This is a genomic window from Paenibacillus guangzhouensis (genome assembly GCF_009363075.1).
Classification (GTDB): domain Bacteria; phylum Bacillota; class Bacilli; order Paenibacillales; family Paenibacillaceae; genus Paenibacillus_K; species Paenibacillus_K guangzhouensis.
On sequence record NZ_CP045293.1, the window covers coordinates 2,133,843 to 2,191,513 of the forward strand.

General features: G+C 43.8%; 36 protein-coding genes (1 of these 36 only partly in view). 4 read left to right on the plus strand and 32 right to left on the minus strand.

Annotation, left to right across the window (positions count from 1 at the left end; genetic code table 11):
- From GCU39_RS09665 to GCU39_RS09710, 9 genes are all read right to left on the minus strand, one after another.
- A protein-coding gene (locus GCU39_RS09665) for an alpha/beta hydrolase family protein (protein WP_152393318.1) crosses the window boundary here: on the minus strand, positions 1-664 show its 5' end (the start). It extends 716 nt beyond the left edge of the window; only the first 664 of its 1,380 coding nucleotides appear in the window; the start codon lies at positions 662-664; its stop codon lies off the left edge, out of view.
- Between the two features lie 431 nt (positions 665-1,095).
- Entirely contained in the window at positions 1,096-2,331 is a 1,236-nt protein-coding gene (locus GCU39_RS09670; protein ID WP_193726969.1) for a sensor histidine kinase, read from the minus strand.
- A gap of 4 nt (positions 2,332-2,335) precedes the next feature.
- Positions 2,336-3,031, minus strand: a complete 696-nt coding sequence (locus GCU39_RS09675; protein WP_152393320.1) for a response regulator transcription factor — start codon at positions 3,029-3,031, stop codon at positions 2,336-2,338.
- An 87-nt stretch (positions 3,032-3,118) separates the two neighbouring features.
- Positions 3,119-5,101 (minus strand): ABC transporter permease, encoded by a 1,983-nt coding sequence (locus GCU39_RS09680; protein WP_152397166.1) that lies wholly within the window; start codon positions 5,099-5,101, stop codon positions 3,119-3,121.
- Between the two features lie 2 nt (positions 5,102-5,103).
- Positions 5,104-5,811: an ABC transporter ATP-binding protein gene (locus GCU39_RS09685; protein ID WP_152393321.1), complete on the minus strand. Its 708-nt coding sequence runs from the start codon at positions 5,809-5,811 to the stop codon at positions 5,104-5,106.
- Positions 5,812-5,860: 49 nt separating this feature from the next.
- Positions 5,861-6,577, minus strand: coding sequence for a lipoprotein BA_5634 family protein (locus GCU39_RS09690; protein ID WP_152393322.1), 717 nt, complete (start codon positions 6,575-6,577; stop codon positions 5,861-5,863).
- Positions 6,578-7,610: 1,033 nt separating this feature from the next.
- Positions 7,611-8,000 carry a hypothetical protein gene (locus tag GCU39_RS09695; protein WP_152393323.1) on the minus strand — a complete coding sequence of 130 codons (390 nt, stop codon included), beginning with the start codon at positions 7,998-8,000 and terminating at the stop codon, positions 7,611-7,613.
- A gap of 195 nt (positions 8,001-8,195) precedes the next feature.
- Positions 8,196-8,396 carry a tautomerase family protein gene (locus GCU39_RS09700; RefSeq protein ID WP_152393324.1) on the minus strand — a complete coding sequence of 67 codons (201 nt, stop codon included), beginning with the start codon at positions 8,394-8,396 and terminating at the stop codon, positions 8,196-8,198.
- A gap of 1,124 nt (positions 8,397-9,520) precedes the next feature.
- Positions 9,521-10,636 (minus strand): IS110 family RNA-guided transposase, encoded by a 1,116-nt coding sequence (locus GCU39_RS09710; protein WP_152393301.1) that lies wholly within the window; start codon positions 10,634-10,636, stop codon positions 9,521-9,523.
- Positions 10,637-10,969: 333 nt separating this feature from the next.
- Here GCU39_RS09710 and GCU39_RS31920 point away from each other — a divergent pair, with 333 nt between their 5' ends.
- The gene (locus tag GCU39_RS31920; protein ID WP_227793512.1) at positions 10,970-11,416 is read left to right on the plus strand and encodes a glycosyltransferase family 2 protein; all 447 of its coding nucleotides are present in this window, start codon (positions 10,970-10,972) and stop codon (positions 11,414-11,416) included.
- A gap of 1,324 nt (positions 11,417-12,740) precedes the next feature.
- On the opposite strand, the gene GCU39_RS09720 is transcribed toward GCU39_RS31920, so the two are convergent.
- The 5 genes from GCU39_RS09720 to GCU39_RS09740 all read right to left on the minus strand — a co-directional run bounded on the left by GCU39_RS09720 (position 12,741) and on the right by GCU39_RS09740 (position 20,862).
- The gene (locus tag GCU39_RS09720; RefSeq protein WP_152393326.1) at positions 12,741-13,592 is read right to left on the minus strand and encodes a hypothetical protein; all 852 of its coding nucleotides are present in this window, start codon (positions 13,590-13,592) and stop codon (positions 12,741-12,743) included.
- An 18-nt stretch (positions 13,593-13,610) separates the two neighbouring features.
- Positions 13,611-15,191 (minus strand): glycosyltransferase family 2 protein, encoded by a 1,581-nt coding sequence (locus GCU39_RS09725; protein WP_152393327.1) that lies wholly within the window; start codon positions 15,189-15,191, stop codon positions 13,611-13,613.
- Positions 15,184-16,272, minus strand: a complete 1,089-nt coding sequence (locus GCU39_RS09730) for a tetratricopeptide repeat-containing glycosyltransferase family 2 protein (RefSeq protein ID WP_265333508.1) — start codon at positions 16,270-16,272, stop codon at positions 15,184-15,186. The genes GCU39_RS09725 and GCU39_RS09730 overlap by 8 nt, the downstream gene beginning before the upstream one ends.
- A gap of 151 nt (positions 16,273-16,423) precedes the next feature.
- Complete coding sequence (locus GCU39_RS09735) at positions 16,424-18,868, minus strand: collagen-like protein (RefSeq protein ID WP_227793513.1); 2,445 nt, start codon at positions 18,866-18,868, stop codon at positions 16,424-16,426.
- Between the two features lie 1,442 nt (positions 18,869-20,310).
- Positions 20,311-20,862, minus strand: a complete 552-nt coding sequence (locus GCU39_RS09740) for a putative immunity protein (RefSeq protein WP_152393329.1) — start codon at positions 20,860-20,862, stop codon at positions 20,311-20,313.
- 502 nt (positions 20,863-21,364) lie between these two features.
- On the opposite strand from GCU39_RS09740, the gene GCU39_RS32260 reads away from it, so the two are divergent.
- Both GCU39_RS32260 and GCU39_RS09745 read left to right on the plus strand, forming a co-directional pair.
- Positions 21,365-21,499: a hypothetical protein gene (locus GCU39_RS32260; protein ID WP_265333509.1), complete on the plus strand. Its 135-nt coding sequence runs from the start codon at positions 21,365-21,367 to the stop codon at positions 21,497-21,499.
- Positions 21,500-21,541: 42 nt separating this feature from the next.
- A complete protein-coding gene (locus GCU39_RS09745; RefSeq protein WP_152393330.1) occupies positions 21,542-22,348 on the plus strand; it encodes a Gfo/Idh/MocA family protein in 807 nt (268 codons plus the stop codon).
- A gap of 151 nt (positions 22,349-22,499) precedes the next feature.
- Here the strand turns inward: GCU39_RS09745 and GCU39_RS09750 are convergent, their stop codons facing one another.
- The 9 genes from GCU39_RS09750 to GCU39_RS09790 all read right to left on the minus strand — a co-directional run bounded on the left by GCU39_RS09750 (position 22,500) and on the right by GCU39_RS09790 (position 32,644).
- A complete protein-coding gene (locus tag GCU39_RS09750) occupies positions 22,500-22,952 on the minus strand; it encodes a DUF4279 domain-containing protein (RefSeq protein ID WP_152393331.1) in 453 nt (150 codons plus the stop codon).
- Positions 22,953-23,263: 311 nt separating this feature from the next.
- Positions 23,264-23,524, minus strand: coding sequence for a hypothetical protein (locus tag GCU39_RS09755; protein ID WP_152393332.1), 261 nt, complete (start codon positions 23,522-23,524; stop codon positions 23,264-23,266).
- Positions 23,525-23,700: 176 nt separating this feature from the next.
- A complete protein-coding gene (locus GCU39_RS09760; protein WP_152393333.1) occupies positions 23,701-24,543 on the minus strand; it encodes a tyrosine-type recombinase/integrase in 843 nt (280 codons plus the stop codon).
- A gap of 110 nt (positions 24,544-24,653) precedes the next feature.
- Positions 24,654-25,142, minus strand: coding sequence for a GyrI-like domain-containing protein (locus GCU39_RS09765; protein ID WP_193726848.1), 489 nt, complete (start codon positions 25,140-25,142; stop codon positions 24,654-24,656).
- A gap of 204 nt (positions 25,143-25,346) precedes the next feature.
- Positions 25,347-25,700, minus strand: a complete 354-nt coding sequence (locus GCU39_RS09770) for a hypothetical protein (protein ID WP_152393335.1) — start codon at positions 25,698-25,700, stop codon at positions 25,347-25,349.
- A 177-nt stretch (positions 25,701-25,877) separates the two neighbouring features.
- Positions 25,878-26,135 (minus strand): hypothetical protein, encoded by a 258-nt coding sequence (locus tag GCU39_RS09775; RefSeq protein WP_152393336.1) that lies wholly within the window; start codon positions 26,133-26,135, stop codon positions 25,878-25,880.
- 414 nt (positions 26,136-26,549) lie between these two features.
- Positions 26,550-28,910, minus strand: coding sequence for a glycoside hydrolase family 6 protein (locus GCU39_RS09780; protein WP_227793620.1), 2,361 nt, complete (start codon positions 28,908-28,910; stop codon positions 26,550-26,552).
- 95 nt (positions 28,911-29,005) lie between these two features.
- The gene (locus GCU39_RS09785) at positions 29,006-30,889 is read right to left on the minus strand and encodes a cellulase family glycosylhydrolase (RefSeq protein WP_152393338.1); all 1,884 of its coding nucleotides are present in this window, start codon (positions 30,887-30,889) and stop codon (positions 29,006-29,008) included.
- A 489-nt stretch (positions 30,890-31,378) separates the two neighbouring features.
- Positions 31,379-32,644, minus strand: coding sequence for an RICIN domain-containing protein (locus GCU39_RS09790; RefSeq protein ID WP_152393339.1), 1,266 nt, complete (start codon positions 32,642-32,644; stop codon positions 31,379-31,381).
- 1,123 nt (positions 32,645-33,767) lie between these two features.
- On the opposite strand from GCU39_RS09790, the gene GCU39_RS09800 reads away from it, so the two are divergent.
- A complete protein-coding gene (locus tag GCU39_RS09800; protein ID WP_193726849.1) occupies positions 33,768-35,231 on the plus strand; it encodes a cellulase family glycosylhydrolase in 1,464 nt (487 codons plus the stop codon).
- A gap of 424 nt (positions 35,232-35,655) precedes the next feature.
- Here GCU39_RS09800 and GCU39_RS09805 read toward each other — a convergent pair whose 3' ends face one another.
- From GCU39_RS09805 to GCU39_RS09845, 9 genes are all read right to left on the minus strand, one after another.
- Positions 35,656-42,558: a glycoside hydrolase family 3 N-terminal domain-containing protein gene (locus GCU39_RS09805; protein WP_152393341.1), complete on the minus strand. Its 6,903-nt coding sequence runs from the start codon at positions 42,556-42,558 to the stop codon at positions 35,656-35,658.
- Between the two features lie 345 nt (positions 42,559-42,903).
- Positions 42,904-45,570 carry a beta-1,3-glucanase family protein gene (locus tag GCU39_RS32390; protein WP_321575633.1) on the minus strand — a complete coding sequence of 889 codons (2,667 nt, stop codon included), beginning with the start codon at positions 45,568-45,570 and terminating at the stop codon, positions 42,904-42,906.
- A 269-nt stretch (positions 45,571-45,839) separates the two neighbouring features.
- Positions 45,840-47,432, minus strand: a complete 1,593-nt coding sequence (locus GCU39_RS09815; protein WP_152393342.1) for a response regulator — start codon at positions 47,430-47,432, stop codon at positions 45,840-45,842.
- Positions 47,433-47,642: 210 nt separating this feature from the next.
- The gene (locus GCU39_RS09820) at positions 47,643-49,922 is read right to left on the minus strand and encodes a carbohydrate-binding protein (protein ID WP_152393343.1); all 2,280 of its coding nucleotides are present in this window, start codon (positions 49,920-49,922) and stop codon (positions 47,643-47,645) included.
- 17 nt (positions 49,923-49,939) lie between these two features.
- On the minus strand, positions 49,940-51,490 hold the full coding sequence (locus tag GCU39_RS09825) for an ABC transporter substrate-binding protein (protein WP_227793514.1): 1,551 nt from the start codon (positions 51,488-51,490) through the stop codon (positions 49,940-49,942).
- 88 nt (positions 51,491-51,578) lie between these two features.
- On the minus strand, positions 51,579-52,370 hold the full coding sequence (locus GCU39_RS09830; RefSeq protein ID WP_227793515.1) for a carbohydrate ABC transporter permease: 792 nt from the start codon (positions 52,368-52,370) through the stop codon (positions 51,579-51,581).
- Between the two features lie 104 nt (positions 52,371-52,474).
- Positions 52,475-53,365 (minus strand): ABC transporter permease, encoded by an 891-nt coding sequence (locus GCU39_RS09835; RefSeq protein WP_152393345.1) that lies wholly within the window; start codon positions 53,363-53,365, stop codon positions 52,475-52,477.
- A 201-nt stretch (positions 53,366-53,566) separates the two neighbouring features.
- Positions 53,567-55,900 (minus strand): helix-turn-helix transcriptional regulator, encoded by a 2,334-nt coding sequence (locus GCU39_RS09840; protein WP_152393346.1) that lies wholly within the window; start codon positions 55,898-55,900, stop codon positions 53,567-53,569.
- 80 nt (positions 55,901-55,980) lie between these two features.
- Entirely contained in the window at positions 55,981-57,369 is a 1,389-nt protein-coding gene (locus tag GCU39_RS09845) for a glycoside hydrolase family 30 protein (protein ID WP_152393347.1), read from the minus strand.
- Positions 57,370-57,671: the final 302 nt, after the last annotated feature.

A 57,671-nucleotide genomic window follows, 5' to 3' on the forward strand; every position in this document is an offset into this window, starting at 1 on the left:
TGCGAAAACCATTTAAACCGTGAGAGAAGATCAATACGGGATAACGACTCTCGGAGTCTGATAGCCGGGCTTCTGTGATTGCATTCGATTTCACCAAATTTAGATGGCCTAGTACGAAGGCCGGGACGGACAAATCTTCTTCTACGCCCTTTGCGATCTCATGAGCGTTGCGGATAAATGGCTCGCGATTTCCCTCGCCACTATCACCTGCAGGATAATAAACCTGTACCATTAGCTCACGCCGGTCGTTCGGATCTTTAGTAAAAAGTTCCTCCCTTCGATCATCAACCCAATGATACAGCATCGTGCCGACCATAAATGGTCCGTTCGGTTTATTGAATAATGATACAGGCATGAGTGCAGGCATCGTGACCGATACAGACAAATAAATAACAAGCAGTAAAGTACGAACTGTGATTGTAAATCTGCTTCTAGGACTCTCTTTCCTACTGGCCAATAAATAGCATATTGTCAATATAACTGAGGACAAATAAGCCGGAATCATCTGCCAACGAAAGCCTTCAGTAATAAGCTGTATGATAAGCACACCATAGGCTACCGCCAAGGTGACGACCAACCATCGTTTAGTCTTACAACCTGAAAATAGTGTCCATCCCAAAAGAACGAAATTAATAAATATTAATCCTACTTCCCAAAATCTCATCGGATGCTCCCACCTTTCTGCATTTTCATTATCAAAGGTATGTCGTTATTTAAGAAACAAATTAAAGTTAATGCCATTCGTCTTCTCCTCTACATAATTTCCATGAACTTTAAGTACCGTAAAAGTTTTTTTGGTACCAAGAATTGATTATATCATAAAATAGCTTTATGTGAAGTTTACCAATACAGAAAACTAAGAAGAAGAAAAACAGATAGTTCTCGTACTTCTTAGTTTTTATGAATGGATTTGCTATATTTCGAACTTAATCATTTTTCGAAAATTCGCCTCATTGAGCGACATGCCTCATGCCTTGCATGTACGTTATCTTTGGATAAATGAATGACTCCTCACTTATGATTTAAAAGATAAAGATAATAAAAAAGCAACGCAGGAATATCAGCTTCGAACCGCTGCTCATATTCTTTTACAATTTAAAATTTTATGAAGGTAATTGTAAATTTGGTGTAGGCTTTTAATTTACTTTCCACCTTAATCAGTGCTTGATGTGCTTCAATAATAGAATAAGCTAATGCCAAACCAATTCCTACCGAATCATACTTTTTTGAACCTCTTGCTTTGTAGAATCGATTAAATATATGCGGCAATTCCTCTGCAGCAATTCCTTCTCCAAAATCTTGAATTATGAGTTCCGAATAAATCGGTGTATCTTCGATTGTAATTTTAATCTCATCTCCGGATTCGGAATGTTCAATCGCATTCTTCAGCAAGTTCAATACGGCTTCTTGCATCCATAGTTTATCATGAGTAACGATTACATCCTTCGGAGCATTCCAGTCTATCGAAATATTACGATTCGTAATCATGTTGTCCAAGCGAACTAACGCATCCTCAATGGTCTCCACCAAATTGGCCGGTTCTTTCTCAAATAAAATGGCTCTTGCATCGATTTTAGCTATCTTCAACAAATTTTGAATCAAAAGATGCATTCTAGAGATTTGCACATCGTTATGTTGCAATAATTGAACTTGCTGTTGGCGCGGCATACTTTCATTCAACATCATTTCATTATAGATGGAGATCGTTGAAAGCGGCGTTTTTAATTGATGGGATATATCCTGTAGCATTTGTACTAAAAATTCTCTCTCTTCACGTAAATCTTGCATACTTTTTCGAATAATATCTTTCATCGAACGAAATGATACCACCAGTTTAGCGAGATCCCCTTCTTTGTTTTCATTGATCACAACCGAATAATCCCCATCCATTATTTTCTTGGCGGCTGAGTTCAGCTGTCTAATATTATTGAAAATCCTCTTGTGCTGCATGTAGCTTACCAATAGCAGAATTGTTCCGAAACCAAACAATCCCCAATATAAAAATAGATTATGGCGAACAATATGGTTATTGTGTAAAGGAAACAATTGCGACTTTAGTTCTTCATACAATCCAAACTGTCTTAGAATCTGTCTCCCTTTTTCTTGATACTGAATTGAATCAGTAGAATGGGCCGTTAAGACTTTCATAATTTCCGTTTCATTCTCGGGGTTTTGCTCTACCAATCTTGCAGTAATTTCCCCCCAAGTTGTTATTGAATCACTTTTCAATTGATTGTAGAACAGTTGTTGTGTAATGAATTGATAAACGGTAAATAACGCTAACAGAACGGCTAGTATCGCGATGTAGCCTTTCAACTCGGTATTTTTCATCATCTTACTTTCTGCTCACATCCTTACTCCAGCAGTAGCCCAATCCTCTTTGTGTTACAATGAACTGCGGATTTTTGGGATCATCTTCAATTTTATTTCGTAAACGCCTAATATATACAGATAACGTATTCTCATCAAAGAAAACCTCATCTCCTCCTGTTATATCTTGAAGGAGTTCATCTCTTTTCAGTGCTTTGTGAGCGTTCATCATGAATGTGAGAAGAAGTTTATATTCTAAATTCGTTATTGGAATGTTTTCATGATTTTTATATACCTTGACTAGATTCATATCAATTTTTATATTTTCAGATGTAAAGATCATAGTAGAATTTTCGAGACGCGCTTGCTTGCGCAATTGCACTTTCACTCTGGACATGAGTTCCTTCACGCGAAAGGGTTTCGTAATATAATCATCCCCTCCAATATCCAGTCCCATGACCACATTCGCTTCTTCATCCAGGGCGGTTAAGAATATAACCGATGTGTCGCTTTGTTTTTTGAAATGTAAGCATAAATCATAGCCATTTCCATCTGGAAGGCCGATATCTAGAACAATTAAATCAAAAGGTTGATGTTCGAACTGATGCTTTGCTTCTTTAACACTAGAGGCTTTGACCACCTCATATCCCTCGTTTTTTAGCGAAAATTCGATGGCTAGTCCAAGAGCTTCATCATCTTCAACAAGCAATATGTTGCTCAACGTGTGACCCTCCTTCTCCTCTTTCTATTTCAGCCATAGGCAATAAATCAGAATAGCCTGACTATTCACATAGCCAGGCTCTCGGTATTAATCTTCCCTGATCACATCAATGATATTATCCTGTTGGATTTTACGCAGTGGAATCAGAACGGATACATAACTGATGAACAATGCGGCAGAAAACGTAATGACACATGCCACATAAGGGATCGTCCATTCAAGCTTCAAGATACCGGAAGCAGCCACATATATTATATAGGAAAGTATACATCCGAAAAAGATCCCTTGTAAGCTTCCAGACACACCGTATATGAGCGCTTCATAAATAATCATTTTTTTCAGATCTTTTTGCGACATGCCTATGGATTTTAATGCAGCCAGTTCTTTGCGTCTGATGATGATGCTAATCGTAATCGTATTGATGATATTTAGACTGCCTATTAGAGCAATAACCGCAATAAAACCATAGACCAGTACTTTTATAATGAGCGCGGATTCTTTCCTTGTTTTATTCTCGTCTAGGTGATTAACGGTTGTAATCGAGTGCTTTGTTCCCACAGTCTGCTGGATATCGGTAACTGTTTCACTAGATTGATTAATATCCTTCAATTTGACTTGATAACTGAATTCCTGTTCGTTAACTTCAGAGACATTCCCTAGCGACTTCAATTGCTCCAAGATGGTTTCGTTATCTATGGAATTAACAGGATGATCTTGTTGCAGATAGATGGTTAGATCCGATCTCGTCGATTCATTGTTCACATACTTGGTTCCAAAGGCGATATTCATGATCGATGAGAACGTAATAAACAATACACTGCTTATAATGATCGATAAGATGGTAATGGTATATCGATTTTTATTTCTTTTTACATTTTTCAAGGCCAGGGTCAATGGAAAAGAAACCGGCTTTTTCAGCACTGTTTTTTTTTGTTTTTTGATCGATTCTTTTCTTATTGATAACCTGCTGCTGATTGCCAGCAAGGGAGATATTCTACCCGCAAAAAAAGCAGGATAATAACTGGACGCCATCACCGCTGAGAGGGTAATGAGTGAACTGATTAATATAATCTGCCAGTCAATGTAAAAGAACGAGACACTTGTACCTGATTCTAGTAACATAATGAAAATAAACTGTAGAGCAGCAAGAGCCAAGATGCTGCACACTATCCCAATCGGGATGGCGATAACAGCTAGCACAGAAGCTTCCCTCATGACGATCTGTCGGATCTGCTTGCGCGTAGCGCCGATGCTTCGGAGCAATCCAAACTGCTTCATCCGCTCAACAACGCTGATTTGAAAGGCGTTGTAAATAACCACAGCTGTCGCGACCACAACTATACTAACGACGATGACGAGCATGGCCAAAATCGAGCTATTCGACTCCGGTTTCAACACTCTGATCAATTCTTCATTGATTACCAATTTCTCAGATCTAGTAAATGATTTTATCTCGTCTAATACTTCATTAAAGTTCGCCTTTTGGTTGATCTCAATTAAGATCCGGCCTTCCCCAATGGCAAAATCACGTTTATAGGTTAATAATCGGCCCACTTTACTCTTCTGTGTAAACTCGCGATTGTCCAATAAACCAACCAGTTTATATGTTTCTCCATTCAATTGAAATGAATCACCGAGCTTAAGATTTTTATTGATATAAGGAAGCGTCCATGAATCGACTGCTGCTTCATGCTCATTGTTAGGTAAATGACCATTCAGAAGACTATAGGTTAAAAACTCCATTGCATGTTGATCAGCGAAATTCATTTGTACAGCAACGTTTTCGAGCGAAATGGTTTTGCCTTGTGACATCAATCCATACGTTATGATTTGTGGATTGTATTTAATTTTATTCAATATCGCTTCATCGTAATTCGATATGTCGACATGAAACGAAAAGCCATTACGCTTTTTGATGTTTTCGATTTGGGAAAGCTGCGATCCTTTCATAAACAGGCCGATCGTAGATATTAACGCTACAGAGAGTACGATTCCAACTAAGGTCAAGATGGTTCGTTTGATATTTCCTTTTAAATACCGGCTGCTTAGTTGTTTATAACTATCGATCAACATCATTCTCCTCCAGTCAATGACTTATTCGCAGCTAGCCGTTGATCTGAAATAATGCTACCATCTTCAATCGTAATGACCCGATCGGAAGCTGATGCAATCGCTAAATCATGCGTAATTAACACAATGGTTTGATTGTATTTCTTAGCTGTCAATCGTAATAAATCCATGACTTCCTTTGTATTTTTCGTATCTAGGTTACCTGTGGGTTCATCGGCCAGTATCAAATGTGGATGATTGATAAGCGCCCTACCAATGGAGACCCGTTGCTGTTGTCCGCCAGATAGTTCTGAAGGCAGATGAGTCTTTCGTTCATGAAGCCCCAAGGTTTCAATGATTTCATCGAGATACGTCATATCTACACGTTCATCATCTAATAACATAGGCAATGCAATATTCTCCTGGACATTCAATACGGGAATCAAATTAAAAAACTGAAAAATAAATCCTACTTTTCTTCTTCTGAATATCGAAAGCTCATTATCCGAATAATCGTAAATATTATTTTCCCCAATGAATACTTGTCCTGAAGTTGGCCGATCCAGCCCTCCTAATATATGCAACAGTGTACTTTTGCCGGAACCGGACACACCTACAATGGAGACAAATTCTCCTTGCTGAATCGAAAGATTAATCCCTTTTAATGCATCTACCCTGCTATTGCCTTCACCATAACTTTTCACTACATTTTCCAATCGTACAACTTCCATCCTATTACCCACCTCATTACATAAAGTTCAACCACTTACTCTTAAGCTCTTATTCTTGTACATCTACAAAGTTTACTTTGTCTTTGCTATCCTGATAGACACTTCTGATTTTCTCTAAAAGCTTATTCACCTTTTCTTTATCTTTATAATCGAAACTGTCTTTTTGAAAATGAATCAATGAGATCGTTGACTCTGCTTCCTTTATTATGTTGTAAGTTTGGTCGTCAACAATAACAAGATCCATAGTTGGACTATATCCGATCCACGCCTGATGTTTCACATACTGTACTGGCACCATCTGACCATTCAAATCGATTTGGTTATTCTCGGTTTCGTCAAATAAAGCAAATAACAGATTTTGGCCATTCGTTAGTTCTTTGATAGCGGTAACGGGGTCTGAAATAATAGACATGCTTCCAGGATTTTGTCTGGCTCTAATAATCCCCTTTTTGATGAATTGCTCAGCAGTAGAACGAGTAATAACGGAGTACTTTATATATCGTGCTTCATTTTCTTGATCCGTTTCTTTCTGATCTCGGTCTGATAATTTGCTTACTTTTTTTGTTGTAACCAGTTTCAGTTTGTAGTCGATTATTTCTTTGCTTCTATCTTTGTACAACGCTTTGACTTTATTCAAATCTTGATCAGATGCGATGACCAAAATTCCATTCGCCGATTGCGATGGTCCTTCTATAAAGCGTTTTACTCCAAATCCAATACCTGCAAAAATAACGATAACCAACGTGAAAACTATCAATTTCTTCATTCTGACTGCTCCTTTTAAAAACGCTTGATGTCTGGATTATATACAACTACTCTTGATAAGTTAATGACTCTTATCTAACACTTGGACTTTTTATCTTACTTTTTAGTAAGAATAATAGCTACAGAGGACAAGATAATTTTTTACAGATCTAAAAATTATCAAATATATACATACCGTGACAAGGAGTTCTCTCGTAAAAGATATGTGCAAGCTTCGCTCAGCTTTTCTTATCAAAAATGACAATAGGTGTTCCTTCGTTTTTTATTTTAGAAGAATTATATGTCTGAAGGTAGGATCTGTAGAAGCTGTACAGACAGTTCTACGAAGCCTACCTCGGAAGGCTGCATTGCTTTGTCATCAGTTACTTGGATGGCATTTTTTATAGACACTGAAAGAATATTCATGTATTAATGAGTGGAAAACAATGGAGACCGTTTCAAGAATATAAACGGTTTCATTCACTGTATATTTTTCTCTCTATTATCCACGACTTAATCTTCAACTATATCCTGCCCGTTACTTCAAAGAAAACAGGGAGCAGCTACCGCAGTAATCCGCCCCCCTGGATATTTAATCATCACTCCTTCAATAGGAACGACTCTTCCGACAACCTCGTCAGATAGCATCTTGCCAAACTCCTGAAAATCAAGGAGCAGCTGCCGTAACAAACTGCTCCTCGCTCTGTTCAACTATCGTGTCCCGTTAGCTTAATCAACAATAAATCTTATCGACTATTTATTACTCTGCATTAGTCATCAATCCTATCTCTCTATTGTGGATTATATATTTTTAGAATATCCATCAACACAGAAAGTGTTAAAAAGTCCAATAAGTATTAAACTACCCTACCTATACTTCAATGAAAACGGCGACTGATCATCATGTCGGCTGCTGACAAGATGATCATATCGGGAATGTAATAAAGTTCTTATCATTAGTCGGAATGATATCAAGTTCTTCATCCGACAAAAGAAGACTCCATTAGCCTAACCACCCTGATTAATGGTCCAGTTCTATGGAGTCTATATTTAGCTTAAAATGGCTTCCTTACAACTTTGATGATGCGAGCACCACCGCGAATAAGCCTATTTGCTTGTTCACGGTTGATTCTTACAAGTACAGAAACATCAGTCGTGTTTTCAACGTCAAATACCGAAAAAATTCGACCATTAGCGAACAGTACGCCTTTTAACTCTACTTTTTTAGTACTACTCGGTATTGGAGGAAATTTTTTAAATATCGTACGCATAACACCTGCTTTTATGAGACTTGCTGCTTGTTTTGCAGTCGTTCGAACACCGAATACTGGATCAATTTCAACTCCAGGTGCTTTTGCCTCCACCTCAACAATTAGAAAAAAACGATTCCCAATCTTTGCAATACTATTCGCTCCAATGGTTATCGGCGGTGTTTTTTTCGCCAAATTATATCACTCCCTCGAACTATCATATGGAGGGCGTAATGTATTGGACCTAGACAATCACCCAAGTAACATAAATTCTCGATCAGACCGTATTGCTGCATTAACCTGCCCGTTAGTTGAGAAAGGCAGCTGATCTAAGTGATCGCTGCCTTTGCCGTTGCGTATTGCACTATCGTGTCCCGTTAACGTAATAACTTAAGACTTACTCCTTCGAAAATCGTCTGTCAAAACACCGCTGAACCCCCAATTTTCTTCATCAATTTCTTGAATAACAATATGGGTATGTTCAGGTTCCTTGCCAAGTACATTGACAAGGGTCTGAGTAAATTCTTTAACGATTTGAGCCTTTTGCTCCCTACTAGCACCCTTCGTTATTTGGAGATTTATATACGGCATTGTGGCCCCTCCTTACACAATATATTTGGACTACTTAATTATATACGGAAATAAGTGGAAATAGTTTTAAATTCACCACGCTAATCTGCCCGTTAACGTAATAACGGCTGCTCCACAGCAGCGTACAAGTATCGTGTCCCGTTAGTTCAATCCTTTATTTGTCCCTAACCTTATCCGGGATAGTGTTATTGTTATAGTCTAATTGTTCTTTAGACAATCCCATCATCAATTCATTCCAAAATAAGAAAGCCACATTGTATCTTTACTTTAGGTAATATGATTTTATCCATATATTCCTCAAAATAAAATAGCCATCCTAACACTACCGCATATTTGGATTGTCCATGAGTCACATGTTAGGGTATTCAGGTTCTAACAAACAGTATGTGGGCATTCCATTTCAAATTGAGTTGGAATGCCCACTTTTCGAAAGCACTTTCTATACAGTTTGCGTTTGTCGATTCAACTCTCTACGTAGCTTTCCTCGAAATCCTAAACTCTCTGTCGAAACAGCTTTATCAGCGGTTTTCGCGTTTACTGAGCTGCATTTCTTGCAGACTGTCAATAGCTTTCCGTCCGAGTTAGTCGCAGAATAAAGTAACTTTATTCTAGTCGAGAGGCAAATCGGACAGGTACCTCTACCTCTAGAAGGTGTTTTCCACAAGCCTTTACCGCGTTTCGTCTTAGCCATAAGAACTCCTTTCAATATCAAGAGATATATAAATAATTCCCATTTATGTAAAACCCTTTGTTGTTTTAATGATACTAACTAAACATATCAATATATAGGTAAAGAACATTTATAGTTAATTATCCTGCCCGTTGCTATGAACGTTTTTGTCAAATCCACGTATTTACTAATCAAATGTCTTCACCGAAACACTAAGCGCGAGAGTAAATAAGCGAGCGACGGTCGGCACGCTGCTATCCGTGGGTTGGTTACCACATTCTATGCCTTCGTCAAGGAGAGCTTTTACTAGCTAGCAACGCACATTCGGATTATTTATCCTAGTGCAAACGGGCGCTCGTATGTTCTCTCCCGAACCTTCGTTTACTCCCGGGCCTAATGTTCCGGTGTTTTTCCTTAGAGTCTCAGTGCTTTGGTATGTTATCGTGTTTAAACTTCACGATCTTCCTTGCTCTGCAATTCGAGCAACAGCCCAAATAAATCCGACTAATTCTCGCGCAACGGCGCCGATGGCAACATTTTTATGTTTGCTTTTTCCGAATACAAGTCGACGGTATTTATTGTGCAATCTTTCTTGCGCTTTCCATGACAGTAACTGTACTTCGGCAGGCAGTCCTTCCAATCGCTTGGCAAGATCTCCTTTAACAGCAGGCCGGTGCCGGTAGCTCCAAGCCGACTCCACTAGCGTACGTCGCAAATGTCCATTCCCTGCTTTAGTCATAGAGCCTCTTCGTGTTGTCTGACCTGACGAATATTCACGAGGAACAAGTCCTAAATAAGCCATGAGTTGCGTAGGCGAACGAAATCTCTCGAATGATCCGATTTCTGCAGCAATTGTAATCGCTGTTATATGCGCAACACCGCGTAGTGATTGCAGAATCTGAATTACGGAGGACTTCGCGCCTGTCGTAGCTTGTTGGAGAAGTGCATTTTCTAATCGACCGATCCGATGCTCGATCTCTTCGAGTGCATGAAGCATTTCCGTAAAGACAACTTCCATAGCTTCGTGCTGGAATGTTAGCGCTGCGAGCCAGACGCGATACTTCTTTGTCCAGCGTCGTTGAATTGACTCTGGTGGATGAATCTGGTGCCGCAACAGAAATTTAAGTATCCGTTGACGAGCACGATGCGCATCCTCCCTAGCAGCTTCGCGGGAACGAACAAGGTCCCGCAGCGCTTCGTCATCACGTGTTGGTACATGAATAGCCGTCAACTCGCCAGCACGAAAAAGACGAGCAAGCTGCTCTGAATCCCGACGATCTGTTTTGACATGGTCACCCGGACGTTTTGGCATGAGAGAGGGTGCAATGACAATGCAGCTCGCACCCATAGATTCGATCCAACGCTGCGTTTCGTAGCCTGTAGGGCCTGCCTCGTAGCAGAATGCAAGAGAGTCCGCGGGCCCTAATTCTTTTATTAATTTTCGAAGAGCGCCAGGGGTATGCGCAATAGTGCCATAGTAACGTGGGAGTTCACGGCCTGGATCTGCAATGGCTACTGAAATTTTTTCCTTTGATACATCTAAACCGATAAACTTTGTGACATACTGCATAGTAACAGCTCCTTTTGCTTTGTAGCTCTGAAATGGTTTGTACTCCTACTCTCCATTTTTAACCTACGATACTAAGCAAATACGGGGCTGCTTTACGTTCATCATAGCTAGCCTTATAGAAATGAGCAGGCTCGGCAGCCTGCTCATTAATGACTTGTTTATTCAACTACCGTGTCCCGTTAGCTTAAGGCCAAGCGCCGGACATTAGTCTTATTTTGTAAAGTAGAGAAAGAGTCGTCGCGTCCAGTAGAAAACTCTTTATATACAGTAACAAACAAGCACAATTAATCGGTTGAACATATACCGTTAATGATTGACTTGGAGGTGAGTGAGATGAGTCGGGCATCTAATGGGTTACAAGGGGTATCTATTATAACAAGCACTAACCGCCCACATTTCTTCTATAATATTCTTAAGAATTACAATAATCAGCGTTATCCGGTAAAAGAACTGATTATTATCTTGAATAAAGAAAACGTGGAATTAGCTAAATATCAAAAAATTGCTCAGAAATATAAAAATGTCTCCGTCTATAAGATACCTGAAAAAGAATCTTTAGGTAGATGCCTTAATTTTGCTGTAAGTAAAACGAAATACCCGTTCATCACAAAGTTTGATGATGACGATTTCTACTCACCATATTATTTATCCGGACAAATGAAGGTTTTGCATCAATCTAACGCTAATATTGTAGGAAAACGGCATATCTTGCGTATCTCGAAGCAGAAAAGCTGCTCATCCTTCGCTTTCCCAAACAACAAAATAAGTTCGTTAGTTTAATTGCCGGAGGGACGATCTTATTTAAAAGACGTGTTTTCGATCGAGTACGTTTTCCTCATCTGTCATTAGGAGAAGATGTCTCATTTTTAAATAGATGTCGGGCTAAAGGGTATAAAATATATGCGCCAAATCCGTATAATTATGTGCAAATTAGAAGGAAAAATAAAAAATCTCATACATGGAAAGGTAGTGATACCTACTTACTAAAGGGGAGTTGCATTTTGGGAAAAGCAGATCAATTCAGGAAAATTGCTACGCGAAAGATTAATTAGGACTCCTGATTCAGCCAAGCACGAAGTACAGCAATTTTCTCTAGTTGCCGAACGCGAAAAAGCACCTGCAAATCTTTTAATCTTTTTGAACTACTTGTTCGTTCTACTTTTATCTAATATCTCGTTTGCTGCTATGTACGTCCTTATTTAGCTTAATTTGCTTGCAATATGAGAAAGCATCGATATTATCTTTCACATCTTCAAGACGCCGTAAAGGGTGCAGATTTCCCCTGCACCCTGATTTCCTACACTAAATAATGGAACTAGTCCTGTTTATCTTGTTCAGTTCCATTATTATCAACGGTATCGCCTACTTTATTGCCCAGCTAAGCACCTACGATACCACCTATAACGGTTTCCACAGGACCCAAAGCCGAACCGACTACTGCCCCCATGGCACCGCCACCCACAGACCCTACTGCCTCTTCGGCACCTACACCAGAATCATCGTTTCGATTAGGGTCGTTGTTTTTAGCCATTTCTTTCACTCCTCATTTTGTGATATGAAACGCTGCTTAGCCTGCGTAACATCCCAAAACAAAGCTTTCCCTAACCTATATAAAACGATTCACCTTGATGTTCAAATTACTATCAACACATCAAAAATGCATGGGCGCGTAGTTCATGCATTTTTGATGGCTACATATAAGGTTTTCTATGCTTCGAAGGGGAGACCCATTTTTAATATATGCGATCAGTAGATGATTGCTACAAAAGAATATATTCCTCTAAAAAGGATAAATTAGTGTGGTATGTGCAATAAGGAGGTGGATGTAGTGACAGTCGGATCACAAGTAAAAACAACATTAGCAAGCTTGTCATTTCGAATAGGGCGTCAATACTAGAATGGTTCCTCCCTTTTTAGTTGCCCGTGCCATTTCTGTAAGTATCATTACTCTTCCTGATCCGCCTCTAAATCCTTTTTCCCTTGTAGATTGCCTAAAGCAAATCGTCTCAAAAATGACCTGACTTAATGAATCTCACGCATACGATGCTTCTCCAACCAGAGTCGATCCTAAACTGCTTTTTGTACATCCAACTAGCCACCACTCCTAACGGTACTGTTGTAAAGTCTCTTGAAGAAGAGTTTCGAATGCTGAAGGGTTTCGATGTATGGTCGATAATCTCTTCAAGCCGTATGCACCATACTGGCGAATTAACCCCTCTTTGTTTAAGGCAAATTCTAAATGCTTATCGGGAAGGGCCATTCGCTGCGCCATCGTAGCATGATACACCCAAGATTTCAGATAACACTTCGGCTTCCAGTTCGTTCGAGTCCCCATATAATACAAATAACCCAGGAGTAAACTATCGTCCTCGTAACCCTGTTTACCCTTCAAAAATCGGGTATCATACCCTCCAATTTCTCGTAAAACGCTCGCTTTATGAACAACCGGATGGACAAATCCCTCTCGTGTTTCTTCACGATTCAAATCACTCAGCATTGCAATTAATGCTTCAGTGTTATCAGGAATAGCTATTTCATCGTTGAAAGGTTGCAGTACACCGTATATCGTCACGATTCCTGGGGAAATCATTGGTTCATCGGTGCTGACTAAATAATCAACTAGCGGCACATGCCATTGTGGAGGAAACACCATATCAAGATGAATTTCTGAGATATACTCTACGTCACCATGATGCTCCCAAATGTATTCAAAACAGGTTTGTCTCCCCTGTGCGATTCCAACATTCTCGCCGTGGCCGAGAATTACAGCCTGTAAGTCGTAAGAAGTTAGAATTTCCCTTAGGTCTTCATTGCTAAAACACCCTTGATTATATACAACAACGAGACAGTCATCCGACATCCGTAAACTTTCAAAACATGTCTTAGCCATCCTGAGATCGTCATCATAAGAAAATTCGCCACGAATCAATAAAGGCAAGGTATGAACAATCTTCATAACGAACGTCTCCTCCTCTTATTCGACCCATGGAATCAGGTTCGGTGTGTCATCCAAAATGGATAGATACTGCTCCTTCCATCCATATTTCGCTTCCGGATCCAGCAACAGATATCTTTGATATTTATCAAGACGATCTTCAGGTTTAGACCATCCAAAGTGTTTCAATCGAAGCTCCGATAGACGGTGAGAAAGTTCGAATACATTCTCAGGGATCCGTCCACAATGCTGCGGTGTCTCTCTCCATTTGTATATAAAATCAGGACGGTAACGAAGCAAAAATGGTCGATACGTCAAGTGAGAACGCCAGAGCTGGTCTTCCCTGTAATGGGTTTCGTTCCAAAAATCGAAGAGCCGGAAGCAAAAAACGTCGACTTCATTTTGCTGTAACAGGTGATGAACCTTATTGGCAAACTGGCGCTCAAAAGTTTCATCCGCGTCGAGATTCAAAATCCAATCAGGATCTGTTTTCACCGTTTCCTCCCATTGTTGCTTACGTAAATCGACTTCGTTGTTGAACTTAGACACGTCATTCCTTACCAACCTGACGGGTATCCCCTTCAGCGCGTCCAGGCAAACGTCAATCGTGTTATCTTCGCTGCAGTCATCGATAATCACCGCCTCATCGATATATTTCCGGTGTTCCTCCAGTATTTGTCTCAAGAACCGCTTTTCCTCGTTCTTGACCACCATCGTCAATGTTAATTTATTCCTTACTCGTTGGATAGAAGGGGCTGTCTTTTGACCATTGCTTTCCGAGAAGAAGCCTATATCCGGTGTGATGGCATGTTCACTAGCCTCGTATTTGGACCTTTCTGCCTTGTCCAGGTCTGATTCCCGATAAATATGATACGCTGGAAAATGGGTATCAACATATAAGGAAAACCCGATTGCTACAGCACGAACACAGAAGTGACGATCTTCACCCCAAAAGGAAAGGTTCTTAATAGGTTTGAAATTCACTCCGGCTACTAACGCTGAGCGACTGATAAGCGTACAAGCCCCTAGCCCTCCTACCTCATATACCCCTGGAATTTTTAATTTTGTAATAAACTGATCGTAGCGGACGGCGATTTCTTCATCGCTTAAGTTCTCTCCGCGTTGCTGTTCCCACTGCGTGTACTCGTCTCGAAGCCATACTTGAGGCTGAGGTGCAGAATCTGATTGCCATGAGGTCCAAAAAATTTCCGATATGATATCTTTTCCCGCAGCAACCAATTGTTCAACCGTTCCGGGATGCAGCAACAAATCAGAATCGACTAGAAACAAATAATCGTACTGTTCATCAATAGCGTGCTGGATCATAGTATTTTTAAACTCTGCCACTTTCCAAATAAGATGCTCGTTCCAAAAATGCGTGGTTTCATTACGGTAATATTCATCCAATTGCCCGGATTTCAGCACCGTAACACGGTCCACTGACTTAGCGAAGTCTCGCAGCATTTCACTTGCCTGCTCGCCCGGGTTGTCGTCAATATAGAAATATCCGAACTCCATATGTTCCTGTCTTAAACGATGCAAAGAGGTTAAAAATTCGCGCAGAATGGCTGGTTTTTGATGGACGGGACTCCCAATTAACACACGTGCCTTGTTATTCATGCCGATCCCCTCCGGCTTCTACCTTATCATGGTTGTCTAATACGGATTCCAAATACGTTTTATTATGCAATACGCATGGGTCAGTCGGCCGATATTTGCGAACAATCTCATTATGATAGTGAGCTAACTCGTATTCACCCATTCGGTCATAACATACGCAAAGTTGTAGATGGGGCAACCAAGTCGAGCATACAGGATTGAAAAACCCCCAGTTGTCACCTGACTGTTCAAGTTGGGTAGCCAATCTATACCAGAATATCGCTGTTCGAATGTCCTCCTTCTGCAAGAAATGAAATCCCAAACGGCAACAAAATTCGGCTCGAGGACTACCATATTGAAAGGAGCGCAAAGAAGATGCCAGCTCCTGTTCCTGATTACCGAGCTCGTGATAACAGTCTGCTAGCTTCCCGCAGGAAGAAATATTATCTTCGATCCACCCCTTTCCCGTGGCCAGAAATTTATCGTAATAAACTATCGCTTGTTCATACATCCGGTGATCAACGAGTTCATTTGCATAGTAATATAAATCTCTTGGCGAAAAATCTTCGCCACGGAGCAACCGGCTTTCGTAAATTCTAAGATTTCTATTGCTATCATGATGGAGGCTGCTGTGCGTAATAGCAACATCGCTATTTAAAATGTTCCCCCAAACTTCGAGGTATTCGTGAACGGCACCAATCCATCGAAAATTATTGACCCTTTTAACAAGTCGATTGCGTCTAACGCTTGAAGTCACATTTCCAAATTCATCGAAAGCTAAATGATAATCCATCGTAACAGAATCAACGGATGGATCGAGCCCCCCTTTTAGGGTCATGAATTTCTGACGGTCTTCATTCTTTAAAATGTCATCCGCATCCAACCATAAAATATAGTCTTTTGAGCCGCAGCTGAAAGCAAAATTGCGTGCTGCTGCAAAGTCGTCTATCCATTCGAAATCGAAAACTTGATCCGTATACTTACGTACAATATCCTTGGTCTCGTCGGTCGATCCTGTATCTACAATAATGATTTCATCAACGATATCCTGAACAGAGCTCAAGCATCGATCGATACTATCCTCTTCGTTTTTTACAATCATACAAAGAACAATGGATATCAAATTACTCACCTCATAACAGGTATATTCATGGGGGGAGCCCATGTGAACCTTCATTATTCCTTTATTTCAACAAACGTTTCACCTTAGAAATAAAAAGCGACTAATCCGCAAAGGATTAGCCGCTTATTGCCTAAGGCTGTAGCAAAGATCCTATAAAAGTGATTGCTCCAATTGCATTTGCTGAACCGACTAACGCCACCGCATTAAAAGAATACGTAACATTTCCGGTTCCAGGGGTTAGATCAACGTGCTCAACATTGGTTGCCTCAAATGTGTTATTTCCAACTGCATGCTGATTGATGCTAAAAATTAGAGTCGCCCCACGGAGGAGTTGTAGTTGAATTGCTGTAGTACCCGCCGTTGACTCCCATCCAACAATTCCGGTTAACCAAACACGACTTCCCGCAGGAACTCCCGTTATTGTAATGGTTTTTAATGTCGTTGCGACAGCACTCAACGGGATGGCTGAACTTCCCGATGTATTTGGTGTATTCTCAGATACTTGTAATTGTAGGAAGGGTCCTCCTGTGGCTCCTGTTGCACCTGTAGCTCCGGTTGCACCCGTTGCTCCTGTGGCTCCAGTTGCCCCGGTAGCACCTGTAGCTCCTGTTACTCCTGTAGCTCCTGTTGCTCCGGTTGCACCTGTTGCACCCGTTATTCCTGTAGAACCTGTAGCTCCGGTTGCACCCGTTGCTCCTGTGGCTCCAGTAGCCCCTGTTGCTCCGGTTGCACCTGTTGCACCCGTTATTCCTGTAGAACCTGTAGCTCCGGTTGCACCCGTTGCTCCTGTGGCTCCAGTAGCTCCTGTTACTCCTGCAGCTCCTGTAGCTCCGGTTGCACCTGTTGCACCCGTTGATCCGGTAGCCCCTGTTGTTCCTGTTGCACCTGTAGCTCCGGTTGCACCCGTTGCTCCTGTGGCACCTGTAGCCCCTTGTGCCCCGGTAGCACCTGTCGATCCTGTAGCTCCTGTTACTCCTGTAGCTCCTGTTGCTCCGGTTGCACCTGTTGCACCCGTTATTCCTGTAGAACCTGTAGCTCCGGTTGCACCCGTTGCTCCTGTGGCTCCAGTAGCCCCTGTTGCCCCGGTTGCACCTGTAGCACCCGTTATTCCTGTAGCTCCTGTAGCTCCGGTTGCACCTGTTGTTCCGGTAGCACCTGTAGCTCCTGTTACTCCTGCAGCTCCTGTAGCTCCGGTTGCACCTGTTGCACCCGTTGATCCGGTAGCCCCTGTTGTTCCTGTTGCACCTGTAGCTCCGGTTGCACCCGTTGCTCCTGTGGCACCTGTAGCCCCTTGTGCCCCGGTAGCACCTGTCGATCCTGTAGCTCCTGTTACTCCTGTAGCTCCTGTTGCTCCGGTTGCACCTGTAGCACCCGCTATTCCTGTAGAACCTGTAGCTCCGGTTGCACCCGTTGCTCCTGTGGCTCCAGTAGCCCCTGTTGCCCCGATAGCACCTGTAGCACCCGTTATTCCTGTAGCGCCTGTAGCTCCGGTTGCACCTGTTGTTCCGGTTGCACCTGTAGCTCCTGTTACTCCTGCAGCTCCTGTAGCTCCGGTTGCACCCGTTACTCCCGTTGATCCGGTAGCCCCTGTTGTTCCTGTTGTTCCTGTTGCACCTGTCGATCCGGTTGCACCCGTTGCTCCGGTTGCACCCGTTGCTCCTGTGGCTCCTGTGGCTCCTGTGGCTCCTGTGGCTCCAGTTGCCCCGGTAGCACCTGTCGATCCTGTAGCTCCTGTTACTCCTGCAGCTCCTGTTACTCCGGTAGCACCTGTTGTTCCGGTAGCACCTGTAGCTCCTGTTACTCCTGCAGCTCCTGTAGCTCCGGTTGCACCTGTTGCACCCGTTACTCCCGTTGATCCGGTAGCCCCTGTTGTTCCTGTTGCACCTGTGGCACCTGTGGCTCCAGTTGCCCCGGTAGCACCTGTCGATCCTGTAGCTCCTGTTACTCCTGCAGCTCCTGTTACTCCTGCAGCTCCTGTTGCTCCGGTAGCACCTGTTGCCCCTGTTGCCCCTGTTACCCCGGTAGCTCCTGTTGCACCCGCTATTCCTGTAGAACCTGTAGCTCCTGTAACTCCTGTTACTCCTGCAGCTCCTGTTACTCCCGTTGCTCCTATGGCTCCAGTAGCCCCTGTTGCTCCTGTTGCTCCTGTGGCACCTGTGGCTCCAGTTTCCCCGGTAGCACCTGTAGCTCCTGTTACTCCGGTAGCACCTGTTACTCCCGTTGCTCCTATGGTTCCAGTAGCCCCTTGTGCCCCGGTAGCACCTGTCGATCCTGTAGCTCCTGTTACTCCTGCAGCTCCTGTTGCTCCGGTAGCACCTGTTACTCCCGTTGCTCCTATGGTTCCAGTAGCCCCTGTTGCTCCGGTTGTACCTGTAACTCCTGTTGCACCCGTTATTCCTGTAGCTCCTATGGCTCCAGTAACCCCTGTTGCTCCGGTTGTACCTGTTACTCCTGTTGCTCCTGTCGATCCGGTTACTCCTGTTACTCCTGTGGCACCTGTGGCCCCAGTAGCCCCTACTGCACCTGTTGCACCAGTTGGACCTGTAGCTCCTGTAATTATCGGTGGATGTAACACGGGGAAAATGCTTCGGCAACCTTTCGGTGGTATTAGACAAGAAGGTAGTGCATTTAAAGGATAATATTTTATGACGACCATAAACACTCCCCTATCTAACAAAAGAAAGTTAAGCTATAGTCGTGCAATGTTTAATCACATTAATGATATATACCGACTCCCATATCTTATGTGCGGTAGATCTCAGATGGAACATGTACTTGTGCATTTTCATTTTTTTGATTTACATACAAGCCTTTTGGCCGCGTTGTAATATCGTTGGTAATCTGCAGGAGTGCAAACAGTTACTGAATCAAGTTGCCCAAGATCTCGAAGGAAGAAGGAAGCAACATCAATCATTAGATAAGCGAATCCCTGATTGGATTAGGGTAATCAAAGTTAAGAACACTTTTATTACATTAGTGGTCTTCATCAAGAGAATTTTAACTTGCTGTTATCTTCGAAGATGAAAGGTATGCAGGCCTAATGGAGTAATATGGAGCATAGAAAAGAGTTCTATAAATCACATGGACCAAATTAGAGGATGTACAACGGGTATTAGGGTTATAGAATAAAGCGGGACTTATATTAATATGTTCAATTTTGAGTATCGTATTACCAATAAACTGCATACTTTAATATAGGTGGCCCAACCTCCTATCAGTTAAGATACATGATCTAGCTAATATAGTAGATCATGTTTTTTGTGATTATCTTTAAGTTTCTTAAGTTCAATCCATACAAAAAGTGCATCGGAGTCGAAAAGTTAAAATTGAGTTCCATTCCCCAAGAGGCATAGCGTAAACTACCCGTTAGCAGATCGCGGCTGCCAATCTATACCGGAAGCTGCGTTTTTGTATATTTATTAAGCTATCGTGTCCCGTTAGCTTAATGCCTTGGTACATAAATGCGTCCAGTGTCGGTATCAATTACGAAGTCTGCTCGTACACCTTTACTATATGGTGAAGGAAGACGCTCAAATTGATAAAGGGTGCAAAAAACAGTTGAGAATTCCCTCATGCTAGTACAATGGCTTTTGGCCATTTTAAGCTTCTGCCTTAATTCCACAATAGAACATGTTTTACCGAAGAGAAATACATTCTCATAAAAACCATCAATTTCAATTATCACATTAATCACCGCTGGTTGCTAACCAGCCTCAAAGCTCAAGAATCAACCACTAAATTATGGATACCTTCAAATTATACTATCGTGTTCCGTTAGCGCAATGCTCATATCTTTCTTACGGGACAAAATATTTTTATTTCATTACTTTCATTATCTGTTTCTCTCATTGTCTTCTCATCAATGGTCTGCGACCACTGTTACGGTGCGATCCTTAAGGAGTTCGCACATATGTTCGAGGAGGGGTAACAGGAAGGCTCGTCCCGCAGCTGCTCGCATTCTTATAGACCTGAAAATCAGCCACTTTTCGTGGCTTGCCTTATTCGATTTATGTTCGCTCAACGCTGTTGGCATTTTTTCCATACAATTTTTGCGGGATTTGCTTCGTTCACAATAGCAATCGCTTGCAAGTCCGCCGTATAGTCCGCGCAGACTTCATCCGTGATATTGTCGTAAACGTCTTTCTCCGCGTTCAATCCAACACGGTCAAAGGCAATTGCCGCCGCTGCGTAAAAAAACATTTCTAACGTGTGGTTCAGGATATGGATGGATGACGTTGCCTGACCGATGGCGCGTGCCGCTGCTTGAGCGGCGGGGTCGCTGTTCAATTCTCGGGCAGCGACATCACAATCCTTCATGAGTACATCCTTTACCGCGAATAAATCTGTGCTACCGGTGAGGCAGTTGCGAGCCATTTGCAGAGCGTTTCGCGGGCGGTTTTCGCAAGGGCAACGTTTCTCAAATATTGCCAGAATCTTGTGTTCAGCAAAATCCAAACACCATTTGCGCAAAGTCGCTTCACTTTGGGTTTCCATCAGATCCTGTAGCTCGCAAATCAGCGTTGATGCTTTGCCTGAATAGCCAAGGGTTTTGCGTTTAATTTTCGGCATAGTATCATCCTTTCCATGAATACTTTCATCATATATAACATATGTTCTTTATTCAATGGATTCAGAACTAGCCACTTCAAAATATAAAAATGGATACCTCATATCGGGCATCTGTCTTTGTTAAATCACGCCGTTCATTCCGCTCTCTTTTTTGGTTCACAAGGCACCCCCCTATTATTAGGTTGCATATATCTTCTCACGGATCTTTCAGAGGTTGAAGGTGTGCTAGGTTTGACGCTTATATTCCAATAACCCATTGCTTTCTGTGCTTTATTACTAGCAACCCTATCGATTACCCTTTGTATATCGCCGAAGAAATTCACAATCACAAAGTAACTAAGCCGATTAAATACACAATGAAGATGTGCTTTGAATTTATTTTACCCATGATCGGTGAATTCGGCTTAAGTTAAGATAGCCTCCTTGTCGGGGGCATGGTAAATTAATCTTATGGCCGAGCCCCTGAGGGTCGGCGGAAGAAGCGAGAGAACGGAGTGAGTCCATGAAATCTGTAATTGGTTGGGGTTTTATCGGAGCAGGCGGAATTACGAAGCGGGTTATGAACGACTTCAAGGAATTGAGCGATGCTAAATTGGTCGCTGTGTTTTCCCGTACGGAAGCTAATGCGGTGCAGTGAGCGCTGCCTTACGGTGCAAAGGCTTACACCGACTGCGAAGCCATGATCCGGAACCCGGAAGTGGATGCCATCTATGTCGCCACGCCGCACCATCTCCATATGGAACATGCTTGTTTGGCACTTGAATTAGGCAAGCCGGTGTTATGCGAGAAGCCGTTCGCTCCGAATGCCGCGCAGGTTCGGAAGATGGTTGAGAAAGCGAGAAAAACCGGAACGTACCTTATGGAAGCGATGTGGACCCGATTCTTTCCGGTAACGCGCAAGGTCATGCAATGGGTTTCGGACGGAGCCATCGGAGACGTGCATTACTTAACGGCGGACTTCGGATTCTCTGCTGCGGAGAACCCTCAATCGCGCCTGTTCAATCCCGATATGGCCGGGGGCAGTCTGCTCGATGTCGGCGTTTACGCAGTCTCCTACGCCTCGATGGTTTTCGGCTCCAAGCCCGTCGAGGTGCTCAGTCGTTCCCGCTCCACTTCTACTGGAGTAGATGCCCGAATGGCATGCTTGCTGGAATATGAGAACGGACAGATGGCTTCGCTCTTCTCTTCCATCTCGACTTCGACACCGCAAGAGGTTCGCATCATCGGAACCAAGGGCCATATTGAAGTTCCGCGGTTCTGGTCCCCTAGAGAAGCCAGATTGATCATAGGGGATCGGCTTGAGGACACAATCAAGGATGAACGGATTGGGGAAGGATTCGGCTATGAATTTACAGCCGTACATGAAGACTTGCGGGCAGGCCGGAAGGAGAACGCCTTGATCACGCTCGACGAATCGATCGCGGTCGCCGAGACGCTGGATACCTTAAGAGCGCAGTGGGGGCTTGTCTATCCGTTCGAGGGGTAAGCTGTCGTATTTGGGGGACCCGTTGTATAGGTTATTCTTAAATTTCCTGCATTATCCTGCCCGTAAGGAGAACAGGCTGCCGAATAATATTCGGCAGCCTGTTCTTCGTTGTGCTATCATGTCCCGTTAGCTGAAAGGTGTATGTCGCTACTTACATGTTAAAATTGCTTTCATATGGGTTTGCATACAAATCAATATCAAACTCAGCTTTTATACTATTTGCGAATTCAATCTGTTCTTTATCAAAATGTAAACCTGGTGTGTATCCATTTTCCATAATTATTACGATTGAAAAGAGGCATTCCAATTTATACTTCAATTTTAACTGGTTAATAATCGCTGATTTATATTTCAATCGCTCTAATATTTGGTCCAATTGTTCTTTAACATCATAGGATTCTTGATAGCCTGTGCTAAGTTTCCAAGCCGTCTCTTTTCTGTAATGCACCTTGGTACTCTTCACATTGGCATTTTCCTCTTTGGCAATAACATCACCTTTATTATGAGAATCGGTTGGTTCTATGCCCAGTAATTGTGTAACTTCATTCACTGGAAAATCCTCACCAAACATACTGAAGTACACCATGACTTTAGTCTTATCCATTCTCATTCACCCCAATAATCTCAAATAATCTCTATTATAGCGGTTGTACACTAAAGTGTCCGTAAACGCAGCGACGGCAGCCGATCGTTCTGGTCGGTTGCCGTCGTGTCATCATTGAACTATCGTGTCCCGTTAGTTTAATGCAAATCATTAAGCCGATGCACTTATTAATAGATTTGATGGTTTAGCCCCCAAAACCAATCTTATAACCATCCAAATCTAACGATAAATTCTTTCCAACCTGATTCCGAATTATTTAGCTCAGAAGCAAAAATTGCTCCTTTTGCTTTAAGTTCTTCATAAAATTCTTTTCAAATGGGTTTTATTAAATCATGTTGGAATCCTTCTTGCGGATCTTCTATTTGAATCCAATCATTATTATTGATATCAAAATATTGCTTACAAAAATTTTCTGCGTCAATCAATTCATCAAACCAAAAATCATTATGTGATGGAATATCATCTTTAGACTTATAGAGAAAAACATAAACTCCATTTGATTGTGTTTCATATATCATGACTTTCGGTACTACATGCGAAGGACTAGGTCGAGTAAATGCATACTTCCTCATTCATTTATCACTCTCCTAATAAGTTCTCCAGAAGGTCTGATTATTTTTGGGCTTTCAGGTAACCTCTTATTCTAAATAATATATGTAAGGTATTCGCGAATCATTTCAACTATCCTGCCCTTTAGTTGAATAGCATTTTTCTTTGGAGCAATTCATCTCGTAATACTACAGAAATGCTAAAAAAACCGACGGTAGAGCTCTCGTCGGCGTTCCCCACGCAGCTGGGCATAAATTTGAGTGGTTGATGCTTTTTCATGTCCCAACATACCTTGAATGAAATCTAATGGCGCACCGTTATCAAGGAGTTGACACGCATAAGTATGACGAAAGCGATGCGGATATACATTTGCTTCGATCTCTCCCCGACCTGCAAGCCGTTTTAATGCCCACCTGATCGTCGGGATAGTCATTCGCCTTGTTGGATGTGTATCGGTTACAAATAAGGCCTTACAAGTATCTTCTCGGCTCTCGAGATACTTCTTCAACCACACTTTACACTCGGTTGTAAAGTAAACTTCTCTCTGTTTTGAGCCTTTGCCATTTACAATAGCGGAGCTGTTCTCCCAGTTCAGGTCATCAATGTTTAACTTCTCCACCTCGCCAACCCGGCATCCGGTACTGTAGAGAAACTCAAGAAGTGCCCTTTCCCTCAGGGACTGGCAAGAGATTTTCAAGTGAATGACATCTTCCTCAATCAAAAACTTAGGAATACGCTTGTCCATTTTGGGCTCGCGTAACTTCAAAGCAGGATTTGAGATTAAGTATGTTTCTTCATAGGCAAAGCGGAATAGGGAACGAACAAAACGAATGCGATGTCCCAAACTACTAGGTTTTAACCGATCGGACTGCTTCGCTAAGTATTCCTTCAACAAGTTATGTGTAACCTCAGAAATATCCAGGTCTCCTAGTTCTCTTAGCAGCATCTTGAGCTGAAGGGTGTAGGCTTTCAATGTACTTGAACTAAAGCCCTGGATACGTTTATCAGCTTCGTACAGTCGCCATAACTCACTTAAAATCATAAATATAACCTCCCATAAGAGCTATTAAATCTAGTTTTGCTTCTTATGGAAGGTTTTAATCTATTAAACTAGCGTGTCCCGTTAGTTTAATCCATATTTGCGAAATGCCATTACTTTTTGCGAACGGGAAAGCAAATATCCGTAACAGACTCCGCAGACTCAGGACCATGATTTCTTTCATCGTAGATTTCGATATTATATAGCCCAGCGAGTTCATATCCGCTTTCTTTTAACCACGTAGAGTATAAATAAGCATGTACGGCACCAGCATTTTCGGCTGGACCATCGAATGTAAATAAAACATAAGTATTGGCTGGGATCTCTCTAACAATCATTCCATCAGGAATATCCTCGGTCGAAGAAACTTCAACTCCAATAAAAAATTCGAAAAGGTCTGTTTCGGGATCATAATCTTCAGGGTCCGTACTAATACCAAATACTTCTCTTTCGTTAATGCAACTTTTGACTTCCGCTCTTCTTTCCATGAAATTCGCCGCTAGTTTAAGCGTGGTCCGATTCTGTTGCACATCATAAAGAGTTACGTTAGCCGCTAAACCGATTAATGTCATGGACGGCTTGTCGATGATGGTTGCTTTCATGTACTTCCTCCTTAATGAATCTGATTTGAGAAAATTCAATTGAACTTTTTTGTAGATGTTATACCTGGCAAAATATAACATTAATCTATTATTCGCTAATTGATTGAACAATCCTGCCCGTTAGCGAAACGCGGCTACCGATTTATGCGGCAGCCGCGTTTTAGTTATTGTATTTAGTTATCGTGTCCCGTTAGACCAATCAATCTAATTCCAAACTATATAGATATCACCGTAATAAAACACCGCATATTCAATAAGTATTTCTCGCTCTTTATCTGTAGGACTAATTGAGAGCTTATCATTTCCTTCAAAAATTACTTTAATTGAATCATCATCCCCCGTGTGAACATCTTTAACTATTTGGTTGATTAAGCCGGACAGGGCATCTCGGTAGCCATTATTCTCGTAACTGTACTCCACACAGTTCAATGTTACCGATGGTGAAGCATAAGCAGTTAGACATGCATCATTTGATTCGCAATGAAAACCAAATTGAATATAATCTCGAATAAATGTCACAGAGTACAGCACAGCTCCGTTAACTTTGTCTATTGCCACCCGCCACTACCCCTTAAACCCGTTTATACAGCTTTATTCGCGAAAAAGTTATCAAATCCTTTCAAGTAACCTGCCCGTTAGCACAACGCGGCTGCCGATCTATGCTGGCAGCCGCGTTTTAGTTATTTATTAGACTATAGTGTCCCGTTAGCGTAACAAGTGCACTTAGATTGGAAGCTAACTCTTGTTAAAGTATTCAAATACTAACACAATAAATCCAAGAATAAACAAAACAATCCCCACTGTGAATGGGAGCCCAAGAAATAAACTTTGCACATCGTTTCCCATATCATTAGCACCATAAATAGCGAACCAGAGTTTAGTACCTCTCCATGCTGTGATACTTGGTATATATAAAGCTGCGGCGATTAAAATTGCTAAGGAAATTAAGCTCCCCATAAATAGAAATGTTGCACCAATAATTGTCCTTTTCACGAAAAGGTTCCCCCCTCTGAGATCTTAGACGTAATCTATAATTGGTTTAACGTTACTAGTGTTTGATAAGTTGCGTTAATCTGCCCGTTAGCTTAATAAAAAGAACAGGTTACAAGAACCTGCTCATCAATACTTGTCATTCAACAATTTTGTGTCCCTTTAGTTTAACAAGCCGTAACCATTTTCGGATTTTATTAAACTTAATAACTCATCACGGAGCTCGAAAAAAGAATTATTCCACCCCATCTTTGCATAAAAGCGTAATCCTATCAATCCATAATATTTAGCTCCAATTAATCTTTCTTTAAAATTTTGGCTTTGTCACGACCGAGAATGTAGTGAACTACAATTTTAGAAAACTACTTTGACCACAAAGCGGCTTATAGTTTTTTTCACATTAGACTTATTTGTTTTTTAAGGCTGGAGCCCCCAAACAAGCGTGCCGTTCTGGAAGAGCGTCACTTTATCCCAGTCCGCAAACGACGTCTTCGTCCCATCGAACGAGTAATCGTTTGCCTCGTTAAAGTTCGACCAATCGGCTTTGGCCATGCGGAGCTGGATTTCACCGGACTGTCCGCCTGCCGGAATCGAACCGGCCTCCGCAGTAAAGCTGAGCTCGACATAGGTGTCTGTATTGGTTCCGCTTGCGCTAGCAAACGTTTGTTGAATATTCGTGCCACCCACCTGAGCCCAATCGATCCACGCGTTCATCGATGAGGTGCTGTCTCTCGTAAAATAGTAGCGGATTTTGAGATCACTTAAGTTAACAGAGGTTGAACCGTTATTCTTGATGTTGAAGTGAGGCTTGATCTGGTTGCCATTGACATTTATATCCGCTGCCCGGTACTGTACCGTCAGATTACCCGATGGCGCTCCCTGCGGCGTCACCCCCACTTGTACGGAGTTCGGACTTTCCCCCGCACTGTTCACTGCGCTCACGACATAGTAATAAGTCGTGTCGTTAGTCAAACCGGTGTCCATGTAGCTCGTTCCCGTTACACCGACCGCTACCGTCGTATACGGGCCGCTGCTTGTCGTCGAACGCTTGACGTTGTAACTCGTCGCATTGTTCGATGCCGTCCAACTTAGCGCCGCTTGAACGTTACCGGCCGTCGCCGTCAGGCCAGTGGGAGGTGCTGGCACCGTCAGGTTGGATTGCGGTGTTACACTCGCTTGCGTAGAGTTCGGGCTTTCTCCCGAACTGTTCACTGCGCTCACGACATAGTAGTATGTCGTGCCGTTAGTCAAACCGGTGTTCGTGTAACTCGTTCCTGTTACTCCCGCCGCCACCGTCGTATACGAGCCGCCGCTTGTCGTCGAACGCTTGACATTGTAGCTCACCGCTCCGTTCGACACTGTCCAGCTTAGTGTAGCTTGTGTGTTGCTTGCCGACGCCGTCAGACCAGTTGGTGCCGCAGGAACCGATGGATTGCTAACGGGGATTGCTGGATAAGCATTCTGGACAAGCTGCACGAATTGGTTATGGAACCAGTGACCGGATAGCGGGGCATCCGGCAAAGCGCCCGTCGGTGTACCATTGCCGCTTGTGTAAGTCGGATCACACATTCTGTCAAAGCCTTTGCCCTCATTATTCGGAATCTCTTTACTGGCCCCATCCGATTCTCCCGGAGGTTTCACCCACACGAACGCATCGAGATGAGACGCCGGGTACCCTACGGGCGCAGCCGTTGGTGGTTGCCCCATACCTGCGCTGGCCGCGTTGCACCAATTTCCCCGGTGGAAACGCTTGTCGACGCGGCCGGAGTTGGCATACTCGTTAACGGTAGTGCCGCTCGCACTGGTCGGTCTGCCGGGGCCTCCCCAACCGTTGCGTGAAGTATCGATCAGGAAGCCAATACTCGGCGGCCAGCCATTCGCCACAAAACCGGCGTATAACGCCGCAGTAAAATCCGCTTCATCGAAATTCGGATTCCACTGATAGTAATTAGCGGATCTCAACTGCTGCCCGCCGATAGTCAAGTTCGGATCAGGCAGATAAGGTTCCTCTAACGGGGTGGTGTTCGCCGTGTCGGTGATAAAGCCGTCAACGCTTGCCAACCCGGCCGTAGTCCCCGCCACCACAGTGGTGAAGAGCTCGATGGCAGGCTTGTAGTTCGTATCCCAACCGAGCCAACCGGAGTGCCCGATATCCATGTAGGTATACACATTCGGAATCGCATGCAGCTTATTCAGAGCATACTGATTCGCATCACGGTAAATATTCGTTGAGTTTGCCTGCGCACATTTCGGATCACTCAAATTAGTTACAAGGTTCGGTAATGAATCTGGCTCGACCACCGTTACAATCCGGATGTTCTGGTATTTCGAGTCAGAAAACACACTGGCGATCGCATCGATGTATTGTGTTTTGTACGTCTGCAAGCCCGCAGGTGTGAGCGGCAGCTCTCCGTTCGACGCCAAAGCATGGCAGTCCCTCCCCGGCATGTCATAGATAACAAATGTTGCGGTGATTGGTGTGCTGCCTTTCTTTTGCGCTAACACGGCATCCATCGTTTCCACAAGGCTTTTGCGTCCTCCATTCGCTGCACCGCCTTGGATTGCCGCGATCCGGTCAAGCCATATGGCAGTCGGGTATGACTTTACCGTCTGCATCTTCGCAATCAGCGTGCTATCACTAACCTGCGCGATCGACGTATCAATCAACGCAGCGTAGTCTGTGTTTATATACGCCGTCGCACCCAAGAACGGATTATCCACATGCGTTTCATCCGCGAAGCTTTTGGGGAGGTCATACGTTAGGAAAGTACTTATCATCAAGACCAATACCATACAAAGCATCCAGGTTCGCTTAATTGTAGACAGAGCAATTATCATTGTCTCAACTCCTTTGTATTCACCTAAGTTCAACTTTAAGGCTGGATTCCCCAGACAAGCGTTCCGTTCTGGAAGAGCGTCACTTTATCCCAGTCCACAAACGACGTCTTCGTCTCATCGAACGAGTAATCGTTTGCTTCGTTAAAGTTCGACCAATCGGTTTTAGCCATGCGGAGCTGGACTTCGCCGGACTGTCCGCCTGCCGGAATGGAACCGGCGCCTGAAGAAAAGCTGAGCTCGACATAGGTATCGGTACTATTTCCGCTTGTGCTGGCAAACGTATGTTGAATATTCTCACCGCCTACCTGCGCCCAATCAATCCATGCGTTCACCGTTGAGGAGCCGTCTTTCGTAAAGTAATACCTTATCTTGAGGTCGCTTAAGTTAACAGAGTTCGTGCCGTTATTCTTGATGTTGAGATGAGGCTTGATCTGGTTGTCATTGACGTTTGTATCTGCTGCGCGGTACTGTACCGTCAGATTACCCGATGGCGCTCTCTGCGGCGTCACCCCCACTTGCGCGGAGTTCGGGCTTTCTCCCACACTGTTCACTGCGCTCACTACATAATAGTAAGTCGTGCCGTTGGTCAAGCCGGTGTCCGTGTAGCTCGTTCCCGTTACACCGACCGCTAGCGTCGTATACGGGCCGCCGCTTGTCGTCGAACGCTTAACGTTATAGCTAGTCGCATCATTCGTCGCCGTCCAGCTAAGCGAGGCTTGCGTGTTGCCGTCCGTCGCCGTCACGCTCGCCGGAGCTCTAGGCACAGTAGGACCAGGGGACGCTTCCATCAAACGGTTAAGCATATCTTGTTTCGGTTGATTCCATGTGACCCAATCATCCAGCAGTAGTCCACCGGTATCGCCGCTGTTTGGATTGACGCACCAATACGTCCAATACATATTATTCGCACGAATATAATCAACCAGCGTGTTTTGCCATTTGCCTTCCGAAGACGTAGTATCGACGTTTCTGCCGCCGAATTCGCCGACAAGAATCGGAGCGACATTGTTTTTATGGATATATCCCCAATATGCATCCCATATGCTTGGCAAGTTGTTAGGAAAAGTGGGGTCGGAGAACCAAGGCTGACTCGCTACTCCTGGACCGTAATCGTGAGGAGAATATACGACCCGATTGGCTACATCCAAGCGCACTGGATCATTTTGCACCCCTTTTAGGTTGCCGCCCCACCAGTAGTTCCCTGTCTGGCCCTGAACATTAGAGCTTACGCCTTCAACAATGATCAACCAATTCGAATTCACGCTTAGTATGGCATTGCCAGCACGCTCGGCGGCCAAGCGCCAATCACGGGCCAAATCGCCGCAGCCCCAGCAGGCGTTGCCATGAGGCTCGTTATGCAGATCCGCCCCAATTACCGTATCGTTGCCCAAATAGCGCTGCGCCAACATCTTCCAGTCTTCTACCCACGTCGTTTCCGAAACTGTTGAAGTGTACCACAGTTCCGATTGTTCGACGGATGTCGGACGATGTCGGTCCAGAAGCACCTTCATTCCTTTTGCGCGCACTTTTTCAATCAATTTGTCTAGAATCTGAATAGGCGTCAATCCCTGAAGATCGGGGTTTATCGAATAATCGATACTGTTAGAAAGCTTGCCTGGCTGAAACATTTCATTGGTGTAAGGAATACGCAGCAGATTATACCCTTTACCCTTTATTTGGTCGAGTATGCTGTCCATCGAACGAGTCCACAATCCGTGTGGCGCAAAATTCGCCGTCTCGAATCCAAACCAGCTAACGCCGTTGAATTTGGCGGTGTTTCCGCTAACGTCCTCGATTCGGCTACCGTTGGTGTGATAATAATTCGAACCATTCGCAGTTACCTGAAATCCCAATGTACTCGCAATAAGAAAAAGGGTCAGTGTCAATGTCAATGTGAGTCTCCATGCCTTTCCTTTCATTTGTTCCCAACCTTTCCATAAAAGAGTAGGATTTAGGAAAATAAGCAGGTTCTACATGTGTATCGCCTCCTTTACATCCGGACCGATTTGTTAATCACTTCCTTTCAATCGGAATGACAAAGATCTCTTTGGAATGGAGCGTACTGTGTTTTCTCAATTCAAGAAGGGGATATCGAGGATGGGAGAGAATTGGAGTTGCATTTATTAAATCGTGAGCCCATTATATGGAGGAAAGGCCTATAATCGCTATAATTTTAATTACCCGTTTAACACTCTAATGACTCAACTGCGTTAATAACTTTAAAATGAAAAAGGCATAAGACGGTTCCATCTACATTTCCAGGCGTACCGCCAAATTTCAATATTAATCTCTGCATTAGATCATTCGAACAATAAAAAAACTTCCTCAACGAATCTGGGTAATATGCCCATGACTTTGTAGAAGAAGTTTTTTCTTTTATTCACCAATGTTCCCAATTCAACAACAGGCTACAGTTTAATCAATCTCCACTTCTGGGCACCGGTTCCGTTATCGGTCCATATTTGCACATTCGTTCCATCGGCAGTACCCGCAGAGCTAACGTCTAGTGCTTTCCCGCTTCGTACGTTTATCAGTTTGAAGCTGCCATCGCCATTATCAATCATACTCCACTTTTGTGCAGCTGTTCCATTCTCCGACCATATCTGTACATTCGTGCCGTCGGTTATTCCTGCACTGTCGACATCCAAGGCTTTACCGCTATTTGGGTTGATTAACTTGAAGCTGCCATCTGAATTGGTAGATATTCTCCATTTTTGTGCTGCCGAATTGTTATCTGTATAGATTTGTACATTTGTACCGTCTGATGTGCCTGCAGCAAAAATATCAAGCGCTTTTCCGCTATTCACATTGATCAGCTTATATATCGCTCCAGGCTCAATAGGCGTAGAGTCTGCCGTATAAACTCGAACATAATCAACCGTCATCATTTGTGGAAGACTTGTGCTAGCATCCGGGTACCCAGGCCAATCCCCGCCTACTGCCAGATTCATGATAATAAAAAATGGATGGTCGAAAACCCATGTTTTACCCGAACCAAGTTGGCTTTTGTTAAAGGTATGATAAAGATTGCCATCCACGTACCAACGGATTTGCGTAGGCTCCCACTCTACAGTGAACACATGGAATGCGTCCTTGAACTGCTGTCCGTTCGGCAAAGTGTAAGGTTTGCTGATACCACCAGAACCGGAATAGCCTGGGCCATGCGCTGTGCCATAAACAGTAGAAGAGTCATGACCCAGATTCTCCATAATGTCAATCTCCCCCATGTTAGGCCAGCCCGTTGAATTCGGATCTTCGCCAAGCATCCAAAACGCTGGCCAGATCCCTTTGCCATAAGGCAATTTAATACGTGCTTCAAACTTGCCGTATGTTTGCGTGAATTTTCCGCTTGTCAGTAATCGTGCAGAAGTATAAGAATTTCCGCCGTAATTTTCTTTGATCGCTTTGATGATTAAATTACCGTTACCATCCAAATAGGAGTTGTCTCTTCTGTCTGTATAGTTCTGTAATTCATGGTTTCCCCAGCCATTACCTCCGATATTATAGTCCCATTTACCAGCATTAGGTGCGGCACCGAAATTCCCATTAAATTCATCGCTCCAGACCAAGTTCCAAGTGGTCGCAGCCTTAATCGAAGGAAGTGGTCCCAAGATCAAGCTGAATAGCATAAGGAATACGAAAGCGTAAAGAAACGTTCTTTTCAATTTCAACATAGAAATTCCTCCTTTTTCACTGACGAGTAATCCATCGTATTGCTTAATAATATATCTATGCACCACGCTCCTTCCGAATATTTTTGTTACGGGAGCTTGACAAATGCTTATATTGAAAAAACGGCAAGCTGATGGCGATATAGCTTTGCCGTTTTTAGAGAATTCCTTTAGTTGATGTTTTTGAAAGCAATGATCGCGCTAAACATAGGAATATAGTTATTAATAATCAGAACAAGTCCTGCAGGTAACATCATCATATAGAAAATCCAATTTTTTGCGTATCGTCTTGAAAAATGCTAGCTTCGCTATAAACGCCATTTCCGTTGTGTTGCCAATTCGTCGTTAATCTGGTTGAATAAACCAATTTGTTCTTCATTCTCCTTCCTATTGATTCCTTCCAATATCTATATATTACTTTTTTGGGAGTGAGGCCTTCTATCCGGGAAATGACTACATAAACACTATTGTGACATGTGAGACTGAATTTTTTTCGGTATTGGGGAGAAATACTAGTCACTCTTTTGAACATTTTGGCAAAATGCGAGAAATGACTATAGCCTGTGACTTCAGCAATAAAGCTGATTTTATCTTCCGTTCACACGAGCAGTTTTTTGGCTTTCTCTATTCTAATATTTAGCATGTATTCAGAAATGGAGAGTCCTATTTCTTTTTTAAGGAGGCGGCACATATACCCGGAATTCAGGTAGACAAAAGTAGCAATATCCTCCCTATTCACTTCTTCGTGCAAATGATCGTCCATAAATTTTCTGACTTTCGCGATAACTGCTGAAACATCATTATTATGCTAGTTCATATACTCCATTCCGGTCGATACGACACGAATACCCAAACTTTCGAAGTTGGTTTAAAGAACGAGTAGCAGTTCCTACATCCTGCAACTCTTCGTTCGGAAATATTTTCCTATGAGCAATTGCTGTGTTCATTCTGCTTGAAACAGGTCATTAAAGTGTTTAAGGTGTCACGCTTCGGATAGAGCTTCCCTAACTTGGATCGATAAAATAAAAATACGTACTAAGGAAGGAGGTAACGAGGTCAGAAAAAGGAAAGCCGTCAGATTAAGAGCCGAGCATCAGACAAACCATTTTGAGGAGGTACTACTTACATGCTGAAAAGAACGATCTCAATCGTATGCACATTTGTTATCACCTTAATGCTAACGGTAACTTTAGTTCCAGCAGACAAAATAAGTGCTGAAGATGTGGAAGCTGGTACGGTCGTAGCCCTGAACGGCCAATTGAGAGTATCCGGAAGTCAATTAGTCAATCAATCGGGGCAAGCCATCCAATTAAAGGGGATGAGCTCCCATGGATTGCAGTGGTTTGGGCAGTACGCGAACTACAATAGTATGAAATGGATGAGAGACAACTGGGGAATGACATTATTCCGCGCGGCTATGTATACGCAAGATGGCGGATATATCAACGACCCTAGCCAAAAAAATAAAGTGAAGGAAGTTGTGCAGGCTGCGATTGATCTTGGCATCTATGTCATCATCGACTGGCATGTGTTGGGTGAACAAGATCCTAACGTCTATAAACAACAAGCAAAGAGCTTTTTTAGTGAAATGGCCAACTTGTATAAGGATTATCCGAATGTGATTTATGAAATCTGCAATGAGCCTAATGGGACTGCCACCACGTGGAATGGCAAAATTAAGCCTTATGCAGAGGAGGTCGTTCCGGTTATCCGTAACATTGCTCCGAACAGTATTATTATTGTAGGAACCGGAACATGGAGTCAGGATGTACATGATGCGGCGAACAATCCGCTCTCCTACAGCAACATTATGTATACAACGCATTTCTACGCCGGCACTCACGGTCAATGGCTGAGAGATCGTATTGATTATGCGAGAAGCAAAGGTGTGGCAGTATTCATAACAGAGTGGGGAACGAGTGATGCATCCGGTAACGGCGGTCCATACCTTTCAGAATCCAAGGTCTGGACAGACTTTATGAAAGATAGGAAACTTAGTTGGGCAAACTGGTCTTTAGCTGATAAAACGGAGGCATCCGCTGCACTGATGCCAGGCGCTAGCTCATCTGGTGGATGGTCAGATTCCCAGCTAACGACATCAGGTAAATTTGTTAGAGATCAGATGAAAGATGGATCCAACCAACCTCCAAGCGATGGCATCGTTTCGGGCAAAACCTATAAATTGGTTAACGTAGGTAGCGGTAAAGCAATGGATGTCGCTTCTGCAGGCACTGCAGACGGCGCGAATGTCCAGATCTGGGACGATAACGGAACCGGTGCTCAGCAGTGGGTAATTACCGATGTTGGCGGTGGGTTGTATAAAATCATTAACGTCAATAGCGGTAAAGGCTTGGATGTAGCTAATTGGGGAACAGCAAATGGCTCGAATGTACAAATATGGAGCTATGGCGGCGGCGCCAATCAGAAATGGAGTATTATCAAAGTTGGAAGCGCTTATAAACTGATTGATAGTAATAGCGGTAAAGCTTTGGATGTAGACTCTGCAGGCACTGCGAACGGTACAAATGTACAAATTTGGGATGACAATGGTACAAACGCGCAAAAGTGGAACCTATATCAATTAAATTAGTCTTGTAGCTATTAAATCAGGATCATTAAGCTAAAACTATAAAATGAATAGACTATAATCGCATGAAGTATATAGGACTATTAACAAAGACCTTGTTTTCATGACAGCCTTGCTTACAGATGTCACTAATCTTGAAACTTTTAGGCTTTACAAAAAGAAGATCACCACATCCGGCCAGCTTGGCCAGATGGATGGTGATCTTCTTTATTACATTCTGTTAATTGCCTGAAACGGTGATTGGCTGATTGTACTACTGGTATACCAATTTGATCAATTTCAGGTGAAATTCGCAATACTTATTTTTGATAATTTTTCTACTAGCACAATTAGATCTTGATCTTGGTATAACAAAACACCATCATTATTTGACATTATTAAACCAAGATAATGACAATGTTTTGTTTCTAACTACTATGATTGCGGATTAAGCTTGAAGAAACAGTCTGAAGATCATGGTTGCAGCCTGTGCTCTCGAAGCATGGTTCTTTGGTGCGAAACTTCCATCTTCCATACCATTGATAATGCCTGCGCTTTTAATGGTATCCACTGCTGCTTTTGCATAAGCAGCAATTTGAGATTGATCAGTGAAAGCAGCAGAAAGATGGCCGGTAGCAAGTGTAAGGTTCAATTGCTGGCTAATCCGGTAAATCATTACCGTCATTTCCTCGCGAGTAATGTTATCGTTGACACCAAAGGTGAAGTCATTCTTGCCGTTTACGATACCAATCTTCTGTGCACTTGCTACTGCGTTCGTGTACCATTGACCTTCATGGACATCGGTGAATGTTGTTGCAGCAGTCACATCAGCGAGATCAAAGGTATCTATTAACATCTTAATGAACTCTGCGCGTGTTACTTTGCCTGTGGGATTGAACAAGCCATTGCCCGTTCCATTAATTGCGCCCCTTACAGCTAGTGCCTGAATACTATCCTCAGCCCATGCCGTTACAGATGTGTCAGTAAAGGAGACATGTGAATAGGCAGCCGCATACTGGCTAAAGCGCTTTGCCATAAATTCAACGTTGCCTGTTGCCGAATTATATTTGCCGTTCTTCACAACTTCGAGCTTGCCATTACTATCTTTGTAATAAATGATAATGTTGTTTGACTTTTCCCCAGCTTTCATTTTGTAAGGGATACCTATTTGCACGCCACTTCCGATAAGGTTGTTGATCTTCTTTTCGTCAATGCGAAGTCTGAAATCATAGACCGTTCTTCCATTCAACTGCCCCTGAACGGTTGCCGGCAGATTAGCTGCGTCTACCGCTTCCACAGTAAGGTGGATAATGGATGCAGCAGTTCCGCCATTTTTGCTAATCAGCTCCGGATTAATCGTAACGGTTGCTAAGCCAGTATCCAGCAGAATGGCTTTAATGTTGCTGTCCGTCAAAATATTCTGTGCCGGAATGTCCAAATTCACTTTCTTTGTACCTTCAGCCATTTTCACGACAATTGTAATTCTGTGATCTGTCGCATCATGTAATGCCGCTCTAATGTCTTCTGGCTTAACAATAGCTACAGCCACACCATTTGCATCGGTTATTGGTTGAACGATAACTTTGCCGGAATCGGACGTCGTCGTTGGCTTACTCGGTGTACTTGGCGAACTGACTCCTGGCGATTCGCCTCCGCCTCCCGTATTCGACGTTGCTTTTACCGTGATCACCGCAGTAGCTTCCTTACCTCCATCGGCAGTCGTAACTTTAATCGTTGCTGTTCCCACAGCAATAGCCGTTACTTTACCTGTTGTGCTATCCACTATTGCTACACCTGGTTTGTCTGACGACCATATTACTGCTTGGTTCGTCGCGCCTGCAGGCGCAATTGTTGCTGCCAGTGTTTGCGTGCCGCCTACTGTGAGATCAACTTTCGTTGGAGTCACTGAAACTCCCGTTACCGGCACTTTTACCGCAGTTACAGTTACAACTGCTGTTGCTGTATGACCACCGTCTGCTGTTGTTACCGTGATCGTGGCTGTTCCTGTTCCAACTGCCGTTACTTTACCTGTATGATCAACCTTTGCAATGCCAGTGTCGCTCGAGGTCCAAGTTACCTCTTCATTGCTTACATTTACCGGTTGGAACTTCGTTTTCAGTACGCCTACCGATCCTACTTGTAATAAAAGATTTGCAGGATCCAGCGATATACCTGTTACCGGAACATACGTGCCAGAAGTCGAGAAAAATGTTACAAAACTATCAATCAAGCCCTCTTTGCTTGTTATTGCACGAATCACCTTAGCCGATGTGGCACCGATTGGCGCGGTATAAACTACGCTGTCCTTTGTCGGCAGCGAGCCATCTATCGTGTAGTAGATGGTGGCCCCTTCAATATCAGTTGTTAATGCAACCAACTTGTTTGTTGCTGTCACAAGAGGAGCCTTAGCCTTCTGCTTCACAACTTCAGGAGTGCCAGGTGCAATGGTCAAAGCACTGAAGTTAAATCCATCCCCATTAACCATGATGCGAAGCGTTTGAACGCCTGCATCCAATTTCACGACGACATAGGCTTCTTGATAATTACCCCAGCCTCCCGTAGACGGTATGGATGCAGAGCCTTTAAGCGTTCCGTTTGATAATACCGAAGCGGAAACACCGCCTTGTGGCGTAGCATATTGGAGACGTACTTTATAGTAGCCCTCCTGAGGGACATTGATGAGATAATCGAATGTGGATCCTGCAACGGTGTACCCGAGGTTATTCATCGTACTTCCGTACTGAATCACCTGTTGGCCCGCTGCGACAAACTTATCGGCCTCAACCTTGATGACCCCGTCGCTTCCGGCTGTTTGTGTAATCACGGGTTCAAAAGTGATATTCTGCATATCAAACGAGCCGCTGTTTCCTTGAATACGCATGATTTGTTCTCCAGCCTGAAGTTGTACCGTAAGCCGAGCGCCTACCCAGGCTGTCGAACCATACAGATTCGGAATAGCGTAAGAGCCGAGAGTGCTGAGATTTTCAGACTGCAAGAGGAATCCTCCACCGTTCGGAGAGGTTACCTTTAGGGTAACTGCATATTTACCCGAAGCAGGCACGTTAATCTTAAATTCAGCCCAATCACCTGTATCTACACCTGTGAGTTTGGCGTCTGAAGTGTCCGCGTCATTGATGGCAACACCTGATAATTGATAGTAGTCGTTAGCCGTTACCGGGCCAGGCAGAATATCGGTGGCATTCGTTTTGTGTCCAGTCCCCCTCAGCATGACACTACCTATCAACGTTTGACTAGGTTCTGTATCTGAGTACGTCGATGCCGTCACCGTCAACGGCGTATTCACGTAATATGGCGTATTATCCCACCTCAATTGAACATTGACTTGATCCGGACTCGCATAGGTTACTTTGCCTATCGTAATCCCCATGGCAGCCGCTTCAGCGCCTAGCTTAATGGTGCCAAGCTTTGTCCCATACGTCATGCCTGTTACCGACAGGGAGATCTCCTTATGATCCACATTGTAAGGCAGAGATTCCGGCGTGACGGCCATTACCACGGGATCCTTCTGATCCAGCACAATGCGATTCCACTTGTACGTAATGACGGATTTCGCTGGAATTTGTGCAGCCACTTGCGTGCCGTCGCTAACGAGTTTGAACGTTTGTGTGATATCGGTCTGATTGGCGACAACGGAAACAATGGTTTTCTTGTCTGGGCTCATAAACGAAACGTTCGTTACGTGATCCTTTGACCCATAACTACTGTCAATCCGGATGTAGTCCGGCTTTACAAACTTCGAGTAGTTACCCAGCAAGTAATATTCCGGCGTCAGCCAATAATTGTCCGGATTACTGGAATCCTGAATGACCATAGTCGGATCCGGTGTACCGACCCATTGATGGGTGGCAATATCACTGTCGAGCATAAGAACCCACGAATTGTAGCTCTTAGCCCAGTTACGGAAATATTGCGCTATTCGGTCTGCACCCACAGTGCCCCAAACAGCTCGCTCTGTCAGATAAATATTCTCGGTTGGATACAGGTCATGCAGCTTCGTCATCATCGATGGATCGCCACCATAGTCGTGGAAAGCCGTACCGTCAATGGCATCGCGATTAGATGCATCGGCCAACATCGGCGCGGGATAATTCATCGTGTCGCTGAAGTTATGGTCGAAGATCCAAAGCTTCACATCGAGACCAGCCGCAGTTAGTTTCTGATGCAACAGCTTGCCAAGCTCGGCTTCCTGCTGCCAAGGCATTTTAGTGCTCGGATACTCAATCTCTAGAAGCGGTTCGTTCTGCAGTGTCATTGCTGAAATGTTGATACCCTGCTCTTTATAAGCTTGAATAAATTTAACGTAATAATCCGCCAAAATAGGCAGGTATTCGTCTTTCACCGAGCCTTTGATCATACTATCCGTCGTTTTCATCCAACCCGGAGGACTCCATGGCGAAGCGAAGAACTTCATCTCTGGATTGATAGCTATGATTTTCTTAAGTACTGGAATAATGCCATAATCGATATCTTTTTGAATGGAGAAATGCGCCAGATTGGGGTCGGTTTGACCTGCCGGCATGTCGTCATACGAATAGAATTTACGGGAAGTAAAATCCGCCGTACCGATTGTAAGGCGCGTCATACTCATGCCTATGCCATTTGTATTACTCACCAGTTTGGTCAACAGCTCATTTTGCTTGGCATCCGACATCTTGGTTATATTGAAAATCGTCGACTCCTCCATCGAGGTGCCCATGCCGGTAATTGTTTGATATTGTTTGTTCGGATCAATATTGATCGTAGTCGCATAGACGTCATTGCCTACGCTTGTCAGATCAAGATTCGCTTGAGGTGTCAGCTGTTTAACTTCATCGCCGGGTTGCCATCGCGGGGCATAATACCATAACATGCTTTGGCTGCTGCGTTCGCTCGAAAGCCAACTCTGGACCATACCCTGACCGCCCGGAACCGGATTCTGCGGGATAATTGCGCCACCTCCGTTTCCACCCTGTTGGGGTGCAGGACCAAAGCCTGTGGAGCCGAACCAGTTGAAGTTTAGGCCGCCATTCGTAAACTGCATCTTGATCTTTTGCACGCCTGCTTCCAAATGAACACCATTGACAGTCGCCGTCTTCCAGGTTTGCCAGCCGCCAGTATAGCCGACTCCTTTCAGTTCCCCAAGTGTATGGCCGCTAGCATCTATGATGAGTATGCCAGAGTTCGTAGTACCCGCGTCGCCTCCTGCATAGCGGAAGTCTATATCATAGGTTCCGCTAACCGGAACATCAATCAAATATTCAAGCCAAGCACCGCCGTAAGTATAGCCGATATCCTGACCGCCGCCTGTATCGGACGAATTTTCGCTTTTTAAACCGTCGGATTTAGCCGTATAATTCTCTGCTTCGACTTTATCATAAGGGTCTTTTGGTCCAGGCTTGTCAGGCATGATGGGTAATGTTGGAGTTTCCTCCGCTTTCGTCAGTCCATAACCATAATTAAATAGCACATATTTGGGTTCCAGATTGGATTGTCCCGCGACCGGATTTGTATATGCTTCTGTATAAAACGGCCAACGAACCGGTAATTTACCTGTGAAATCCTTGTCACCGAACAATACGTCAGCAACGCCTTCACCTTCCGTACCGGGCAGCCACGCCTCCACAAGTCCTGCCCAATCATTCAATCGGTCGCCGATCATAAGTGGGCGTCCGGAAACAAGGACAACGATCGTCGGTACACCGGAAGATTTGATATTGTCCAACGTCGCCAAGTCTTCCGAATCAAGCTTCAGTTTGTTCAATCCGTCACCGTTGCTTTCAGCATAAGGCGTTTCGCCTATGAAAGCGATTGCAACATCGTTGCCCTCTGCACCCCGGCCGTGCTTGTTGTACGTGACTTTCTTTGTGCTGCCTACCGCCTGTTGAATACCTTGCAGTAACGTTGTTCCGGACGTCGTGTTGCCCTTAGCTCCCTGCCATGTAATTGACCACCCGCCGGATTGCAGACCGATATCCGAGGCACTCTTACCTGCCACAAAAATCTTCTTCATCCCAGACAGCTGTGAGAGAATCGGAGAGCCGTTCACCTTGTCGTTCTTCAACAAGACAAGAGACTCACTGACTGCCTTGCGTGCCAGCTCGCGGTGTTCAGCGGAGCCGAACATTCCAGCCAGCTTCTTATCCGTCATTGGATGTTCGAACACACCTGATTCGAACTTAACGCGCAGAATACGGGTAACGGCATCGTCGATACGCTCCAGCGAGATCCCGCCCTCAGCAACCAATGCCTTCAGATTCATGATCGTCGCCTTCCAGTCCGTAGGCATCATCAGCATATCTACACCAGCGTTAACCGCAACGCGGATCTGATTCTTCAAGCCACTGACATTTTTACCGTCCCAGTCCTTCGTAATCTGTTGCACCGCATTATAATCAGAAATGACAAAGCCGGTAAAACCCAATTTCCCTTCACCATCACCTTTGAGGACATCAGTCAAAAGACGCTTATTCGCATGCATTTTCAAACCTTGAATGCTGCTATAGGAAGCCATGACGGTCCGTGCCCCAGCGTCAATCGCTGCTTTGTATATTGGCAAATCCAACGCTGTAACCTGCTCTTCTGTCATACCTGTTACATTACCTTGGTTCACTCCGTCTTCCGTTAAACCTTCGCCAAAGAAATGCTTCGCTGTAGCCACCACGCGGTCTGTACGTTTCAGTTGGTCTCTTGTCGCACCCTGAAGTCCTTTAATGAAGGCCGCTCCCATTTCACCAACAAGCTCCTGATTGTCGCTAAAGCCCTCGTAGGAGCGTCCCCATTGAAGATTTTGCGGATCCGCGATGGTCGGCGCGAACGCCCAATTCGTTCCTGCGGCTTTAATTTCCTTTGCCGCTGCGATGCCGATTTGCTCGACGAATTCTGTATCACGCGTCGCACCCAGAGCAATATTATGCGGGAATAGCGTTGCGCCAAGCAGGTTACTGTTGCCGTGAATCGCGTCAACCCCATATAGGATGGGAATGCCTAGACGAGTGGATAATGCTCCCGATTGGTAAGAATCGACGAGTGATGCCCAATTCTCGCGGGTGCTGTCGGATTGCTTGCCATTCGGGAACGAACCTCCACCGCTGAGTACAGAACCCAAGTAGTAATTCTGCACATCGTCGGGTGTGACGGACGCCCGCTCAGCTTGTACCATTTGACCAACCTTTTCGTCCAATGACATTCTGGAGAGCAGGTCGCCGACCCGCTCCTCTACTGCTTTTGAACTATTCCAGTAAATGGCTAGCTCCGTTGGATTTTTCCCCTCGTTGGCAAATACCGCTGTTCCGGATAATGATGAGCTGAGCATAATTCCTGCTGATAATACGGATAACTTGCGTTTCCACATTCTCAAAATCTCCTCCCTTATCATATTAAAGCCCAGAGTCTAGCCTTTTACCTTACCAGTGAACAGAACCGCGATAATCATCAAAACGGCGATACTTATTCCCGCATGTTTTAAACGCCATCTTTTCTTATACCACCCCTAAAAACAAAATTTGTAATTAAGTCTTCCTTGAACTCATTTTAGGTGAGCGGATGTGAAATTGTTAGGTCCGTTTTTTCAGGTAACGGTGTACAATTTCAGGTTTTTTGCCAAGTACACAAAAAAAGAGGTAGGAATTCATATTCCTACCTCTGAAGCGACCAATAAACGAGAGAAGATCGGTTATCCGCCCCATGAAATGCTAAATTACCATCCGACCCTAACAATTAAACCTTTCGGATTGCCAATTTCCAGATAAGCGGCTTGATTGTTGACATCGTCATATGGAAAACCATAGGCCAATCCGTTAATACCATATGCATGCCAAAATTTTGAATAGTAATTGGCTGGAGCAGCTTGATAATAATTGCCAACATTGTTCCAGTTGCTATCTGTAAATACGTGTCTATTGATTGCAGCACAAGTTTGAGCATTAGCTAACGCACCATCGCATCTGAGAATGTCTTGTGTCGAATAACTCGAATAACCGGAAAAGTAATTCTTATTAGCCCCGCCTGCGGCAAAAGAACCATGAATTGGAGCAATAATCCGGTAAGGAGCTTGAACGGTGCCAAGCGATTTAAATGGAGAAGGCATTTCATTAGCGAATTTTACAAATAAGCCGGAACGTGTTTCAGCTTCCAATTCACCAACGGTTTTGTCATAATTTCCGGCAGTATTCACTAACCTGTGTTGAATGGGAAATCCGAACATGTCAACCCTTGTCGTGTTTCCGTGATATCCGGCTGCGTCAACTGTAAATTCAATAAAATCAAAATAAACATCAACATTCGGGTCTGTTGGGTTTTCAATATTCGGACCGGCAAATCCATTATCATAAGTTTTAATGTAGCATTCAGTGCCTACACAAAGGAACATTCTACCTGATGTTATTCTCGGCATACTTACCCATGATGCATCGCTTATTTTGTGATAGAAGTTTGCATAATTAACCCCATTTTTCGTTAGATGGCCAGGAGCATCATTAAGCGCTAGTGAAATAGGCTGCAAATTCCCTCCTACATCCAAATAACTCCATTTTCCATTTGAGGGATTTATCCCAATAACTCCCCAGTAAATCTGATTATCCTGATAAGCTCCGTTTGTTCCATTCATGACCTTAAGTGATATCACGCCGCTGCCGGTCGGCGCTGGTATGGACGAGGCAGGTATCGAGTATATTGAAGATGATCCACCTGTCGTGAAGTCCAACCAATTGATATTAAAGCCGCCTGCGGATGCGTACAGTCTCAGCGTTTGGTTGCCCGCCGGCAAGTTAACGCTTGCATTCACGGTTTGCCACGATTGCCATCCGCCTGTATTTGGAATGTTTGCCGTCGTTAATACTTGGCCCGAAGCATTTTTTAATTGAAGCTGACCTGTCGCATTGGGGCTTGCTATTCTGAATCCGACGGTATAATTCCCTGCGTTTTGCACATTTACACTATAATCCATCCAACTCCCTGTATTTATCCATCCAACATTCAAGCCTCCACCCGTATCGGTAGTCGCCTCTGTCTGAACGTCAAACATATTGCTGTAGCTTTCAGCTTCAATTTTCCCAGGAATAACCGCTCCGCCACTTGATGTAGCTGTCAAAGATTCACCGGTAAACGGATTATACCGAGCGATGGCAATGATGAGCCATCCTGTACTTGAAACACAGTTTTCCTGGCTCATTTTCCAATAGTTATTGTTCGAACCTTTTAACGAGTATGGTAATCCTCCCAATAAAGTTCCACTTGTACCTTGCTTCTTGATTAATTCATCCAAAATGGCGTTTGCCTTGGCCGTATTGCCGTTCATGTAATGCGCCGTGGACATGAATGCGGAACCTTCGAACCAAATATCCGCGCATTTATTTCCGTTTGGCTGTCCGGTTGGTGTAACTGCTTCGGCACAATCATATTCCCAATCGAAATCATAAGCTGTCATCATGTTGGTGCCATCATAATCCAACGTATGTACATATTTAGGATCTGCTACAGTTCCTGTACCGTTAGCATTATCGACAAAAGCAAGCGACTGTTTATAATCTCTTGTACCTGTTAAGCCCATTGAAAGGACACCCCAAGGGTTGACATCCAATGGCACGTTAGGATCGATCAGATTCGTATTGTTTTTCCATCCGCCGTTCCAACGTTTTAGCGAGTCGTTCCATACGACGTTATCCAAGAAGTTTTTAACTCCATCAGCAGCATTGTTGTAGATCGTTGTACGATCCTGGAACACATTTGCATAGTATTTCAACACATTGTACATATCTTCGTTATGCTCAGTGGAGGTCCACACTTCATCCGTCCATGTATTAGGAACATCCCATTGTGTCCTGCCTCCAGAAATTCCGCCATTCGCTTTCTGGAATGTTACGGCCCAATCCAGTGCTTTCTTGACATTAGGTTGGAACCTTAAATCCCCATATTTCTTCTCATAGGTCATATAGGCCATAACCATCCAGGCCACTGGACCAACATGTTTGCGTATTTCTTCACCGTAGCCGTTGTTCCACCAGTAAGAGTTAATCCAGGATCCGTCTGCATCTTGAAATTGAGACATTTTGGTCAAAACCTTTTCCGCTCTGACACGATCACCCTTGAGCATGAATGCAATCGCCGCTACAGCCTGATCATAGGTGTATGCAATTTGTTTGCGATTTGTCGCATCCCACCAATCGTCAAAACTATCCACCATACCATCGCCTGCCATACCTATCGTTAAATCCTGCTGCGCCTTTAGCCACGTATAAGCTCGATCAGAAGCCAATGCATAATCAGCCGCTGCGGTTACACTTGCCAAAGGAACTATCACTTGGATAAGCATCATAATAGCCAAAAGCACAACTGAGATGCGATTAAATCTCTTTTTAATAAGCATAAACACGCTCCTCATCAAAATAAATTTTATGCACTTGCCATAGCTTTACCACCAGTGCCTTCCGTATTTGTGTAAGCAATTTTATAACACTCATTGTACGTCCATCCTCATGGTAACGTAAGGCTTCAAATTTTAGATATAGGTTACTGTTTTTTAGGTGATTTCCTAGATATCTGTCAAAAAAGGGACAATCTTCTCAAAATTCTTGAGTGACTGTACCTTTTTCGCATCGGTGGGACTTTTCAGTGACCTCATTGAAGCCAGCCTCTTTATTGACAATCGGTCTTACAATCATTCCATATACACATCACACGCTGCTGATCTCGGTATTCCTGCGGGCGGATGCCTATTATATCCTTGAAGACTCGGCTAAAATGCTTTGTGTTCTCAAAGCCGGCCATTTCGCTGATCTTGTAAATTCTGTGATCGGTCGAGACGAGCAGCTCACGAGCACGATCAATACGCAGCATTTTTAGATAGTTGACGAAGCTTTCACCAGTATATTCCTTAAACACCTGGCTGAAGTACGAATAATTCAGCGACACATGATTCGAAACGATCGTCATATTGAGGTCTTTGTGATAATGCTCCTTCATATACTGCACGGCTTTTTTCATCTTTTTATGATCAATGTGGAACGTCTTCATGCTTCGAATATACTCGCTCAACCTGCGCAGCAAGCCTTCTACGCCGCGAAAATACTCGTAATAATGGGTAAAGTTCGAAATATCTTGAGCCTTATTGAATAACCCCATAATCTCTATAGATTCGCAACCGTAGGCGCGAAATACTTTATTAAAAATATGTTCGTTCAAGGCTAGACACACCCCTTCCAGGTAAGAGATATGGAACTGGTCAAGCGTCTTGATATCGAGTACCTCCATTAGCAGTCCTGTCATCTCCTTATCACGGTCAGTTCCGAGCATGTTGGCGATTTTTTTGATCGTTTCAATAGGGAGAACAAATTCATGGCTCTTTTGGCTAATGCTTTCGAACCGCACCACGCTTGGAGCCGATAGTAAAAACGTATACTTCAGCGCCTGCTGTGCCTCCTGGTATGCTGTATGTAGATAAGCGGCACCCCTGACTGAAACACTCAACCCCATACTGTAGTTCAAATACCCTGATCTAGCAATTCGCTCTGCTAAATGCTGAAAGAGCTCCCTATGCTCAGCAATCAGCACCAGTCTGTTCTCTTTGTCCCAAATATGCGCGCGTCTTGCCCTACAGCACTCCGAAGCGTTCTCGATCTCCAATTGTAAGTGTGCCTGAATATCTGCATGTCCCACATCTTGGTTCGTTCCCATATACTGAAGTATGCCTACCTGAAATCCGTCGGCCAGCCATTCCATCCCTATTCCCTGCAGTTTACTGCGTAACTCCTTTTCACTCAGATGAGGAGATCTGAGCATATAACTAAGCTGGCTCTCCCGAAAAGCTTCACGCTGTTCCACTAAGCCAATCAATTGCTCATCCAACTGCTCTCTCTGCTTAATCTCCTTCTCAAGCCGCAGCATGGTACGAGTCAACTCGTCGCGGACGATCGGCTTCAACAGATATTTCTTCACCTCACAGCGAATAGCTTCCTTCGCATAATGAAAGTTATCATGTCCGCTGAGAATAATGACCACAGGTCGTCGATCCATCTCCAGAATTCGGTTCAATAGTGTTAAACCGTCCATGACTGGCATACGAATATCTGTGATTACAATATCCACAATGTTATCCGCAAGTCGTGCCAAAGCCTCTTTTCCGTTGGAGGCAGTTTCAATCGCGTAGCATTCTGGAAACTCTCTGTTGATCATGGCTCTAAGGCCAAGACGGATATTTTTCTCATCGTCAACGATTAGCACTTTTCTCATCAGTAGCCAGCCCTCCAGATAATATTAGATTCGGCAGCTTCTTCCTCACTTGGGTGCATAAAGTTCCTTTAATGACACGATGTTAAGCAGATAAGCTTCCAATCGTCTTATCCTTGTCATCAGGCATAAAGAGGGATTATCCCTAACTGTAAATATAGCCGCAAACAAGGTAGCTCGTTTGCGGCTTTAGCTCAACTATGCGTTTAATTATTATTTTTTGACTAACTTAAAATCATCGATTGCCGCCCAATTGCCTGCTTGTGCATTAGAGTGGATACCGATTGTGATTGTGCCCGTCGTCACGTTAATATTATCAATCACAAGCTCCACCCACGTGAATGGAGTCGATGTCGCTCCAAGATCGTGATATAACGTTGTTCCTCCATAATTACTCGCTTCCAAGCGTAATGCGTTTTGACCGCCGCTTGAGCGGACCCATACGGATGCCTTGTATGTTCCATTCGGTACCGATACCGCTTGATACGTCGTTTGTTGGTACGCCGATGAAGCATAATGCGTCAGCTTATAGGTACCTGTTCTAGGGGTATCGTTGTCCACAGCATATGCGGGTGCCTGACCGGATGGATGCCAGTCGTTCCAGCTTGCGGCATTGCCCGCTTCAAATCCCTCATTAAGCAATAAATTAGGCGTCATGTTCGAAGTAGTGAACTCAATACCATTTAAGTTGAAACTGCCTTTATACACAAGGTAAATATCCTGAACGCCAGTGGCCCCGCTTAAAGCTTCACTTTTCGTTGTCCATGTTTGCCAACTCCCTGTTCCTTCTACGGGTACCGTTCCAAGCAATGTCCCGGTTGGGCTGCCCGATCTTACTTCCATGGTTGTGCTCGTAGACGAGCCGTTAGCTACTCGGACATTAATCCCTGTTACGCCGGCGAGATCTACATTTTTGAACATGATCCAACTTCCGTTCGAGGCATGGCCAATATCCAACCCCCCTCCAACATCGCCTGACGTTTCAGGTTTAATCGAGAATGCCTCGTGATATGCCGAAGCTTTCAATGCGTAAGTATTTGGAATGATTGTATTTGCAGTAGATTGCTGGCCCGACCATTTAAAAGTAACCGCCGATTTAGGGGGAAGCGAATATGAGAATGATTGGTTACCCCACTTTACTTTAAATACATTGTTCGCAGTCGTTTCATTATATACAACCAGAACTTTGCTCCCGTCCGCATTCTTCAAAGCAACGTTATGGATGCCATTAGCATAGCCGGTAGAAGCGATCCGAACGGCTCCAGGGTTAACAAACTTGCTTAGATGGCCCATTGAATAATAAGATGGCCCATAAGTTACATTTCCATTGCTTTGATTGATTTCGACCAGCCCTGTGCATGTTGTACAACCTCCATTGGTAGGACCATGATTCGTATCAAGTGCAATGTTCCATGCAATAAAGTTTTTGGACCAATGGCGGATCGTTTTGGTTAGGTTTTTCATGTCGACATCGAACTGGCCTGTCGTTGTGTCCGTCCATATCCCGCCTGTACACTCTGTTTCATACGTATCTTTGTTCGGATACAAATAATGCATTGTTGACATGATAGTCGCTTCGCCGCCATAGCAGTGCCATGCAGTAGCTGAGGTATAGTTCGCTGCAGCGGTATCGTTGTAATAAGCTGGTACGAAATCAACATCCCAGTTATGATCAAAAGCGAATATTTTTACGTTTTTGCCGCTTAAGGCCGGACCCAAATTGTTCTTCACAAAATTGGCTTCCTCCTGCGGCGTTAAATACATGCCGGGATACCCGGTCGAGGCCCACCTGGGCTCGTTCTGAGGAGTAACGGCGTAGATGGGTACACCCTTCGCCGCATACGCATCTATAAAATTAACGAAATAATTAGCTAAATCCCCATAGTGTGCCGCCTTAAGCGTAGCTGTTTCGCCTCCAAGCATAGAACCGTTTTCCTTCATCCACCCCGGCGGACTCCATGGACTTGCAACAACTTTTAGATTTGGATTCAAATTTCTTGCTTGCTGCAACAGAGGAATGATATCTACTTCATCCTGCGCGATCGAAAAAGGAGCCGTAGGCGAATCTTTATAATTATAGTTGCCAATATGGGAGAAATCTGAAGCACCGATCGTTTGGCGCAACCAGCTGATGCCAATGCCGTTTGTCGGACTAAACAGATTGGTCATAAGGGCATTTCGGGTACTTGCATTAAGCTTCTGATTCATTAAATAAGCTGAAGAGTCTGTTATCGACGCTCCAAAGCCGTCAACAAATTGAAAGGTCACATTCTCATCCACGTAAATTGTATTTTGGCTCGAGTTGACGTCCGGAGAGAAGACAATATTGCTTTGCTGCGCCAATTTTTCGGTTAACGTCTCGTTGGTGCGCCAGACACTCACGGTTTCCCCCGCCGCTGACGCTATGTTCGGTTTGAAGATTGCATAAGAAGGTACAAGCAACGCTACTGATAGAAGGATCCCAGTTGCATTTTTCAAAACTTTATTTTTCATAGACTTGCCTCCTCTTTTTATTTCCCGGTTTGTCGTTTCCACGCATCCAATTGCTTCTGCACTTCCGCCACTATTTTCTCTACACCTGCTTTTTTCCGCTTTTCAATATATTCCGCCAATTTCTGATCCAAGTTCTTCGCCGCCCCTGTGTTCAGCGATGGTCCATATTCATCGTTAACGGCTTGTATATTCGCGATTTCCGTTTGAACGGGTTCCGGATCAAACGTAAACCCAAGAATCGGTGAGGATTGAGCTTCGCTATTTTCCTTCAACGTTTGGTCTCTTACTTCTTGGCTTTGACCTTCTTGCAAGTCGGCAAGAAAGCCGTTTCCGAATACCCATGTAATATTGGGGTTATATTTGCTGTTCTCGAGAGGCTTGATCGTATTTTCCGATATACGAGTATAATGTTCTCCTTCGATGCCGTAGCAGACCAGGTTCAACAGTTCTTTGTCTGAATTCAGTAGGTTTAAAAACATTAAAGCGCGCTCCGAATTTTCCGATGTTTGACTGATGGCTTGCATAGACTGAATAATTGTATTTGTTCCCACATATGGCTCGGATGTAGGTACTGTAATAATATCCTGGCCACCGGATGCGTTCTTTTCTTCCGCTTCCCTGCCAGGCTTCAGAACATTATGGAATGTAACGGCAAGTTGTCCCGCTTTTTTCCGATCATCTAACGCTTTGACTGTAGGAGCATCCTTATTGATTAATCCTTTTTGGTACCAACCATTCATGAGGTTCAAATATTCCTTATACTCCGGCGATTGAATGACATCCATGACCTTCGTCTCCGAGTCGCCGCGATAGATTCCGACGATCGCTTCGTTAGAAATATATTCAATGTTGTTGAAGGTCGTCTTCATGTTCTCGAAGTTGCCTCCGCGCGTCATCCCGAACGGAATAATATCCGGTTCGTTCTCCTTAATTTTCGTCAGAAAAGGTTCGATATCTTTAATCGTTTTGATCGTGCCAGGATTAAGCCCGTACTTATCGGCAAAGCGCTTTTGGATAAGGAAGCCTTCCTTATTTGTAATCGTCTGATAATTCAGAATGCTGTAAATTTTGCCATCTACCTTAAGGGCTTCCCAAACCAGATCCGGGAAAGTCTTCTTCAGCTCGGGAGCATTCTTCTCGAGCATCGGACCGATCTCGACAAAAGCACCACGCCGCGCGTTTTGAGCATAATTAAACATCCAGAATGACGTCCAGGCAATATCAAACTTTTCGTTTGCAGCTACCATCGTATTTAATTTCTGTTCATAACTGCCGCCATCCGTAGGCATTAATCTGATCGTGGCGTTGATTTTCTTGGTTGTTATTTTGTTAATCGCATCCTGGACCTTTTGAGTATCCGGTTGGATACTCCATTGCGGATAATACCAGGTAAGCTCAACCGGCTCCAACTGGTTGCCAGCATCCGCGCTCTCTTGATTTCTCGGTGTCGTCTCCTTGCTGACTTCGTTCAAGGGTTTTCCCCCGCTGCATGCCGTCAAAACCAGCGATAAACCAAGTACCGTTGCAAACGCGGCATGCATGACTCTTCTTTTTACCTTTACCATCATACGACCCTCCTCTTGAATCTATGGAATACGGTTATGGATATTAAAACGAAGATAATACTCCATCGCCGTCTATTCCTATAGTGCACCTTTACTCTTTAAGCGAGCCTACAGTAAGACCTTTAACAAAATAACGTTGAAAGAACGGAAAGACAAAAAGCATGGGTCCCGCTCCAAGAACAGCTAAAGCCATCCGCGCCGTTAAGCTGGGAAATTTCGTGACATCGACGTTCCCACTTAAATGCTGGGAGTTGGCGGCATAAAACTCTATCGTATTCATCGTGCGATACAGCAGTAGTTGCAAGGGAACAAGTTTATCGGTGTCTATGAACAGGAGACCCAGCCACCAGTCATTCCAATAGACAAATGAAATAAACAGACCAACGGTCGCTAGGGCAGGAACAGAGAGAGGCAGCACAATGGCGAAAAACGACCGATACTCGCCTGCGCCGTCGATCTTGGCTGACTCAATGATTTCCGATGGCATTTGATCCAAGAACCCTTTCATGATCATGACGTAGAAGGGATTGACTAGATAAGGGATAATCAGGACCCATAACGTGTCTTTCAGATGCAAGTATTTAACGACGAGAATGTAGAAAGGGACCAATCCCCCGCTAAATAACATCGTGAACACGACATATAAAGTCGTCGTTCTCCTGTACCGGTAATCCTTGCGAGACATGACATAGGCGATCATTGCCGTGAACAGCAACCCTGCCGCCGTTCCCACGATCGTGATCAAAATCGTTACGCTGTAGGCATTGATTAAAATGCCAGGATTTTTAAAAATGGCTTCGTACCCTTCAAAGCTAAATTTTTTAGGGATAAATCGGTACCCGTATTTAACGACATTCCCCTCGTCCGATAATGAAATAGCCACAACTAGCAATAGCGGATAAACCATGGCTATAGTAACTATTCCAAGAAAAACATGGGTCAAAATGCGAACAGTGGGCAAATTGTTATTATTCATCGTGACGCCCCTTACCATAGTGCATGATCTTTATTGAATTTCTTGATGATCCCGTTCGCCGCAATGACGAGAATGAAACCAATAATCGATTGGTATAAACCTACCGCGGCAGACATTCCCACATCTCCGATGGTCCGCAAAGCGCGGAAAACGTACGTATCAATGACGTCTGTCGTGGAGTACAGGAAACTGGAGTTATTTGGTATGAAGTAGAATAAGCCAAAGTCCGCACGAAACATGCCACCGATTGCCACAATGACCAGAACAACGATTAGTGGCATTAATAACGGAAGCGTTATATTGCGAATCATTTGAAGTTTGCTTGCCCCGTCGATTCTAGCCGCTTCATAATAGGTCGGATTAATCCCAATAATCCCCGCATAATATACAAGTGTCGAGAATCCTACTGTTTTCCACAAGTTAACCGCATTTAATATATACGGCCAACGATCCGCTTCCTGATACCAGTTCACCGATTCCCAACCGAATAATGACCATAAATGATCCAGCAATCCTCGTTCCTGCTCCAGAAAAGCTAGCACGATATATCCAACAACCACCCATGAAAGGAAATAAGGTAGGAATAAGGCCGTCTGATATACCTTCACGGCTCTACCGGACATCTCGTTCAACAGGAGTGCGAGAAGCAAAGCACATACCATCGTAATGATGATAAAACCGACGTTATACATCACCGTATTACGCGTAATTCTCCAAGCATTGTCTGACACGAAGAAAAAACGGAAATTGTCGAGCCCATTCCACTTACTTCCAAATATACCCAGATTGAATCGGAATTTCTTAAATGCGACAATAAGTCCGATTAACGGCAAATAGCTGAAAACAAGCTTAAAAATCAGCGCCGGCAAACTAAGGATAAATAACTCTCTCTGACTCTTCATCTACTTTCACCTCCTTCGGTTGCCGGCTCAAGCGCAGCAACCATACGGCTATCTTGCCAGATCCCCCCCTTCTTCTTCCACTCCTCAAATTGCACTTTACTCTATTTCTGCATTCTCAATTATCACTTTACTCAACACCTTCAGTCGCCAAGAAAAAAAGCCTTGAAACCTCATCTGCTTTCTGAGATTCCAAGGCCCGATTCATGCCTTTGTAGCAGTTATTGCTTTTCTTAGCCGGTAGTTTTTTGGCGAGGTTCCGTACTTGGATTTGAACAGTTTGAAAAAATAGCTTTGGGACCGATAACCCGAAAGCTCCATCACTTCATTAATCGTAATGTCTTTCGTTTCGAGCAATTCAAGAGCCTTGTCCAGGCGGACATCGTTAATATACTCCGTTACGGAGATACCTGAATATTGTTTGAATTGACGGCCAATATAGGCGGATGACATCTTTAGAAGGCGGGCAATGGATTGCAAACTAAAATCAGGATCCATACTGTTCTCGGCGATCATCGCTTTTATTGTACGGCATAAAATATCATTTTTTTCAATATCTCCTATATTGGATTGATCGGAAAACTGCGCAGCCAGGGATAAGAATAAGTCCTTGATTTCATCCGCTGTCTCCTGCTTCAACACTTCCTGATAAAACTGCCTGACGTCAATCTCAATTGGACGAAGTAAATTTTCGTTGACTTCGCTAATGATCCTTGTAACCGTGACAGTCATGAGCAGTACCGCATTCATAAACTGGGTATACGTTAAATTGGCAGCATAATTAAAAAAATCATTAAAGTCCTTGACTAAGCCTTCACTGTTTCCGGTTCTCAGATGCTCGATTATTTGCTTTTCGATATGGGTTGCTTGAAGGAGATCTTCATGTCGTTCTTCTGCTTTTACGAGTTCGGAAGTAATAAGAGTAGAACTACCCAGCAGCATTCGATACTGCATTAAATTTTGGGCTTCCGTATAAGCATTTTCCATATCCCTATAGCTTTCGAACGGAGATACGAATGAAATCGTTGTTGAAAGCTGGTAATAACTTCGAATCACCTGCTGCATACCTTTAATCGAACCTTCAATTGACGAGACCGAAATTGTCTTTCCATGAAACGACGCCAGAAACACAAATTGGTTTTCCCCCATCTCGACCCACGCGAGCTTGCAAAACTTCGAAAGCATTTCTTCTGCAATATTTCCAAGGGCAAAGCGGTATATCCTTTGCTCATCAGCACTCGCCTGCGCCATTTTTTGTTCGAACTTGTCGATTTTGCAAACGCCAATGATGAAAGGTCCTTCTCCATCGATCGGCAGTCGATGCTCAGCCAGAAGCTGCCGAAACTTCTCTGTTGTCAGGGACTTACTTTTCGTCAACAAATTACGGATATGGAACTCTTCAATGATTTTCCGATTTCGAAAACGATGAAGTTCCGCGCTATTGGCTTTATCCATGATAGAGGCATAACTAGCGGACAAATAAGACCATTCATCCTTCTTCCTGAAGGGCTTCAATTCCAACGGGACGGTACCTCTTACCTTATTAAGCATCGTTTCTACTGGTCGATATAACCGCGCAGATATGACGTAAGCAATAACAGCCGATAATAGTAAAAACGCGATCGTCCATACAATAAGCATATTTCGAAAGCCGTTTAGCTCCCGGAATGCATAATCATAGGATTGGATACTGACAGCCTTCCAATTATAGACACCTAACGACAGCACCGTAACAATTGATTTGTCTTTCCCACTGCCGTAGGTGAAATATTCGAATTCAGCTTTGCCGGATTGAATCCGTTCCATGATTGGGGTAGGCAGAAAGTTCGAAAGTTGATTTTCATTCGTGTACATTTTCCCTCTTCCATCCATCAAGAGCACTGAACTGCTTTTATCGTAAGCCAAGTCATTGATAACTTTAATATTGTTAAATATCCATTCTGGTTTTACATTTAGAATCAACTTACTTTGCTCCGACGGATTAGTTTGTTTGTCGTACATCATATAAGAAAAGAAATCGATAGCGGACAACGGGGAGTTATCCGTAATCTTAATTGGTATCAGTTTCATTTTCTGATGATTAAGACGGTTATCGATCTCTCTTTCGAATCTTTGAATCTCGCCGTGCAAATTATCTTGAATTTTGCGGTTGGTGGATAAGTAGCTATCGGTATAAGCGTTGTACAACATAATAGAATGCAAATATGTCGAGGAATCTGCTAGTTTATCGAGTTTAGCTAATTTGAAGGCGATGTCGTCGTATGTATAGTCTTTCCCGTTCAGAATAGGAATGACCTCATTATCGAAATACAGGGACATCATTAAGTTCTTTAATATTTCATCCATGTACTCTACATTATATTTCACTTGGGCCAACACTTTTCTGTTCGCTTCAGACTGAATATGAAGGGTCGTGTTTTTCATGTTCCAATACATAGTCAACGAGAATACGCATAGAACAACGACAACAAAGATAATAAGGGTCAGTAGAATGCGCTGTAAATATTTGCGGGAAGGAAATCTGGCCAATAGCTTCATTCCGCCTCCTCCTTATCTGATCACATACTGAATGTTAAATATAGGGCTGCCACTATCGGGACAGCCCTTACCCGTTACTATTAGTTGCTCAACTCTCGCATCCAACGATATGTAGCTACCGTTTTAGGAGGAAGACTGGACAATATCTGCTTGCCATCGCACACGATTCGAAACTGTTGCTGCATTTCCGTTTGATTCATTACGACAACAACTAATGATTGATCCGGATTCATAAAAGCGACATTGGTAACCGAACTCGCCCAGCCATAATTGCTCTCGACCCTTCGAGCCCCTCTTTGAATAAATTTTGAAAACTGTCCGCTCAGGTAAAACTCAGGTGTCATCCAATATTCATCCCTATTGTTGGCATTTTGCACCATGAGAGTCGGATCCGGAGTTCCTACCCATTGATGCTCGCCAATCGTGCTGTCGAGCATTGTTACCCAAGCGTTATAACTGGAAGCCCAGTTACGAAAATATTGGGCAATCCTGTCAGCTGCCGCCACTCCCCAAATCGACCTTTCCGACAGATGTATCGTTTGGTCAGGATATGCGCTTTTCAACTCCGTCATCACTGTCGGTTCTCCTTCATAATCGTGAAATGCAATACCGTCCGACGAGTCACGTCCTTCTGTCGCATTCAAGATAGGGCATGCGTACATCCAACCCTCGCTGAAATTGTGATCAAATATCCAGATTTTCGTATTTAGCTGGTACGCCTCGAGCTCCTTCTTTAACGCGATAATAAGCTCTTTCTGGCGCTCCGGACTCATGAAGCAGCTTGGATAATCGATTTCAAGTAAAGGTTCATTTTGGACTGTAATCGCGTACAACTCGATTCCATGCTCTTGATAAGCTTGAATGGTTTTACGATAATAGCGGGCAAGAGCCTCAATGTACTCATGGCCCTCTTTAAGTTGTCCACGCTTCAAGCTGCCGGATGTCTTCATCCAGGCAGGGGGCGACCACGAGGAAGCAAAAATAAGCAATTCGGGCGATATTTCTAACATCCGTTTTAATGTCTTTACGATGCCGAACTGGATGTCCTTTTCGATTGAGAACCGTTGTAGCAGAAAATCAGTTTCTCCTTCCTCCAAGTCATTGTAGGAATAAAACGTACGTGCCGTGAAGTCCGAAGTACCGAGTGTGATACGTACGAGATTGAAACCGACTCCGCTATTCGAATCGAGCAGATGCGTATAGAACTCTTCCTGTTTATCGGGCGACATTTGTAATAGATTGTGAATGGTACTCTCTTCCATAGAAGTGCCGATACCAAGAATCTCCTGATATGCAATATCGGGAAATACGGTAATTGTCGGACATTCTACCACATCTGGCGTCGAGAGAGTTAACTGCGGTCTCGCTTCCATTCTATAATCAATTTCCTTAGGAGCGTAGAACCAGGATCTATCCCTAGGCTCTTTCTCCGAGCTCCACCAAACATCTACTTTTGAACCCAGTGTCATATTTATTCTCTCCTCATTACAAGATCAAAGTAACAGGCAGCTTGAATAACATCATTAGACTGCTGCTAGTCCTGTTCATGAGTATGACAAAATTGCGTCTCATGTTCTACTCCACAAAATGCATATTTCTCCTTAATAACCGTCTCATGAATGAAATTCCTCCATCGGTACATCGATTGATCTTGGATTATAACAAAAAACCAACAGATGTTAGTCCCTCACAACGGCTTAAGGCTGATCGGCAGACTTGCCGCCCTCATGTTATTCGATTTGATAAACAAACAAATCCATGCCAATCCCAT

Excerpts from the sequence above, each read along its gene's own strand:
- GCU39_RS09805 (WP_152393341.1), bottom strand. The coding sequence starts at position 42,558 with ATGTGGAAACGCAAGTTATCCGTATTATCAGCAGGAATTATGCTCAGC.
- GCU39_RS09670 (WP_193726969.1), bottom strand. The coding sequence starts at position 2,331 with ATGAAAAATACCGAGTTGAAAGGCTACATCGCGATACTAGCCGTTCTG.
- GCU39_RS09790 (WP_152393339.1), bottom strand. The coding sequence starts at position 32,644 with ATGTTGAAATTGAAAAGAACGTTTCTTTACGCTTTCGTATTCCTTATG.
- GCU39_RS09825 (WP_227793514.1), bottom strand. The coding sequence starts at position 51,490 with ATGATGGTAAAGGTAAAAAGAAGAGTCATGCATGCCGCGTTTGCAACG.
- GCU39_RS09730 (WP_265333508.1), bottom strand. The coding sequence starts at position 16,272 with ATGATTGTAAAAAACGAAGAGGATAGTATCGATCGATGCTTGAGCTCT.
- GCU39_RS09725 (WP_152393327.1), bottom strand. The coding sequence starts at position 15,191 with ATGAATAACAAGGCACGTGTGTTAATTGGGAGTCCCGTCCATCAAAAA.
- GCU39_RS09685 (WP_152393321.1), bottom strand. The coding sequence starts at position 5,811 with ATGGAAGTTGTACGATTGGAAAATGTAGTGAAAAGTTATGGTGAAGGC.
- GCU39_RS09755 (WP_152393332.1), bottom strand. The coding sequence starts at position 23,524 with ATGAGGAAGTATGCATTTACTCGACCTAGTCCTTCGCATGTAGTACCG.
- GCU39_RS09700 (WP_152393324.1), bottom strand. The coding sequence starts at position 8,396 with ATGCCGTATATAAATCTCCAAATAACGAAGGGTGCTAGTAGGGAGCAA.
- GCU39_RS09840 (WP_152393346.1), bottom strand. The coding sequence starts at position 55,900 with ATGAAGCTATTGGCCAGATTTCCTTCCCGCAAATATTTACAGCGCATT.
- GCU39_RS09835 (WP_152393345.1), bottom strand. The coding sequence starts at position 53,365 with ATGAAGAGTCAGAGAGAGTTATTTATCCTTAGTTTGCCGGCGCTGATT.
- GCU39_RS09780 (WP_227793620.1), bottom strand. The coding sequence starts at position 28,910 with ATGATAAGTACTTTCCTAACGTATGACCTCCCCAAAAGCTTCGCGGAT.
- GCU39_RS09785 (WP_152393338.1), bottom strand. The coding sequence starts at position 30,889 with ATGAAAGGAAAGGCATGGAGACTCACATTGACATTGACACTGACCCTT.
- GCU39_RS09760 (WP_152393333.1), bottom strand. The coding sequence starts at position 24,543 with ATGATTTTAAGTGAGTTATGGCGACTGTACGAAGCTGATAAACGTATC.
- GCU39_RS32260 (WP_265333509.1), top strand. The coding sequence starts at position 21,365 with ATGAAATCTGTAATTGGTTGGGGTTTTATCGGAGCAGGCGGAATTACG.
- GCU39_RS09750 (WP_152393331.1), bottom strand. The coding sequence starts at position 22,952 with ATGGATAAGACTAAAGTCATGGTGTACTTCAGTATGTTTGGTGAGGAT.
- GCU39_RS32390 (WP_321575633.1), bottom strand. The coding sequence starts at position 45,570 with ATGCTTATTAAAAAGAGATTTAATCGCATCTCAGTTGTGCTTTTGGCT.
- GCU39_RS09740 (WP_152393329.1), bottom strand. The coding sequence starts at position 20,862 with ATGCCGAAAATTAAACGCAAAACCCTTGGCTATTCAGGCAAAGCATCA.
- GCU39_RS09690 (WP_152393322.1), bottom strand. The coding sequence starts at position 6,577 with ATGAAGAAATTGATAGTTTTCACGTTGGTTATCGTTATTTTTGCAGGT.
- GCU39_RS09800 (WP_193726849.1), top strand. The coding sequence starts at position 33,768 with ATGCTGAAAAGAACGATCTCAATCGTATGCACATTTGTTATCACCTTA.
- GCU39_RS31920 (WP_227793512.1), top strand. The coding sequence starts at position 10,970 with ATGAGTCGGGCATCTAATGGGTTACAAGGGGTATCTATTATAACAAGC.
- GCU39_RS09765 (WP_193726848.1), bottom strand. The coding sequence starts at position 25,142 with ATGAAAGCAACCATCATCGACAAGCCGTCCATGACATTAATCGGTTTA.
- GCU39_RS09845 (WP_152393347.1), bottom strand. The coding sequence starts at position 57,369 with ATGACACTGGGTTCAAAAGTAGATGTTTGGTGGAGCTCGGAGAAAGAG.
- GCU39_RS09710 (WP_152393301.1), bottom strand. The coding sequence starts at position 10,636 with ATGCAGTATGTCACAAAGTTTATCGGTTTAGATGTATCAAAGGAAAAA.
- GCU39_RS09815 (WP_152393342.1), bottom strand. The coding sequence starts at position 47,432 with ATGAGAAAAGTGCTAATCGTTGACGATGAGAAAAATATCCGTCTTGGC.
- GCU39_RS09720 (WP_152393326.1), bottom strand. The coding sequence starts at position 13,592 with ATGAAGATTGTTCATACCTTGCCTTTATTGATTCGTGGCGAATTTTCT.
- GCU39_RS09820 (WP_152393343.1), bottom strand. The coding sequence starts at position 49,922 with ATGAAAAATAAAGTTTTGAAAAATGCAACTGGGATCCTTCTATCAGTA.
- GCU39_RS09745 (WP_152393330.1), top strand. The coding sequence starts at position 21,542 with ATGATCCGGAACCCGGAAGTGGATGCCATCTATGTCGCCACGCCGCAC.